This is a genomic window from Serratia sp. CY43202, from assembly GCF_052168755.1.
Taxonomy (GTDB): domain Bacteria; phylum Pseudomonadota; class Gammaproteobacteria; order Enterobacterales; family Enterobacteriaceae; genus Serratia; species Serratia bockelmannii.
In genome coordinates, this window is the sequence record NZ_JBJNMB010000010.1 from 1 (window position 1) to 57671 (window position 57671).

Annotated in this window: 49 protein-coding genes (1 of these 49 running past the window's edge); 14 read left to right on the top strand and 35 right to left on the bottom strand. The window is 59.3% G+C overall.

Annotated elements, in window-relative coordinates; translation table 11 throughout:
• Positions 1-254: 254 nt before the first annotated feature.
• Positions 255-818 carry a D-glycero-beta-D-manno-heptose 1,7-bisphosphate 7-phosphatase gene (gmhB, locus tag ACJ8J5_RS19895; protein ID WP_025304009.1) on the bottom strand — a complete coding sequence of 188 codons (564 nt, stop codon included), beginning with the start codon at positions 816-818 and terminating at the stop codon, positions 255-257.
• Between the two features lie 188 nt (positions 819-1006).
• On the opposite strand from gmhB, the gene metN reads away from it, so the two are divergent.
• From metN to proS, 6 genes are all read left to right on the top strand, one after another.
• Positions 1007-2038: a methionine ABC transporter ATP-binding protein MetN gene (gene metN, locus ACJ8J5_RS19900; protein WP_414104916.1), complete on the top strand. Its 1032-nt coding sequence runs from the start codon at positions 1007-1009 to the stop codon at positions 2036-2038.
• Complete coding sequence (locus ACJ8J5_RS19905; protein ID WP_414104917.1) at positions 2031-2684, top strand: methionine ABC transporter permease MetI; 654 nt, start codon at positions 2031-2033, stop codon at positions 2682-2684. The genes metN and ACJ8J5_RS19905 overlap by 8 nt, the downstream gene beginning before the upstream one ends.
• A gap of 39 nt (positions 2685-2723) precedes the next feature.
• The gene (locus tag ACJ8J5_RS19910; RefSeq protein ID WP_025304010.1) at positions 2724-3539 is read left to right on the top strand and encodes a MetQ/NlpA family lipoprotein; all 816 of its coding nucleotides are present in this window, start codon (positions 2724-2726) and stop codon (positions 3537-3539) included.
• Between the two features lie 114 nt (positions 3540-3653).
• Positions 3654-4058, top strand: a complete 405-nt coding sequence (gene rcsF / locus ACJ8J5_RS19915; protein WP_025304011.1) for an Rcs stress response system protein RcsF — start codon at positions 3654-3656, stop codon at positions 4056-4058.
• Complete coding sequence (gene tsaA, locus ACJ8J5_RS19920) at positions 4055-4762, top strand: tRNA (N6-threonylcarbamoyladenosine(37)-N6)-methyltransferase TrmO (RefSeq protein WP_033644898.1); 708 nt, start codon at positions 4055-4057, stop codon at positions 4760-4762. The genes rcsF and tsaA overlap by 4 nt, the downstream gene beginning before the upstream one ends.
• A 112-nt stretch (positions 4763-4874) precedes the next feature.
• Positions 4875-6593 (top strand): proline--tRNA ligase, encoded by a 1719-nt coding sequence (proS, locus tag ACJ8J5_RS19925; protein ID WP_414104918.1) that lies wholly within the window; start codon positions 4875-4877, stop codon positions 6591-6593.
• A 60-nt stretch (positions 6594-6653) separates the two neighbouring features.
• Here proS and nlpE read toward each other — a convergent pair whose 3' ends face one another.
• Genes nlpE through ACJ8J5_RS19940 form a run of 3 tightly spaced genes read right to left on the bottom strand, consistent with a single transcriptional unit; the run spans position 6654 to position 8332 of the window.
• Entirely contained in the window at positions 6654-7337 is a 684-nt protein-coding gene (gene nlpE, locus ACJ8J5_RS19930; RefSeq protein ID WP_261427041.1) for an envelope stress response activation lipoprotein NlpE, read from the bottom strand.
• Between the two features lie 29 nt (positions 7338-7366).
• Entirely contained in the window at positions 7367-7780 is a 414-nt protein-coding gene (arfB, locus tag ACJ8J5_RS19935) for an alternative ribosome rescue aminoacyl-tRNA hydrolase ArfB (protein ID WP_004931997.1), read from the bottom strand.
• A gap of 3 nt (positions 7781-7783) precedes the next feature.
• Positions 7784-8332, bottom strand: coding sequence for a YaeQ family protein (locus tag ACJ8J5_RS19940; RefSeq protein ID WP_025304016.1), 549 nt, complete (start codon positions 8330-8332; stop codon positions 7784-7786).
• Positions 8333-8545: 213 nt separating this feature from the next.
• Here ACJ8J5_RS19940 and ACJ8J5_RS19945 point away from each other — a divergent pair, with 213 nt between their 5' ends.
• Positions 8546-8746, top strand: coding sequence for a YaeP family protein (locus ACJ8J5_RS19945; protein ID WP_004931993.1), 201 nt, complete (start codon positions 8546-8548; stop codon positions 8744-8746).
• Complete coding sequence (rof, locus tag ACJ8J5_RS19950; protein WP_004931991.1) at positions 8733-8996, top strand: Rho-binding antiterminator; 264 nt, start codon at positions 8733-8735, stop codon at positions 8994-8996. Before ACJ8J5_RS19945 ends, rof begins: the two co-directional genes overlap by 14 nt.
• Before the next feature lie 50 nt (positions 8997-9046).
• Here the strand turns inward: rof and ACJ8J5_RS19955 are convergent, their stop codons facing one another.
• The 8 genes from ACJ8J5_RS19955 to ACJ8J5_RS19990 all read right to left on the bottom strand — a co-directional run bounded on the left by ACJ8J5_RS19955 (position 9047) and on the right by ACJ8J5_RS19990 (position 18589).
• Complete coding sequence (locus tag ACJ8J5_RS19955) at positions 9047-9361, bottom strand: c-type cytochrome (protein WP_197832448.1); 315 nt, start codon at positions 9359-9361, stop codon at positions 9047-9049.
• Positions 9361-10692: a tRNA lysidine(34) synthetase TilS gene (gene tilS, locus ACJ8J5_RS19960; protein ID WP_414104919.1), complete on the bottom strand. Its 1332-nt coding sequence runs from the start codon at positions 10690-10692 to the stop codon at positions 9361-9363. Before tilS ends, ACJ8J5_RS19955 begins: the two co-directional genes overlap by 1 nt.
• Positions 10693-10748: 56 nt before the next feature.
• Positions 10749-12194, bottom strand: a complete 1446-nt coding sequence (dtpD, locus tag ACJ8J5_RS19965) for a dipeptide permease DtpD (RefSeq protein WP_147823297.1) — start codon at positions 12192-12194, stop codon at positions 10749-10751.
• Positions 12195-12262: 68 nt separating this feature from the next.
• Positions 12263-14401 carry a lysine decarboxylase CadA gene (gene cadA / locus ACJ8J5_RS19970; RefSeq protein ID WP_043139919.1) on the bottom strand — a complete coding sequence of 713 codons (2139 nt, stop codon included), beginning with the start codon at positions 14399-14401 and terminating at the stop codon, positions 12263-12265.
• 95 nt (positions 14402-14496) lie between these two features.
• A complete protein-coding gene (gene cadB, locus ACJ8J5_RS19975; RefSeq protein WP_038878801.1) occupies positions 14497-15840 on the bottom strand; it encodes a cadaverine/lysine antiporter in 1344 nt (447 codons plus the stop codon).
• A gap of 369 nt (positions 15841-16209) precedes the next feature.
• Entirely contained in the window at positions 16210-17766 is a 1557-nt protein-coding gene (gene cadC / locus ACJ8J5_RS19980; RefSeq protein WP_049203373.1) for a lysine decarboxylation/transport transcriptional activator CadC, read from the bottom strand.
• 89 nt (positions 17767-17855) lie between these two features.
• Positions 17856-18245: a VOC family protein gene (locus ACJ8J5_RS19985; protein WP_025304023.1), complete on the bottom strand. Its 390-nt coding sequence runs from the start codon at positions 18243-18245 to the stop codon at positions 17856-17858.
• 110 nt (positions 18246-18355) lie between these two features.
• Positions 18356-18589 carry a glutaredoxin domain-containing protein gene (locus ACJ8J5_RS19990; protein ID WP_060435087.1) on the bottom strand — a complete coding sequence of 78 codons (234 nt, stop codon included), beginning with the start codon at positions 18587-18589 and terminating at the stop codon, positions 18356-18358.
• 147 nt (positions 18590-18736) lie between these two features.
• Between ACJ8J5_RS19990 and ACJ8J5_RS19995 the strand changes: the two genes are divergently transcribed.
• Entirely contained in the window at positions 18737-19282 is a 546-nt protein-coding gene (locus ACJ8J5_RS19995; protein ID WP_025304025.1) for a MarR family winged helix-turn-helix transcriptional regulator, read from the top strand.
• Positions 19283-19286: 4 nt separating this feature from the next.
• Here the strand turns inward: ACJ8J5_RS19995 and ACJ8J5_RS20000 are convergent, their stop codons facing one another.
• The 18 genes from ACJ8J5_RS20000 to rpsB all read right to left on the bottom strand — a co-directional run bounded on the left by ACJ8J5_RS20000 (position 19287) and on the right by rpsB (position 41257).
• Positions 19287-21428, bottom strand: coding sequence for a lysine decarboxylase LdcC (locus ACJ8J5_RS20000; protein ID WP_025304026.1), 2142 nt, complete (start codon positions 21426-21428; stop codon positions 19287-19289).
• 111 nt (positions 21429-21539) lie between these two features.
• On the bottom strand, positions 21540-22499 hold the full coding sequence (gene accA, locus ACJ8J5_RS20005; RefSeq protein ID WP_019455765.1) for an acetyl-CoA carboxylase carboxyl transferase subunit alpha: 960 nt from the start codon (positions 22497-22499) through the stop codon (positions 21540-21542).
• A 12-nt stretch (positions 22500-22511) separates the two neighbouring features.
• A complete protein-coding gene (dnaE, locus tag ACJ8J5_RS20010) occupies positions 22512-26000 on the bottom strand; it encodes a DNA polymerase III subunit alpha (RefSeq protein ID WP_025304027.1) in 3489 nt (1162 codons plus the stop codon).
• Between the two features lie 82 nt (positions 26001-26082).
• Positions 26083-26676: a ribonuclease HII gene (gene rnhB / locus ACJ8J5_RS20015; RefSeq protein ID WP_049195379.1), complete on the bottom strand. Its 594-nt coding sequence runs from the start codon at positions 26674-26676 to the stop codon at positions 26083-26085.
• Positions 26673-27821 (bottom strand): lipid-A-disaccharide synthase, encoded by a 1149-nt coding sequence (gene lpxB / locus ACJ8J5_RS20020; protein ID WP_038878789.1) that lies wholly within the window; start codon positions 27819-27821, stop codon positions 26673-26675. The genes rnhB and lpxB overlap by 4 nt, the downstream gene beginning before the upstream one ends.
• A gap of 3 nt (positions 27822-27824) precedes the next feature.
• Positions 27825-28613 carry an acyl-ACP--UDP-N-acetylglucosamine O-acyltransferase gene (lpxA, locus tag ACJ8J5_RS20025; RefSeq protein WP_025304029.1) on the bottom strand — a complete coding sequence of 263 codons (789 nt, stop codon included), beginning with the start codon at positions 28611-28613 and terminating at the stop codon, positions 27825-27827.
• A 3-nt stretch (positions 28614-28616) separates the two neighbouring features.
• Complete coding sequence (gene fabZ, locus ACJ8J5_RS20030; RefSeq protein WP_004931962.1) at positions 28617-29072, bottom strand: 3-hydroxyacyl-ACP dehydratase FabZ; 456 nt, start codon at positions 29070-29072, stop codon at positions 28617-28619.
• A gap of 160 nt (positions 29073-29232) precedes the next feature.
• Positions 29233-30255, bottom strand: coding sequence for a UDP-3-O-(3-hydroxymyristoyl)glucosamine N-acyltransferase (lpxD, locus tag ACJ8J5_RS20035; protein ID WP_025304030.1), 1023 nt, complete (start codon positions 30253-30255; stop codon positions 29233-29235).
• A 3-nt stretch (positions 30256-30258) separates the two neighbouring features.
• Positions 30259-30756: a molecular chaperone Skp gene (skp, locus tag ACJ8J5_RS20040; protein ID WP_025304031.1), complete on the bottom strand. Its 498-nt coding sequence runs from the start codon at positions 30754-30756 to the stop codon at positions 30259-30261.
• Positions 30757-30912: 156 nt separating this feature from the next.
• On the bottom strand, positions 30913-33339 hold the full coding sequence (gene bamA, locus ACJ8J5_RS20045; RefSeq protein ID WP_414104920.1) for an outer membrane protein assembly factor BamA: 2427 nt from the start codon (positions 33337-33339) through the stop codon (positions 30913-30915).
• Positions 33340-33374: 35 nt separating this feature from the next.
• A complete protein-coding gene (rseP, locus tag ACJ8J5_RS20050; protein WP_025304033.1) occupies positions 33375-34730 on the bottom strand; it encodes a sigma E protease regulator RseP in 1356 nt (451 codons plus the stop codon).
• A gap of 27 nt (positions 34731-34757) precedes the next feature.
• Positions 34758-35600 carry a phosphatidate cytidylyltransferase gene (gene cdsA / locus ACJ8J5_RS20055; protein WP_043139905.1) on the bottom strand — a complete coding sequence of 281 codons (843 nt, stop codon included), beginning with the start codon at positions 35598-35600 and terminating at the stop codon, positions 34758-34760.
• A gap of 9 nt (positions 35601-35609) precedes the next feature.
• Positions 35610-36368 (bottom strand): (2E,6E)-farnesyl-diphosphate-specific ditrans,polycis-undecaprenyl-diphosphate synthase, encoded by a 759-nt coding sequence (ispU, locus tag ACJ8J5_RS20060; protein WP_025304035.1) that lies wholly within the window; start codon positions 36366-36368, stop codon positions 35610-35612.
• 277 nt (positions 36369-36645) lie between these two features.
• Positions 36646-37842, bottom strand: coding sequence for a 1-deoxy-D-xylulose-5-phosphate reductoisomerase (ispC, locus tag ACJ8J5_RS20065; RefSeq protein WP_060435085.1), 1197 nt, complete (start codon positions 37840-37842; stop codon positions 36646-36648).
• A 157-nt stretch (positions 37843-37999) separates the two neighbouring features.
• Positions 38000-38557 carry a ribosome recycling factor gene (gene frr, locus ACJ8J5_RS20070; protein ID WP_004931943.1) on the bottom strand — a complete coding sequence of 186 codons (558 nt, stop codon included), beginning with the start codon at positions 38555-38557 and terminating at the stop codon, positions 38000-38002.
• Between the two features lie 119 nt (positions 38558-38676).
• On the bottom strand, positions 38677-39402 hold the full coding sequence (gene pyrH, locus ACJ8J5_RS20075; RefSeq protein WP_004931940.1) for a UMP kinase: 726 nt from the start codon (positions 39400-39402) through the stop codon (positions 38677-38679).
• A 148-nt stretch (positions 39403-39550) separates the two neighbouring features.
• Positions 39551-40402 (bottom strand): translation elongation factor Ts, encoded by an 852-nt coding sequence (gene tsf / locus ACJ8J5_RS20080; protein ID WP_025304037.1) that lies wholly within the window; start codon positions 40400-40402, stop codon positions 39551-39553.
• A 129-nt stretch (positions 40403-40531) separates the two neighbouring features.
• Entirely contained in the window at positions 40532-41257 is a 726-nt protein-coding gene (gene rpsB / locus ACJ8J5_RS20085) for a 30S ribosomal protein S2 (protein ID WP_016929891.1), read from the bottom strand.
• 345 nt (positions 41258-41602) lie between these two features.
• Here rpsB and map point away from each other — a divergent pair, with 345 nt between their 5' ends.
• The 4 genes from map (at position 41603) to ACJ8J5_RS20105 (ending at position 46519) form a co-directional block, all read left to right on the top strand.
• The gene (gene map, locus ACJ8J5_RS20090) at positions 41603-42397 is read left to right on the top strand and encodes a type I methionyl aminopeptidase (RefSeq protein WP_004931936.1); all 795 of its coding nucleotides are present in this window, start codon (positions 41603-41605) and stop codon (positions 42395-42397) included.
• Positions 42398-42469: 72 nt separating this feature from the next.
• Positions 42470-45133, top strand: a complete 2664-nt coding sequence (glnD, locus tag ACJ8J5_RS20095) for a bifunctional uridylyltransferase/uridylyl-removing protein GlnD (RefSeq protein ID WP_342096182.1) — start codon at positions 42470-42472, stop codon at positions 45131-45133.
• A gap of 42 nt (positions 45134-45175) precedes the next feature.
• Positions 45176-46000, top strand: a complete 825-nt coding sequence (gene dapD / locus ACJ8J5_RS20100; RefSeq protein ID WP_025304039.1) for a 2,3,4,5-tetrahydropyridine-2,6-dicarboxylate N-succinyltransferase — start codon at positions 45176-45178, stop codon at positions 45998-46000.
• Between the two features lie 129 nt (positions 46001-46129).
• The gene (locus ACJ8J5_RS20105) at positions 46130-46519 is read left to right on the top strand and encodes a DUF3461 family protein (RefSeq protein WP_004931929.1); all 390 of its coding nucleotides are present in this window, start codon (positions 46130-46132) and stop codon (positions 46517-46519) included.
• A 57-nt stretch (positions 46520-46576) separates the two neighbouring features.
• Here the strand turns inward: ACJ8J5_RS20105 and ACJ8J5_RS20110 are convergent, their stop codons facing one another.
• The 5 genes from ACJ8J5_RS20110 to ACJ8J5_RS20130 form a co-directional block, all read right to left on the bottom strand.
• Positions 46577-47029 carry a flavodoxin gene (locus ACJ8J5_RS20110; protein ID WP_033644870.1) on the bottom strand — a complete coding sequence of 151 codons (453 nt, stop codon included), beginning with the start codon at positions 47027-47029 and terminating at the stop codon, positions 46577-46579.
• A 33-nt stretch (positions 47030-47062) separates the two neighbouring features.
• Positions 47063-47833, bottom strand: a complete 771-nt coding sequence (truC, locus tag ACJ8J5_RS20115) for a tRNA pseudouridine(65) synthase TruC (protein WP_414104922.1) — start codon at positions 47831-47833, stop codon at positions 47063-47065.
• Positions 47834-47893: 60 nt separating this feature from the next.
• On the bottom strand, positions 47894-50242 hold the full coding sequence (gene pbpC / locus ACJ8J5_RS20120) for a penicillin-binding protein 1C (RefSeq protein ID WP_414104923.1): 2349 nt from the start codon (positions 50240-50242) through the stop codon (positions 47894-47896).
• A gap of 49 nt (positions 50243-50291) precedes the next feature.
• Positions 50292-56267 (bottom strand): alpha-2-macroglobulin family protein, encoded by a 5976-nt coding sequence (locus ACJ8J5_RS20125; protein WP_414104925.1) that lies wholly within the window; start codon positions 56265-56267, stop codon positions 50292-50294.
• A gap of 146 nt (positions 56268-56413) precedes the next feature.
• Complete coding sequence (locus tag ACJ8J5_RS20130; RefSeq protein ID WP_025304043.1) at positions 56414-56740, bottom strand: YqcC family protein; 327 nt, start codon at positions 56738-56740, stop codon at positions 56414-56416.
• 178 nt (positions 56741-56918) lie between these two features.
• Here ACJ8J5_RS20130 and ACJ8J5_RS20135 point away from each other — a divergent pair, with 178 nt between their 5' ends.
• Positions 56919-57671, top strand: the 5' portion of a protein-coding gene (locus ACJ8J5_RS20135; protein ID WP_025304044.1) for an MFS transporter. 486 nt of this gene lie beyond the right edge of the window; 753 of the gene's 1239 nt are visible here — the first part of the coding sequence; the start codon lies at positions 56919-56921; its stop codon lies off the right edge, out of view.

Sequence of the window (57671 nt, forward strand, 5' to 3'; positions counted from 1 at the left end):
GATTGTCTGATAAATTGTTAAAGAGCAGTGAGTTAGGCGCTTTCGCTTGCTAACTCGAGGTGGCGTATATTACGCTTTCCTCTTTCAGAGTCAACCCTAATTTTCAGGATTTTTTCTCTGCGACCCCCGGAGACTCTGTGAAGTTGTTCACATGTTCCGTGTCGATGGAGGCGCATTATAGGGAGCCGGTTCAGAATGACAAGCGTTAATATGCATTTTTTATCTGACCGCTCACTATTCATTCGTAACGCCTATTAAACCCGCTTTTTGATGGCTGCAGGCAGGTCCGCCAGGCTATTTAGCACCCAATCGGCCAGCTTTTCGCCCTGCTCCGTCACCGGCTTGCCGGTACGCACCAGCACCTTGGTGCCGACGCCGGCCGCGATCGCCGCCTGCATGTCTTCCGGTTTATCCCCCACCATATAAGAAGCGGCCATATCGATGTTCAATTCCTGCTGTGCTTGCAACAGCATGCCCGGCTGCGGTTTACGGCAGTCGCACACCTGACGATACTCCTCTACTGCCGCCTCCGGATGATGCGGGCAGAAATAGATGCCGTCGAAGTCGACATCGCGATCGGCCAGCGACCAGTCCATCCACTCGGTCAGGTACATAAACTGGTCTTCGCTGAACTTGCCGCGCGCAATGCCGGACTGGTTGGTCACCATCACCAACGCGAAGCCCATCTTTTTAAGTTCGCGACAGGCGTCAATCACGCCGTCAATAAAGTGGAAATTGTCGATTTCATGGACATAACCATGGTCAACATTAATCGTACCGTCACGATCGAGAAAAATTGCTGGAACGCTTTGTGTCACCGCTTTGCTCCTGAGGGGCTGAATACGCTGACAGTATCGCATGTTTTACCCCGCACTGAGAACGCCGGAGAACGTCGCTGGCCGTTGACTTAGACGTCTAGACGCCTTAACATCTGATCCATACCTTGGTTCCACGCCGAGGTTTACTTTTATCTAGCCACGGGCAACCACGCTAAAATAAGAAGAATATGATTAAACTTTCTAACATCACTAAAGTGTTCCAGCAGGGTTCGCGCACCATTACCGCGCTCTCTGACGTGACCCTTCACGTCCCTGCCGGGCAAATCTATGGCGTTATCGGGTCTTCCGGCGCCGGTAAAAGCACGCTGATTCGCTGCGCCAACATGCTTGAGCGCCCTACGTCCGGCCAGATCCTGGTCGACGGTCAGGATCTGACTTCGCTGTCGGAAAGCGAACTGACGCGCGCCCGTCGCCAAATCGGCATGATCTTCCAGCACTTCAACCTGCTCTCTTCCCGCACGGTGTTCGGCAACGTCGCGCTGCCGCTGGAGCTGGACAATACGCCGCGCGCCGAGATCAAAAAGCGCGTGACCGAACTGCTGGAGCTGGTCGGCCTGGCGGACAAACACGACGCCTATCCGGCCAACCTGTCCGGCGGCCAGAAACAGCGCGTGGCGATCGCGCGCGCGCTGGCCAGTAACCCCAAAGTGCTGCTGTGCGACGAAGCCACCAGCGCGCTGGATCCGGCCACCACCCGTTCCATCCTGGAACTGCTGAAAGACATCAACCGCCGTCTGGGCCTGACCATTCTGCTCATCACCCATGAAATGGACGTGGTGAAACGCATCTGCGACCAGGTCGCGGTCATCAGCCAGGGGCAGTTGATCGAAAAAGACAGCGTCAGCGAAGTGTTCTCACACCCGAAAACCCCGCTGGCCCAACAGTTCATTCAGTCCACGCTGCATCTGGATATTCCGGACGACTACGCCGCGCGCCTGTCGCCGGAGCGCCAGGGCGACCGTCAGCCGCTGCTGCGCCTGGAATTCACCGGCCAGTCGGTCGATGCGCCGCTGCTGTCTGAAGCCGCTCGCCGCTTCAACGTGAACAACAACATTATCAGCGCCCAGATGGATTATGCCGGCGGCGTGAAATTCGGCGTGATGCTGGCGGAGCTGCACGGCAGCGACGAAGACGCGCTGGCGACGATTAAGTTCCTGCAAGAAAATCAGGTAAAAGTAGAGGTTCTGGGTTATGTCTGAGGCAATGATGTGGTTGATGGCGCGTGGCGTGTGGGAAACCGTCATGATGGCCTTTGTCTCCGGCTTCTTCGGTTTCGTGCTCGGCCTGCCGGTAGGCGTGCTGCTGTATGTGACCCGCCCGGGGCAGATCATCGCCAACAATTCGCTGTATAAGATCCTGTCCGGGCTGGTGAACATCTTCCGTTCCATCCCGTTCATTATCCTGTTGGTTTGGATGATTCCTTTTACCCGCATGATCGTCGGTACCTCGATCGGTCTTCAGGCGGCCATCGTGCCGTTGACCGTGGGCGCCGCGCCGTTCATCGCGCGCATGGTGGAAAACGCCCTGCTGGAGATCCCGTCCGGTCTGGTGGAAGCGGCGCGCGCCATGGGCGCCACGCCGATGCAGATCATCAAGAAAGTGTTGCTGCCGGAAGCCCTACCGGGCCTGGTCAACGCCGCGACCATCACCCTAATCACCCTGGTGGGTTACTCCGCCATGGGCGGCGCGGTCGGTGCCGGCGGTCTGGGCCAAATCGGTTACCAATACGGTTATATCGGTTATAACGCCACAGTTATGAATACCGTATTAGTATTACTGGTAGTTTTGGTTTATCTGATCCAATTCTGCGGCGATCGCATCGTCAAAGCCGTTACCCATAAATAGTTTCACAGCATATTAATGCGAGTCTAATGAGGAAGGGATATGTCGTTAACATTTAAATCCATCGCGACAATTGGCGCACTGATCGGCACTCTGGCTCTGGCGGGCTGTGGCCAGGATGAAAAGAATCCAAACCACATCAAGGTCGGCGTGATCGTCGGCGCAGAGCAGCAAGTGGCTGAAGTGGCGCAGAAAGTGGCGAAAGAGAAATACGGTCTGGACGTCGAGCTGGTCACCTTCAACGATTACGTGCTGCCAAACGAAGCGCTGAGCAAAGGCGATATCGATCTGAACGCCTTCCAGCACAAGCCTTATCTGGATCAGCAGATCAAAGATCGCGGCTACAAGCTGGTGCCGGTCGGCAGCACCTTTGTTTACCCGATCGCCGGTTACTCCAAGAAAATCAAATCGCTGGACGAGCTGAAAGAAGGTTCTCAGATCGCACTGCCTAACGATCCGACCAACCTGGGCCGCTCGCTGCTGCTGCTGCAGAAAGTCGGCCTGATCAAACTGAAAGACGGCGTTGGCCTGCTGCCGACCGTGCTGGACGTGACCGAGAACCCGAAAAACCTGAAGCTGGTTGAGCTGGAAGCGCCTCAGCTGCCACGTTCTCTGGACGATCAGCAGATCGCGCTGGCGGTGATCAATACCACCTACGCCAGCCAGATCGGCCTGACGCCGGCGAAAGACGGTCTGTTCGTGGAAGATAAAGACTCGCCTTACGTCAACCTGCTGGTTGCGCGCGAAGATAACAAAGATGCGGAAAACGTGAAGAAATTCGTGCAGGCCTATCAGTCTGACGAAGTTGACGCCGCCGCCAACAAAATCTTCAACGGCGGTGCGGTGAAAGGCTGGTAAGCGCTTATTCACCAATTTTATTCCTATAATTGCAAGACGGGCCAAGGCCCGTCTTGTTATTTCCGCCATAGATTGCTTCAATAGCGCCACTTTCATTAAGGCAGAGGAATCTCAATGCGTGTTTTACCTCTCTGTTTGTTAGCGCTCGCGCTGGCCGGATGTTCATCGCAACGTATCGCGCCATCCTCAACAAACAGCACCAGCAAGCCGACCACGACCGCCCCGGCCAAGACCACGCCGGCCGCCCGCCCCGCTCCGGTAAAACTGTATAAAAGTGCAGAAGAACTCGTGGGTAAACCGTTCCGCGATCTGGGTGAAGTGTCCGGCGAATCGTGCCAAACCACCGTACAAGACTCCCCACCGAATCTGGCTACCGCCCGTAAACGCATGCAAATCCGCGCGTCTTACATGAAGGCCAACGCCGTGCTGCTGCACGACTGCCAGATTGTCAGCGGCGTCGCCGGTTGTTATCAGCAGGCCGTCTGCCAGGGCTCGGCGCTTAACGTCTCGTCCAAATGACCGAATTCGTTTTCGAGCAGATCGGCGTGATCCGCTCGCCGTATAAAGAGAAATTCGCCGTGCCCCGCCAACCTGGGCTGGTCGAAGACGGTGGCGGCGAACTGCTGTTGCTACCGCCCTACAACCAGGCGGAAGCGGTTCGCGGTCTCAGCGATTTCAGCCATCTGTGGGTGATGTTCATTTTCCATCAAACCATGGAAGGCGGCTGGCGCCCGACGGTACGCCCACCGCGTTTAGGCGGCAATGCCCGCATGGGCGTGTTCGCCACCCGCTCCACCTTCCGCCCCAACCCGCTCGGCATGTCGCTCATTGAGCTCAAAGGCGTACGGGTGAAAAACGGGGAAGTGGCGCTGGAACTGGGCAGCCTCGATCTGGTCGACGGTACCCCGGTGGTGGACATCAAGCCTTATCTGCCGTTCGCCGAGAGCCAACCGCAGGCCCGCGCTGGCTTTGCCCAGGCCGCGCCCGCCGGCGATATGCCGGTGCGTTTCGCGCCGCAGGCGGAACAGCAGCTGCAGCAACATCAGGCGCGCTACCCGCAATTAAGGCGTTTTATCAGCCAGGTGCTGGCACAGGACCCCCGTCCCGCCTATCGTAAAGGAGAGGACGTCGAACGGGATTACGCCGTCTGGCTGCTGGATTTCAACGTGCGCTGGCGCGTCGTGGACGGCCACACCGAAGTGCTGTCGCTCGACCCGCGTTAAAATTCCGCCGCCTCTCTTTTGGCGACCCGCTCGCGCTGGTAAACTAAATCACTTTTTGGCCGCCACTCTGGCAGCCCGATGCAATTTGCAGTTCTAACGGAACCAAAACACCATGCGTACTAGCCAATATCTGCTCTCCACTCTGAAGGAGACACCTGCCGACGCCGAAGTGATCAGCCACCAGCTGATGCTGCGCGCCGGGATGATCCGCAAGCTGGCCTCCGGTCTTTACACCTGGCTGCCGACCGGCCTGCGCGTTCTGAAGAAGGTTGAAAACATCGTTCGCGAAGAAATGAACAATGCTAATGCGATCGAAGTGTCCATGCCGGTGGTTCAGCCTGCCGACCTGTGGCAGGAAAGCGGCCGTTGGGAGCAATACGGCCCCGAGCTGCTGCGCTTCGTCGACCGCGGTGACCGTCCTTTCGTGCTGGGCCCGACGCATGAAGAAGTGATTACCGATCTGATCCGCAACGAGATCAGCTCGTACAAGCAGCTGCCGCTGAACTTCTTCCAGATCCAGACCAAGTTCCGTGATGAAGTGCGCCCACGTTTCGGCGTGATGCGTTCCCGTGAGTTCCTGATGAAGGATGCCTACTCCTTCCATACCTCGCAGGAGTCTCTGCAGGAGACTTACGACGCGATGTACGAAGCGTACAGCAAAATCTTCAGCCGCATGGGCCTGGATTTCCGCCCGGTGCAGGCCGATACCGGCTCGATCGGCGGCAGTGCGTCGCACGAATTCCAGGTGCTGGCAGACAGCGGTGAAGACGATATCGTGTTCTCCACCGGTTCCGACTTCGCCGCCAACATCGAGCTGGCGGAAGCGGTCGCGCCGGCGGCTCCGCGCGCGGCGGCCAGCGAAGCGCTGCGCCTGGTAGATACCCCGAACGCAAAAACCATCGCCGAGCTGGTCGAGCAATTCGCGCTGCCAGTGGAAAAAGCCGTGAAGACGCTGATGGTACGCGCCACCGAAGAGAGCGGCCACAAGCTGGTCGCTCTGCTGGTGCGCGGCGATCACGAGCTGAACGAAGTCAAGGCAGAGAAGCTGGCGCAGGTTGCCACGCCGCTGACCTTCGCCACCGAAGAAGAAATTCGCGCCATCGTCGGTGCCGGCCCGGGTTCACTCGGCCCGGTCAACCTGCCGATGCCGGTGGTAGCTGACCGCAGCGTGGCGGCGATGAGCGACTTTGGCGCCGGCGCCAACGTTGACGGCAAACACTACTTCGGCATCAACTGGGAGCGCGATCTGCCGCTGCCGCAGGTGGCCGATATCCGTAACGTGGTGGAAGGCGACGCCAGCCCGGACGGTCAGGGTACGCTGCTGATCAAACGTGGCATCGAAGTGGGCCATATCTTCCAGCTCGGCACCAAGTATTCGGAAGCGATGAAAGCGACCGTGCAAGGCGAAGATGGCCGTAACCAGGTACTGACCATGGGTTGCTACGGCATCGGGGTCACGCGCGTTGTGGCCGCCGCCATCGAGCAGAACCACGACGAACGCGGCATCATCTGGCCGGACGCTATCGCGCCGTTCCAGGTCGCTATTCTGCCGATGAACATGCACAAGTCGTTCCGCGTGCAGGCGCTCGCTGAAGAGCTGTACAACACCCTGCGCGCCCACGGCATCGATGTGATCCTCGATGACCGCAAAGAGCGTCCGGGCGTGATGTTCGCGGATATGGAGCTGATCGGCGTGCCGCACTCTATCGTCATCGGTGACCGTAACCTCGACAACGAAGAGATCGAGTATAAGAACCGCCGCGTCGGCGAGAAGCAAATGATTAAAACCGGCGAAATCGTTGATTTCCTGCTGGGCCAGATCAAACGCTAAGCGACGAACGCCAGAAAATAAAAAACCCGCCTAGGCGGGTTTTTTTATGTCCGAAAACGCTTACTTACTGCTGCAGTTCTTGCTGCGGTCGAACGCGATTTTGCCGTCCGGCACCACCGCCTTCTCTATCTGCCCTTCTTCCATCGATGGCTGCACGCTGAAGTGCGCATTGAAGGTCAGGAACACCGGCTCGCCGGCATTTTTGTTGGCTTTGGCGTAACCTTGCTCCAGCGCGATGTTGTTATCCACCGGGAACGTGATGCCCGTGGCACAATCTTTGAACACCGCCGCGTCAGCCATATAGCTGTAGCTGCCTTTCATCACCATCGGGGTTTTAGGCAACGGTTTTTCAATCGGCTCCAGGCGATAGTTCAGCTTGGAGGCGATCGGCGCGCCGCTGCGATCCAGCATCTCCAGGCTCTTGCCCACCGGGCGGAAGTAGCGTTTTTCACCGGTGCTGTCGGTCAGCACCAGCTTATCCGCAGTGCGCGCCCATTTGCCGTAGTCGGCAAATGTCTGATCGCCGTCTTTGGTGCCGCGGTAGGTTTCCTGCAGCACAAAGGTGCCGTCCTCATCCAGGAACAGCGCCGTGTCCAGACCGCCGCAATCGGCGCAAGGCAACAATCCTTGATAACTCTGCGGCATCGCCTGCAGCGGTTGTTCCTTCGGCTGATAATGATTGTTGCATCCCAACAACGAGAGTGCGCCTGCCGCCAAGAACAGGGCTATCGTAATTTTCTTCACAGTTATTCTCCTACTGTGTTCATGTATTCCTAAGTGCGAACCTTGCCACGCAGCGCCTTGGTGGCGCCTTTACGCGTCTTGCCTTCCAGGCGACGCAGTTTCGCTCCTTTCGTCGGCTTGGTCGCCTTGCGCGTTTTTTCCACCACCATCGCCTGCTGAATCAGCGCGACCAGCCGGGCCAACGCCGCTTCGCGATTCAATTCCTGACTGCGATACTCTTGCGCCTTGATAATCACTACGCCATCAGCGGTAATGAGATGATGATTCAGCGCCAGCAGCCTTTCCTTATAATACTCTGGCAGGCTGGATGCCCGGATGTCAAAGCGCAAATGGATCGCCGTTGAGGTTTTGTTCACGTGCTGGCCGCCCGCGCCCTGTGCGCGGATCGCCGTCAATTCCAGTTCATTATCCGGTATGGCTACGTTTCTTGACAGTTCCAGCACCGGTTACACCTGTGCCTGCTGCCACTCGGCAAACTGGATTTCCAGACTATTCTGAGCATCGGACAGCCAAATAGTTCCCTCCTGCAGCGTTGCCTGCAGCGTCATGGTGCGGCTGGCCAATGCCGTCAGGCGCGCCAACTGCTCGTCGTCAAGGAAACGCACGCTCAGGTTCTTGTAGCCGGCCACCTTACCCTGCATTCCCTGCCACCACACGTGCGCAGCGCGCTCGCCGTAAGCGTACAACACCACGCGCGGCGACTGGTTGCAGGCCTTGCGGATGCGTTTTTCGTCGGGTAATCCCATCTCGATCCACATTTCCAGCCCGTTGTGGTCGTTGCGCTGCCAGATCTCCGGCTCGTCGTCGGCGCTCAGCCCTTTGGTGAACACCAACCGCTCGTCGGCATGACAGATCCAGGCCAACAGGCGCAGCATCATGCGCTGCTCATTTTCGGACGGGTGTTGCGCCAGCGTCAGCGTGGCGTCGTGGTAGAAGTGACGATCCATATCAGCAATATTGACCGCGGCTTTATAAATGGTTGCTTTCAGCGCCATGGGTGACCTCGTTATTATCCGGCGACAGTGTACTTGATCAGGGCCAAACCCCGCCAGCGCGGCCAGGCCACGGCAGTGCGAAAGGCGTGCCGGGGTGCTGATAACTCCATAACAGCTGTGCTATAGTCGTCTAGGATAGGATAAAACTCCGAGAGCCTGCGCCTCATCGCGATAGTAGTCTTGATGATGCAGAGGTTCTTAAGGGAGGAAACTGTGCAACAATACTGTGAGTTAGTACGCCGTACTTACGCCGAGATTGGCAGTGGAGATCTTGGCTACGTGCCTGATGCGCTGGCTTGTGCGTTAAAGGCATTGGACGATGTCGCAGCGAACGATGCGCTACCGTCCTCCGTTAGGGAACAGGCGGCCTTTGCCGCCGCTAACTTATTGGTGAGCGACTATGTTGATGAATGATGAGTACCAACCCATCAATTGCGATGACTACGACAACCTGGAACTCGCCTGTCAGCATAAACTTATTCTGAAGCTGGAGTTACGCGACGGAGAAGTGATCGAGGCCAAGGCGATCGACCTGCTGCAAAAGAAACGCGTTGAGTATCTGACCATCGAACAGAACGGCCAGCAGCGCGACCTGCGTCTGGACCATATCAGCAGTTTCAGTCATCCGGAAATCGGTACCGTGGTCGTCAGCCTGTCGGACTGAGCAGCGGTAACCCCATCCCAACAGGGCAGCCCAACGGCTGCCCTCGTCATTTAGGGCTTCAGGCTGGCGTAATAGGCCGCCAGATCGGCGATATCGTCATCCGACAGCCCCGACACGTAGGCCTTCATCACCTCGGCCTGGCCGCCGTTGCGTTCCCCTTTCTTATACGCCTGCAACGCGTGCTGCAGGTACATGGCGTTCTGCCCGGCCAGATTCGGGTACATCGGCACCGTCACCTTGCCCTTCGCGCCGTGGCAGGCCGCACAGGCGGCGGCTTTGGCCTGGCCGGCCGCCGCATCTCCCGCCGCCAACGCCGGCAGGCTGAACAGGCCGGCAGCCAACAGCGCGATTTCCACAAACTTCATCATTGCTCCTCACGATTATGATTTTTTTCCCAGCGCAGCCGCCACGGGCGTTCGCCTTCCGGCACCTGCCCCGCCTCACAGACGAATACGCCCAGCGCGGCGATCAGCTGCTCATCATAATAAATCAACGGGATGCGTTCACGCTGCCAGGGAGGAATACCCAGCTCCTGCCACAGTTTTTTTATCGGCCGCGAATGGACGCGCCCCACGATGCGCACCGCGCCCTGCACGCCGCCGAAACGAATGCTAATCTGCTGCGATGGCTGCGGTGCGCGCAGCGCCAGATCGCCCTCACCGGCAACCAACTGCCCCAGCCCGTCCGGCAACGTCAGCGGCTGGTCAGGCTGCCAGGGCAGATGCACATCGCGCAGCGCCGCCAGCGGCGGCAACAGGTGCAATCGGCCGCGGAAACGGCGAATCTGATAGGCGCCGAGCTGCAGCTGCGGTTCGGCATCTTCCCGGCTGAGCGCCACCTCATCCCACAGACGCTGAAGCTGCTCACGCGCCGGCATGGTGACGTTAAACAATGCGATCCAGCGCCGCAGCAAGGCGAAGCGCCGCACCGGCGAACAGTCGGTCAGGCCGTCAATCGCCAATGAGCGATCCGCCGCCAACAGGCTTTGCAGCGGTTCTGCCAACAGTTCGTCCAGCAGTTGCTCCTGCTCGGCGCACAGGCCGGCGCTGCGCGCTACCGCCGAGGCGAAGTGCGGCCAGCGCTGGTTGAGCTGCGGCAACACCTGCAACCGCAGGAAATTGCGATCGAAGCGCGTGTCCTGATTGCTGTCGTCATCTATCCAGGTTAAGGCGTGGCGTTGCGCGTAGCTTTCCAGCGTCTGACGCGAACAGCCCAACAGCGGCCGCAACAGCAGGTGCTCGCCCAGCGTCGCGCGCGCCGCCATCGCCGACAGCCCCGCCGGCCCGCTGCCGCGCTTGAGCGCCAGCAGGAAGGTTTCGCTTTGATCGTCGAGGTGTTGCGCGGTGAGCAGCGCTTCGCCCTCCGTGAGGGCGGCGCTGAAGGCGGCATAGCGCGCCGCACGCGCCGCCGCTTCGATGCCGCCCTGGCGGGCGTCCACCTGCACATGCGTCACCGTCAACGGGATCTGCCAGTCGGCACACCGGCTGCGGCAATGCTCAACCCAACGGTCGGCAAAGGCGCTCAGGCCATGATGCACGTGCAGCGCACGCAGCTGCAGCGCCGGACGTTGGCGGCGCAACGCCGCCAGCAGATGCAGCAGCACGCTGGAATCCAGGCCGCCGCTGAACGCCACCAGCAGCCGCTGCTGCGCGCCCAGCTGGTCCGCCACCTGCGTCGTTAATTGATCAGTATCCATCGGTAGGCTTTGTCACTTCTACATAGCTGCACGTTAACCCCGCCTACCGCCATCAATCAAGCATTAACCGTCCGGGCCTGGCGTCGCGTCAGCAGCCACCAGCCGCCCAGCACCGCGATCACCGCCAGCGCACATCCGGCCGCTCCCCAGCCGATCTGGGCGAAAATGCGGCCATACGCCTGCATCGCCGCCCCTTCGATGTGGTCTTCGGCGGTCTGATTGGCGATGATGCCCGCCAGGTAGTTGGCGATCGAACCGGTCGCCAGCATATAGATACCGGTCAACACGCCGGTGGCGCCGGGGATATTCAGCCGGGTGATCTGCGCCATCGCCACCGGATCGATAAACAGTTCGGCAAAGCCCATTACCGCCAGACCGGCGATCATCAGCCCCATCGATCCCGGCCCGTGCAGCCGGGTATTAAGCGCCATCAGCGTAAAGCCGACGCCGATCAACAGCAAACCGAAGGCGAACTTACACCAGATGCGCAGCGTGCGATCGCCATCGCCACTCGCCAGCCAGGCCAGCGCCACGCCGCCCAGCATCACCGCACAGGCGTTAACCGACTGGAACAAGGCGGTCGGCACCGTCCAGCCGAACCAGCGCCGGTCAACGAAATGATCGATAAACAGGCTGATGGAGCTGCCGCCCTGCTGGGCAAAGGCCCAGAACAGCGTGCCTAGCAGCATCAGCACAACGATCTGCCACAGCCCCCGGCGCTGGCCGGTGTCCGCGCGCAGCATAATGCGTGCCACCAGCACCACCGCCGCCACGCACACCAACCCGAGCAAATAGCCGGCCCAGCCACGTTCAAACAGCAGCGTGAAGAACAGCGGCGACGCCAGCAGCGCCGCCAGCAGCCATCCCCAGTGCGGCAAGCCCAGACTCCTGGCGCGCATCAGCGGTGCATTCACGCCGCGCGTGTGGCGGAAGTGACGCCCGCCAAGCAGGAAAATCACCAGACCGGCGAACATGCCAATCCCGGCCAACGCAAAGCCGACGTGCCAGCCATAGCGCTCGGCCGCCAACCCGCAGGCGATCGGCGCCAAAATAGATCCGACGTTGCCGGCGGCGTACAGCAGCGAGAAGCCCCCTTCGCGGCGCGAGTCCTGCGCCGGATACAGTTCGCCCAGCAGGCAGCTGATATTGGATTTGAACAGGCCGTAGCCGCAGATGATGATCGCCAGCGCCAGATAGAGCGACTGGGCGGAGACTGCACTCAGGCCGAGCACGATATGCCCCAGGGTCATCAGCGCCGCACCGGCGATCACCGCAACGCGATTGCCCAGCAGGCGGTCGGCGAGCCAGCCGCCCAGAATAGGAGTGACGTAAACTAACGAAGCGTAGGCGCTGTAGAGATCGATGGCGTGGCTGTCGGTATAGCCGAGTTGGTGGGTCAGATAGAGGATCAGTAACGCACGCATGCCGTAAAAGCTGAAATATTCCCAAATTTGTATCGCTACGACATAGTAGATTGCGCGCGGCTGTGAGGGTGTTTTCATGGTGGTCTCCCATCAGTCGGTGAACGGCAAAGGGGAAGCGCGAGCGCCTCCCCTCTTATTGGCTGCGGTTATTTCGCCTTCAGCACTTTCACCCGATAACGTCCGTCCGCCTGACGATAGGCGCCGTGAATGTCGGTTTCAAAGCCCGGATAATGCGCGCCGATTTCGCACAGCATCTGCAGGAACTCCAGCACCGGCCGGCTCTCCTCGGTCAGCATTTCGCCCGGCATCACCAGCGGCACGCCCGGTGGGTATGGGAGGATCATATTGGCGTTGACCTTGCCGACCATCTCTTCCAGATAGACCTCTTCCACTTCGCCGTGCAGCTCTTTCTGGAACGCCTGGTACGGATTCATCACCATGGTTGGCAGCACTTCGAACGCACGGTACATCAGGTCCGGCAGGTTGTGTTGCTCCACCAGGCGGTGAATGTTCTGCGCCAGATCCTGAATGCGCATGTTTTCATAGAAATCAGGCGCTTCGTGATACAGCGAAGGCAACATGTTTTTCACCCGCAGGTTCAGGTCGAACGAGCGTTTGAAGTCGGTCATCGCGCGCAGCAGGCTGAGCGCCTTGGTTTTGTCGATGCCGATGCTGAACAGGAACAGCAGGTTGTAGGGCCCGGTTTTCTCGACGATGATGCCGCGTTCGTCGAGGTATTTCGCCACGATGCTGGCCGGGATGCCGAACGGCTGCATCTCGCCTTCCTTGCTCATCCCCGGGGTCAGTATGGTGACCTTGATCGGGTCGAGATACATGTGTTCGTTATCGATGTTCTTGAAGCCGTGCCAGGCGCTGTCGGAACGCAGCGGCCAGCATTCCGGCTCATCGATATGCTCCGGCTGCCAGACGTCGAAGAACCAGCCGTCGGATTCGACTTTCAGGCGTTTGATCTCTTTGCGGAACTTGATCGCGCGCTCGATAGAGCCGTTGATCAGGCGCTTGCCGGCGTTGCCTTTCATCATCGCCGCGGCGGTTTCGGTCGACGCCACGATGCCGTAGTGCGGCGAGGTGGTGGTGTGCATCATGTAGGCTTCGTTGAAGGTTTCTTCGTTGATATCGCCCTTCACGTGAATCATCGAAGCCTGCGAGAAGGCCGCCAGCAGTTTGTGGGTGGACTGGGTTTCGTAGATCACCTTGCCCTCCACGCGGCCGCCGCTCATACCGCACTTGCCTTTATAGATCGGGTGGAAGTTGGTGTAAGGCACCCAGGCGGAATCGAAGTGGATCGACTTCACGTCCAGGGTGTTCTTGATAAAGTCGGTGTTGTACAGCAGGCCGTCATAGGTGGAGTTGGTGATCACCGCATGTACCGGCCAGGTGGCGTTCGGGGTCTCCTTCACGCGCTTGGCGATGGTGGCGCGCTGGAACTCGCTCTGCGGAATGCCGCCGAGGATGCCGTAGGCGTTGCGGGTCGGGCGGAAGTAGATCGGCGTGATGTCGCTCATCATCATCAGGTGAGTCAGCGACTTGTGGCAGTTACGGTCAATCAGCACCGTGCTGCCCGCCGGCGCCGAATACATGCCGACGATCTTGTTGGCGGTGGAGGTGCCGTTGGTCACCATATAGCTGCGCTCGGCGTTGAACACGCGGGAAATGTACTCTTCCGCCTCTTTGTGCGGGCCGGAGTGATCCAGCAGCGACCCAAGCTCGGACACCGAAATCGAGATATCCGACTTCATGGTGTTCGGGCCGAAGAAATCGTAGAACAGGCTGCCCACCGGGCTTTTCTGGAACGCGGTGCCGCCCATGTGGCCCGGCGTACAGAAGGTGTATTTGCCTTCGCGCACGTATTTGAACAGCGCCTTGGTCAACGGCGGCAGGATGGTGTCGATATACTCGTCGGTATTCTGTTTGATCTTGGCGGCGATATCGGTTGCCGCGCCGAGCGCATATTCGAAGAAGCGCACCTGCATGCGCAGATCGTTCAGGCTGACGTCCAGCGTGGAATAGGTGTTGGCGAACGCATACAGCGGCATGTACTCGTTCAGCTGGCTGATCTCTTCGCACAGCTCCAGGTTGTATTTGTCCCAGTCGAAGATCACCCCGCACAGACGGGCGTTGTTCTCGATCAGTTTCAGCAGGTCTTCGCGATCGTTAGGGTAAACGATGCGGAAATCCAGACTTTCCAGCGCCTGATGCAGTTCACGGATAGGCTCTTCTTTGAAGTAGACACCCATGTGATTCATGATGGCGATAACGTTCATATGCATTTCTCCTGGCAAAGCAAGCCCCTTCCCGTCGCGGCTGACAGGTCGGAAAGAAAGGGGCTGGGTAAATTCAGTCGGTCAGCGGACGCGAATCAGTGCGCTTTGGCCGTGGTGTTTTCATCGACCGCCGCTGCGTTGGCAGCCTGGCGGGTATTCATTTTCCGGGCGTAGAACATCAGGATAATCAGGCTGATGATAAAGGTGCCGGACAGTTCGAATGAGTTGGCGCCCATCAGCGCGATGAAGCAGAAGCCGCAGCCGCACACCGAAGCGATCAGGCTCAGCAGGTTGCGCACGTTGACCCCTTCGAAGCGGATCAGGTCTACGCAGGAGTAGAAGTAAGGCAGCATGGTCAGCAGCACCGCGATGCCGGTCAGTTCGCCGAACAGGTCGGAGGCTTTGCCGCCGGCGGAGCTCATCAAGGTGATCAGCACCATCAGCGCGGTCATTTTGCAACCGGCCAGCAGCAGGCCTTTCTTCGGAATGCCGTTTTTATCCAGCTCGCCGTACACTTTCGGGAAGTTACCGTCGTTGGCGGCACGTACCCCGGCCTGACCGACCAGCATCATCCACGAACCCAGTGACGTCAGGCAGGCGAAGGCGGTGAAGGCGGAAACCATCGGTGCGGCCCAGTTGCCCATGATCGCCGAGGCGCTGATGGCGAACGGCGCGCCGCTGGCGGCCATTTCAGACGCCGGGAACATACCGCTGATCACCTGGGTGGCAGCGATGTAGATAATGCCAGCCAGGCCGGTGCCGAGCATGGTTGCCAGCGGCACGGTGCGTTTCGGGTTTTTCACCATGCCGGTGCTGACCGCTGCGGATTCCACGCCGATAAACGCCCACAGGCACAGCAGGATACTTTTGATGACCGCATGGCTGTCGGTGGTGCCGGAGGTATTCCAGTTAGCCTGATAGGTAGCGACGTCAAACCAGTGCCAGCCGATGGTGGCCGTCACGATCACCGGGATCAGCACCAGCACCAGGCCCAGGGTGGTCAAACGGCTGACCCAGGTTCCGCCCAGCATGTTCACGAAGGTGAAGACCCACACGATGGCGATACAGGCGATGCCGGCAGGTACCGGGTTGTTCAGCGCCGGGAAGAAGGTAGAGAGATAAGAAACGGCGGTAATGCCGATGGCCAGGTTACCGATCCAGTTGGCATGGTAATAAAGCACGCCGGTCTGGAAACCGAAAGCCGGGGAAATTTCACCCGCGTAGGCGATAGGGCCGCCCTGCTGCGGGTTTTTGGTGGCGAGGCGGGCATACACATAGGCCAGCGACATCGCCCCGATAATCGAGATCACCCACCCCCAAATGGCGATGGATCCGAGACTCGCCAGGTTGGCGGGCAATAAGGCAATCCCGCTCCCCATCATATTACCGGCGACGACGCCGGTGCAGGCAATAAGCCCTATTTTCTTGGGTGAAGCCATGGTCAGTTTCTCCTGATTTACGTTTCTTATAAGCCACACCCATAAATAAAAGATTTTAATGAGCCGGCTTGATAGTCAGGATGCTAACCATCGGGGGGAATAAAGTCCTAAAGATAAAGTGAGATTACGCTCATGATCATACAAATGATAACCTGAGGTTTTTCATTAACACATCAAGATAAAAAGGTAAGCTAAAGAAAAGATAAACATCGTTTAAAAACAGAATGATGCCCAGGTTAATAATGAATAACAAACGACAGAAAAGGAACAATATTACGCAGCAAAATAACACAATGGCGCAACATGTCTTCACCAATAAATAACGCCGACAGCATTCCCGGAGAATAATGGCGGCGTAGTATCGGTTAATTATTGGTGCTGGTAGTTATTTAAATAAGGCACCACGTTGGTCAATGACGTCTGGAATACGCCATTGGTGATCCAATGCAAGGTATCCTCACCGGGGCGCAAATTGAACGCGGTAATATAAGAATCCGCCGCCAAATGATTCTGCCCCTGCATTTCATACACTTTACCCAGCAACACATAATTCAGCCACGACATTTGCAACTCAATCCCCAGATCGATCGCCCGGTGCGCCTCGTCAATGCGCCCCTGCGCCAACGCATCGACCGCCAGAACTTGCTGCATGATCGGCGTGTTTTTCAATTCGGGGATCGTCGTCAGATGGCTGATATCGGCGCGCAATTGTGCCAAGGCCTGGCTGTCGAACGGTTGGTAAGAATTGCGCAGCACATCCACCAGCGCCTTTTCCGCCAGCAGGTAGTGGAAATTCGGCGCGCTTTTAATCAGCTCGCTCAGCTGAGCGCTGGCGCGAGTCAACGAATCGGCATCACCGTGGATCAACAATTGATGTGCCTGGTAGAAGCGCTGCAGCAGCGGCCCGTTGTCGGGCAGCAGCTGTGCCAGACGCTGCTCCAACTGCGGCGGCCAGGGCTGCTTCAGCGCCGTGGACAGGCTGGCGAGGAAATCGCTTTGGATCTTCAGCTGGTTATCGGCGGTAATGAAGTAACGCTTGTCCAACATGATTGAGCTGTCGGCGTTATCCACCAGCCGCACGGACAGGAAACACTGCTGGGCGCGGTAGTGGCGCTGATTGACGAACTCGATATACAGCGACTTGCCCGAGTTGCTGGGGCCGGAATAGTTGTAATTGGTTTGGTCGTGCACCAGGAAGGTCGAGTAGGTGTTGAGCGAATCGGTGATCAGCTCGCTGACGCCCACCACATAAGAGAGCTGCGGCATCCAGTTGCTGCAGCTCTCGCCGCCCTGGATGCGAATATCGATATCGCGCGGGTTGAGCAGCACCGGCATGGTCGAAACCGGCACGCGCTGCGACAGCGTGGCGATGCCGACAAACGCCACGCAGACGCTGAGCGCCGCCAGAAACGCCAGCCACACCCAGAACGTCGAGCGGAGATAAAAGCGCGGCAGCTTTTCGTCAGGCGCGGCGACCGGCGCTCGGGGCCGGCTCGGCGGCACGTACGGCGTCTCGTCGTCGTCATCGCTGCCGTCTTCCGGCTCATGCATGATCACCGCGATCTGCGGCGCCTGTGCGGGAGCGGGTTGCGTCTCTCCCTCTTCACACCATATCACCGACGTCGCCAGCTTATACCCGCGCTTGGGCACGGTGATAATGTATTCCGGGCTGTCGCTGTCGCCGTCTTTCAGGTATTTGCGCAGCTCTGAAATACATTGAGTCACCACGTGGTTGGTGACGATATTGCGCTTCCAGACGTTGTCGATCAGCTCGTCGCGGCTCAGCACCACATCGGGGTGCCGGGCGAAATAGCACAGCATGTCGATCAGGCGCGGTTCCAGCGTTTTCTGGCGGCCGTCTCGGCTGATGGTGTTGTCGGCAGGGGTAACCAGCCACTCCCCGACGCGAAAAGCAGGCTCTTGCATGGCGGAAATAACTCTGTAGGCATGTAGGGCAAGGGCGCGATCATAGCATAACCGCCCCCGGCTGTGGCCGCCGGGAGGCGATTAAGCCGTTAACTCTCGTATAATTCTAACGGTAAACCATCAGGATCGCTGAAAAAGGTAAAGCGGGATTGGGTGTAGGGATCGACGCGCACCGGTTCGCAGGCAACGCCGGCCGCCTGCAGATGGGCGATGGCCCGATCGATGTCGTCAACGCTGAACGCCAGATGGCGCAGGCCGCAGGCCTCCGGGCGGCTGACGCGGGCCGGCGGCGAAGGGAAAGAAAACAGTTCGATAGTGTATTGTCCGTTGAGCGCGAGATCCGCTTTCCAGGAGTCGCGCTCCTCGCGGTAAACTTCACTCAGCAGGGTAAAACCGAGAATATCGCAATAGAAATGCTTACTGGCAGCGTAGTTCGCGCCAATGATCGCAATGTGATGCACCTGACGTAATCCCAGCATAGAAACCCTCTCCTGTTCATTCTGATGGGGCACGGTATCCGGCGGCGGCGATGACGTCAACGGCAAAAACCCCGCGGATTGCCGCGGGGCATGATTCAGCACACGGCGTCTCAGGCCTTCAGATCCACCAACGCCGCGCCGAAGTTGATGTGCAGCACCTGCCCATCGACCACCAGCGCCGGTACACTCTGCACGCCGAGGCGCTCAGCTTCCGCCACGCGCGTTGGGCGTTCCCCCAGGTGCACCACTTCCACCTGCACGTTATCGCTCAACAGTCCCAACAGCTGCTGTTCGGCACTCACGCATACCGGGCAGCCGGCATGATAAAACACGGCCTTAGTCATCCTCATTCTCCTTGGTATTGACGGTTTCGGGCACGTTTACTTACCCATATTGTTTCGAATCGAAACAATGTGAACAGTATGCCAGCACCAATGACTTGTCAATATAGTTTTTAATCGATACTATTTACGCAGCCTGATGAGGATACGATGCTAAAACTGTTTGATCTGCTTGAACGCCTGAATAGCCTGCAACGCAGCTGGCTGCGCAGCCACGAAGAATTGGAAAGCCTGCCGCCGGTGCAGCTGAGCGCGCTCTACTATCTGGCACGCTGTAATCATTACTCCAACACGCCGATGGCCGTGGCGGAATACCTTGGCCTGACCAAGGGAACGGTGTCCCAATCGCTGAAAAAGCTGGAGCTGAACGGCATGATCGCCCGCACGGCGGACGCAAAGGATCGCCGCAGCGTGCGGCTGCGGCTGACAGAAAAATCGCGAAGTTTAATGGAGACTCTGTTTCCTCCTGCCTATCTGCAGCAGGCGCAAGACGCCATGCAGCAGGACGGCGAACAGTTGCAGGCGCTGTTAACCCAGCTGCTGCGCCAACTGCAGCGGCAGGAAAATGCGGCGCTGTTCGGCGAATGCCACCGCTGCCGCTATCACCAGCAGCGCAATGGCCAACCGTTTTGCGGCCTGACACAGGAACCGCTGCCGCTCGACAGCGTGAACCTGATCTGCCGAGAATTCGCCTAAACGATTATGCTGGCGCTTTCAACACCTTCACCAGATAGCGCCCGTCCTCCGTCAGTTTGGCGCCGTGGATGTCGGTTTCAAAACCGGGATAGCGCTCACCGATAGAGCACAGCATCAGCAGGAAATCGAGCACCGCCCGGCTCTCTTCGGTGATCATTTCTCCCGGCATCACCAGCGGCACGCCCGGCGGATAAGGCAGGATCATATTGGCCGCCACCTTGCCCACCAACTGATCCAGCTCGCAGGTTTCCACATTGCCGCGCACCTGCTCCTGGAACATCTGGTGCGGCGTCAGCTTCATTTCAGGCAGCACGTCGAACGCCCGCTGCATCAGGCGCGGCAGATCGTGTTGGCGGATCAGCCGATGAATGCCGGCGGCCAGATCCTGGATACGCATATGGCGATAAAAATCCGGATCCTCGGCGTACAGATCCGGCAGCATGTTCTTCACCCGCAGGTTGAGATCGTAGGCGCGCTTGAAATCAGTCAGGCCGCGCAACAGGCTCATCGCCTTGGTTTTGTCGATGCCGATGCTGAACAGGAACAGCAGGTTGTACGGCCCGGTCTTCTCCACCACGATGCCGCGCTCGTCGAGATACTTCGCCACCAGCGCCGCCGGGATCCCCTCTTCCTCCAGCGCACCCAGCTCGTTCATGCCCGGCGTCAGGATCGTCACCTTGATCGGATCGAGGTACATATGATCGCGATCGGTCTGGCCGAAGCCGTGCCAGTTATCGTCAGGATCCAATGGCCAACACTGCGCCTCATCGATCTCCTCCGGCTGCCAAATGTCAAAGAACCAACTGTCGCTCTCCTCGCGCAGCCGCTGCACTTCACGGCGAAAATGCAGCGCGCGCTCCACCGATCGATTGATCAAGCGGCGCCCCGGGTTGCCGCGCAGCATGGCGGCGGCGGTCTCCATCGATGCCACAATGCCATAGTGCGGCGAGGTGGTGGTGTGCATCATGTAGGCTTCGTTGAAGGTGCTCTCGTCGTAGTCGCCCTTGATATGAATCATCGAGGCCTGGGAGAAGGCCGCCAGCAGCTTGTGGGTGGACTGGGTTTCGTAGATGACCTTACCGGGCACCCGATCGCCGCTCATGCCGCTCTTGCCGTCGTAAATCGGATGGAAGTTGGTGTAAGGCACCCAGGCGGAGTCAAAGTGGATCGACGGCACTGCCAGCGTCTGCTTGATGTAGTCGGTGTTATACAGCAGGCCATCATAGGTGGAATTGGTGATCACCGCATGCACCGGCCAGGTGGCGTTCGGGGTCTCCTGCACCCGAGCGGCGATGCTGGCGCGGGTGAACTCACGCTGCGGAATGCCGCCAAGGATGCCGTAGGCGTTGCGCAGCGGGCGCAGATAGATCGGAACGATATCGCTCATCATCAGCAAGTGGCACAGCGATTTGTGGCAGTTGCGGTCGATCAGCACCGTGCTGCCCGCCGGCGCCGAATACATGCCGACGATCTTGTTGGCGGTGGAGGTGCCGTTGGTAACCAGATAGCTCTGCTCGGCGTTGAAAGTACGCGCAATATACTCTTCGGCCTCGAGGTGCGGCCCGGTGTGATCCAACAGCGAGCCGAGCTCGGTGACCGAAATCGAAATGTCGGCCTTCAGGGTATTGGCGCCGAAAAAGTCATAGAACAGGCAGCCCACCGGGCTTTTTTGGAACGCGGTACCGGCCATGTGGCCCGGCGTGCAGAAGGTGTACTTCCCTTCACGCACGTAGTTGAACAGCGCCTTGGTCAGCGGCGGCGTAATGGTATCAATATATTCTGCGGTGTACTGCTGGATGCGCTGCGCGATATCGTCCGCCGCATTCAGGCCATACTCGAAGAAATAGAGCACCATGCGCATTTCATGCAGGCTGACGTCGAAGGTGGAGTGGGTATTGATAAAGGCGTACAGCGGTAGGTATTCGTTCAGCTCGTTGATCTCGCTGCACAGCTCCAGGCTGTAGTCGTCCCAGTCGAAGATCACCCCACAGATGCGGGCATTGGCTTCGATCAGCTTCAGCAGGTCACCGCTGTTTTTGGGGTACACCAGTTGGAATCCCATGGTGGCCAGCGCAGCGTGGAGCTCGCGGATCGGCTCATCTTTGTAGTAGACGCCCGTCGGGCCCATGATGGCGATGATATTCATCGGCAGCTCCTGTCAGTTAACGGCCAAGTCTCTATAACACCACGAAAATCCGGCGGTGTGTAGCCAAAAAAAAACCGCCCGGAGGCGGTTTCTTGCAGCGAAGAACAGAACTCAGCAGTAGCCGTAGTTCATCAGACGCTGGTAGCGACGGTTGAGCAACTCTTCGTCGTTTAGACCATCCAGATCTTTCAGATCGGCCAGCAGCTGCGCTTTCAGCGCGGCAGCCATCGCCGGCACGTCGCGGTGTGCAGAACCCAGCGGCTCCGGGATCACCGAGTCGATCAGCTTCAGCTCTTTCAAACGCGGTGCGGTAATGCCCATCGCTTCTGCGGCCAGCGGTGCCTTGTCGGCACTCTTCCACAGGATGGAGGCACAGCCTTCCGGCGAAATCACCGAGTAGGTGCTGTACTGCAGCATGTTCACTTTATCGCCCACGCCGATCGCCAGCGCGCCGCCGGAGCCACCTTCGCCGATGACGGTGCAGATGACCGGGATGTTCAGACGCGACATCTCACGCAGGTTGCGCGCGATGGCTTCTGACTGGCCGCGTTCTTCCGCACCCACGCCCGGATAAGCGCCCGGAGTATCGATAAAGGTGATGAGCGGCATCTTGAAGCGGGCGGCCATTTCCATCAGGCGCAGCGCCTTACGGTAACCTTCCGGCGCCGGCATGCCGAAGTTGCGGCGGATCTTCTCTTTGGTTTCACGGCCTTTCTGGTGCCCGATGATCATCACCGGGCGGCCATCCAGGCGCGCAATGCCACCGACGATCGCTTTGTCGTCAGCGTAAGCGCGATCGCCCGCCAACTCTTCGAAGTCGGTAAAGATGTGTTTGATATAATCCAGGGTATAAGGACGGCGCGGGTGGCGTGCCAATTGGGCAATCTGCCAGGCCCCAAGATCGGCAAAAATCTTGCGCGTCAGCTCAACGCTCTTTTCACGCAGGCGCTGAACCTCTTCGTCCAGATTAATATCTAATTTTTCGTCTTGACGGCTGACTGCAGTCAGCGAGTCAATTTTCGCTTCCAGCTCTGCAATCGGCTGTTCAAAATCAAGAAAATTCAGACTCATAGCATTCCTATTTTAGTCAAATTCCAAGTCCACCTGCTCATTGCCTACCAACGTCCGCAAATCGATCAACAAGCGGTCGGTGGGCGTCACGCGCCAGGTTGCGCCAAAACGCAGCTTGGCTCGCGCATCTTCCCGTTGATAGTAGAGATGCACTGGAATCGTCCCCGAGCGATGGGGTTCCAACGACTGACGGAGACGGTTCAAAAGCTGGTCATCAATTTGCCTGTCAGTCAGCGAGATAGCAAGCCCGCGAGCGTATTTTTCCCGGGCTTCACTGATGTCCATTACCTCGCGGGCCATCATTTTAAGCCCGCCGCTAAAGTCATCAAAGCTGACCTGTCCACTGGCGATAAGGATACGGTCTTTTTCCAACAAATGCTGGTATTTTTCTAGCGCTTCGGTGAATAGCATCACTTCCAGACGGCCCGAACGGTCATCCAGCGTGCAGATGCCGATACGGTTGCCGCGCTTGGTCACCATGACCCGCGCGGCGACCACCAACCCGACGGCGGTAGTCATTTTGCCCCGATCCGTCGGGTGCATGTCTTTCAAACGCTGGCCACCGGCGTAACGTTCGATTTCCTTCAGGTACTGGGTGATCGGGTGACCAGTCAGGTACAGCCCCAGCGTCTCCCGTTCACCGTCCAGCACCACCTGCTCCGGCCAGGGCGCGATATTGGCGTAGGATTGCTCCACCTGCTCCGGCGCTTCCGCCAGCACGCCAAACATATCCACCTGGCCAATAGCTTCGGCTTTCGCATGCTGATCCGCCGCTTTCAACGCGTCGCCGAGCGAATTCATCAGCGCAGCGCGGTGCGGCCCAAGGCGATCGAACGCCCCGGACATGATCAGTTTTTCCAGAATGCGGCGGTTCAGTTTCTTGATGTCAGAGCGCGCGCACAGGTCGAACAGGTCTTTGAAGTAACCTTGTTCGCCGCTGTTGCGCGCCTCGATAATGGCCTCGATCGGCCCTTCCCCCACGCCCTTGATCGCGCCGATGCCATAAACGATCTCGCCGTCGTCGTTGACGTGGAAGTGATACAGGCCACTGTTGATGTCCGGCGGCAGGATCTTCAGCCCCATGCGCCAACATTCGTCCACCAGCCCCACCACTTTGTCGGTGTTGTCCATATCGGCGGTCATGACCGCCGCCATAAACTCGGCCGGATAGTGCGCCTTCAGCCACAACGTCTGATACGACACCAGCGCATAGGCGGCGGAGTGCGATTTGTTGAAGCCGTAACCGGCGAATTTCTCCACCAGGTCGAAGATTTTCACCGACAGTTCACCGTCGATGCCGCGCGATTTCGCGCCGTCTTCAAAGCCGCCGCGCTGCTTGGCCATTTCGACCGGGTTCTTTTTACCCATCGCACGACGCAGCATATCCGCGCCACCCAAGGTGTAGCCGGCCAACACCTGGGCAATCTGCATCACCTGTTCCTGATACAGGATGATGCCGTAGGTCGGTTCCAGCACCGGCTTGAGCGACTCGTGCTGCCACTGAATGTCCGGGTAGGAGATCTCTTCGCGGCCATGCTTGCGGTCGATGAAGTTATCCACCATCCCTGACTGCAGCGGCCCCGGACGGAACAGCGCCACCAGTGCGATCATGTCTTCGAAGCAGTCGGGCTTCAGGCGTTTGATCAAATCTTTCATGCCGCGCGATTCAAGCTGGAACACCGCCGTGGTTTCCGAGCGCTGCAGCATGTCGAAGCTTTTCTTGTCGTCGAGCGGAATGGCGGCGATGTCGATCGGTTCCAGCCCGGTCTTGGCGCGCCGGGCGTTGATCATTTCCAGCGCCCAGTCGATGATGGTCAGGGTGCGCAGGCCGAGGAAGTCGAACTTCACCAGCCCGGCATATTCCACGTCGTTCTTGTCGAACTGGGTCACCGGATGGTGCCCTTCGGCGTCGCAGTACAGCGGCGCGAAGTCGGTGATCTTGGTCGGCGCGATCACCACGCCCCCGGCGTGTTTACCGGCGTTGCGCGTTACCCCTTCCAGCTTGCGCGCCATGTCGATCAGCGCCTTGACCTCTTCATCGGCCTCGTAAATCTCCGGCAGCTGCGGTTCGGCGGCAAAGGCTTTCTCCAGCGTCATGCCCGGATCCGGCGGCACCAGTTTGGAGATGCGATCGACGAAGCCGTACGGGTGCCCCAGCACCCGGCCTACGTCGCGGATAACCGCTTTCGCCGCCATGGTCCCGAAGGTGATGATCTGCGATACCGCTTCGCGGCCGTACATCTCCGCCACGTGCTCGATCACCTGGTCGCGCTTCTCCATGCAGAAGTCGACGTCGAAGTCGGGCATCGAAACACGTTCCGGGTTCAGGAAGCGTTCGAACAGCAGGTCGAATTCCAGCGGATCGAGGTCGGTGATTTTCAACGCATAGGCCACCAGAGAACCGGCGCCGGAGCCGCGCCCTGGGCCTACCGGCACGTTGTTGTCCTTCGACCACTGGATAAACTCCATCACGATCAGGAAGTAGCCGGGGAACCCCATCTGGTTGATCACCTTCAGCTCAACGTCCAGACGCTCGTCGTATTCCGGGCGGCGCTGCGCGCGCACTTCAGGATCGGGGAACAGGAACTCGAGACGCTCTTCCAGGCCCTCTTTCGATTTGAGCACCAGGAAGTCCTCGGTGCTCATATCGCCGGTTGGGAACTGCGGCAGGAAGTATTCGCCGAGGCGAATGGTGACGTTACAGCGCTTGGCGATCTCGACGCTGTTCAGCAGCGCTTCCGGGATGTCGGCGAACAGCTCGCACATCTCGTCTTCGCTGCGCATGTATTGCTGCGGGCTGTAGTTGCGCGGCCGCTTGGGATCGTCCAGCGTAAATCCGTCGTGAATGGCGACGCGAATTTCATGGGCGTCAAAATCGTCTTCTACCAGGAAACGCACGTCGTTGGTGGCCACCACCGGCAAGCCGCGCTCGGTGGCCAGCGCCACCGCCGCATGCAGATAGTTCTCTTCGTCCGGGCGGCCGGTGCGGATCAGTTCCAGGTAGTAACAGTCCGGGAAATACTGTTGGTAGAAGTCCAGGCATTGATCCACCTGCGCCTGGTTACCGCGCAGCAGGAACTTGCCGACGTCGCCCTGACGCGCGCCGGAAAGCAGGATCAGCCCTTCGCGATGTTCAATCAGCCAGTCGCGATCAATGGTCGGGCCGGCGGCGCCGTAGCCACGCTGATAGGCGCGGGAAATCAGCAGCGTCAGGTTCTGGTAGCCTTCGTTGTTGCTGGCCAGCACCGTCAGCTGAGCCAGTTCGTCGCCCAGCTCATCGCTTTGCACATGGAAATCCGCGCCGATGATCGGTTTGATCCCGGCGCCGTGCGCGCTGCCGTAGAACTTCACCAGCCCGCACAGGTTGGTGAAATCAGTGATTGCCAGAGCAGGCATGGCTAACGCGGCGGCTCTTTTCACCAGCGGCGCCGTCTTGGCCAATCCATCAATCATGGAGTAGTCACTGTGGACGCGCAGGTGAATAAAACGAGGTTCGGCCATCTCCAGATACCTGATTGAAGGGGCTCAGCAGGCTGAGCCCGGGTTAATGCTATCGTCGAGCCTGATTAACCAGGCCCGCAGGCTACAGCGCCAGCGCCCTTTTCACCGGCGCGAAGCTGCGGCGGTGATGCTCGGTGGCGCCCAGCGCGGCCAGCCGCTCCAGGTGGAAGGCGGTCGGGTAGCCTTTATGCTGCGCGAAACCGTAGTCCGGGAACTCGCTGTCCAGCTCGGCCATTTCGCGATCGCGCGTGACCTTCGCCAGAATGGACGCCGCGCTGATCTCCGCCACACGGCTGTCGCCCTTCACCACCGCCTGCGAACGCATCGGCAGGTTCGGGCAACGGTTACCGTCGATTAAAACCATGTCCGGCGCGATATGCAACCCGGCCACCGCGCGCTGCATCGCCAACATGGTGGCGTGCAAAATATTCAGCTGGTCGATTTCCGCCGGTTCGGCGCGCCCCAGGCTCCAGGAGAGCGCCTTGGCGACGATTTCGTCATACAGCGCCAGGCGGCGTTTTTCACTGAGTTTCTTGGAGTCCGCCAGACCGACGATCGGCTGCGCCGGATCGAGGATCACGGCAGCGGTGACCACCGCGCCGACCAACGGGCCGCGGCCCACTTCGTCCACACCGGCAATCAGCGTGGCAGCGGGATAGATAAAGGGTTCAATCATGCTTTCGCCAGCTCCAACACAGCCTGAGCGGCCTGTTCGTCCGCACCGCAACGGATGCTTTGGTGCAAGGTAAGAAAAGTTTGTTTCAGCGCTTCGGTTTCCGGGCTCTCTTCCAGCAGTGGCATCACGGCGGCGGCCAGTTTGTCCGGCACGCAGTCATGCTGCAGCAGCTCGGTGACAATTTCGCGCCCCGCCAACAGATTCGGCAGCGAAACGTAAGGCGTTTTCACCAGCTTCTGCGCCAACCAGAAAGTGAACGGCTTCATGCGATAGCCCACCACCATCGGGCACTTGGCCAGCATGCACTCCAGCGCCGCCGTGCCGGACGCCAGCAGCGCCGCGTCGCTGGCGATCATCGCCTCGCGCCCCTGGCCGTTCAGCAGGTGTACCGTCAGATCCGGCGCAACCTCGGCCTTGATGCGCTCAAACTGCTCGCGCCGTTTGGCGTTAACCAGCGGCACCACCACTTCCAGCTCGGGATAACGCGTGCGCAGCAGCTGCGCGGTTTTGAGGAAGTCGGCGCTCAGCATCTCGACTTCGGCGCCGCGGCTGCCCGGCAGCAAAGCCAAACAGCGCGCCTGCGGAGCGATGCCAAGCTGAGCGCGCGCCGCCAACCGATCGGGCTGCAGCGGCATGGCGTCCGCCATGGTGTGGCCGATAAACCGGCAGGGCACGTTGAAGCGATCGTAAAACGCTTTTTCGAAAGGGAGAAAGGCCAGCACCAGATCGGTGGCTTTGCCTATTTTGAAAACGCGCTTTTGTCGCCAGGCCCACACGGACGGGCTGACGTAGTGGATGGTGCGAATGCCGCGCTGCTTGAGGCGGCCTTCCAGCGTGATGTTGAAGTCCGGCGCGTCGATGCCGACAAACACGTCCGGCCGCAGCTCACCGAAGCGGCGAGTGAGATCCTTGCGGATCTTCAACAGGCGTGGCAAGCGCTCGAGCACTTCCACCACGCCCATGACCGCCAGCTCTTCCATTTCGTACCAGGCTTCGCAGCCTTCGGCCTGCATTAGCGGACCGGCGACGCCAACGAAACGCGCGTCGGGGATCTGCGCCTTGAGCGCGCGGATCAAACCGGCGCCGAGAATGTCACCGGAGGTTTCTCCGGCGACCAATCCGATAGTCAATGGACGATTCGACATAACTCAGCGAATGATGCCGCGGGTAGAACGGGTGAAGAAATCGAGGTACTGCTGCACCACCGGCTGCTCTTTGGCCAGGGCTTCGATTTCCGCCTTCGCTTCATCCAGCGTTTTTTCACTGCGATACAGGATTTTGTAGGCGTTGCGGATCGCCTGCATTTCATCCTTATCAAAACCGCGGCGCTTCAGGCCGACCGCGTTGACGCCGAACGGCGTCGCGTGGTTGCCCTGCGCGATGACGAAAGGAGGCACGTCCTGAGCGACGCCGGAACAACCGCCTACCATCACATGCGCGCCGATAATGCAGAACTGATGGATCGCCGTCATGCCGCCAATGATGGCGTGATCGTCGATTTCCACATGCCCCGCCAGCGTGGCATTGTTGGCCAACACGCAAGAATTGCCGACCACACAGTCGTGAGCAACGTGCACATTGACCATCAGCAGGTTATCGTTGCCCACTTTGGTCAGGCCGGTGCCCTGCGCGGTGCCGCGGTGAATGGTGACGCTTTCGCGGATGCGGTTGCGATCGCCCACTTCAACGCGCGTCGGTTCGCCTGCGTATTTCAGATCCTGGTTCACTTCACCGATGGAAGCGAACTGATAAATCTGGTTATCGCAGCCAATCTTGGTAATGCCGTTCACCACCACGTGGGATTTCAGCACCGTGCCGGCGCCGATTTCCACCTGGGAGCCGACGTAGCAGAAAGGGCCGATATGCACGTTGGCGCCGATCACGGCGCCCTCTTCGACTATCGCGCTAGGATGGATAAAGGCGGTTTGGTCAATCACGGATTAAGCCTCCCGGCTGCGGGCACACATCATGGTTGCTTCGCAGACAATTTTACCGTCAACGGTCGCTACGCCTTTGAAGCGAGTCAGGCCGCGGCGAGTTTTCTCGAAGGTGACTTCCATGACCATCTGATCGCCTGGCACCACAGGGCGCTTGAAGCGTGCTTCGTCGATACCGGCGAAGTAATACAGCTCGCCCGGCTCCAGTTTACCGACGCTTTTAAACGCCAGGATACCGGTGGCCTGCGCCATGGCTTCCAAGATCAATACGCCTGGGAAAATCGGTTTGCCAGGGAAGTGGCCCTGGAAAAACGGTTCGTTCACCGATACGTTCTTCACCGCACGCAGATATTTGTGCTCTTCAAACTCGAGGACGCGGTCGACCAGCAAGAACGGGTAACGGTGAGGAAGCAGATCCAAAATTTCTGCAATATCCAGAGTATGAGTGTCAGTAGTCAAAATACTCTTCCTGTCTCTAAAAACTGATGGCATCAACAACACGGCCTGCGCTGACCCCAAAAGGAGATCATCATGCAGGCCGCAAATTAACATCTCTTTGCGCTTTTGGTCTCACGACCAACGCGTTTCGTTTTGTACCCGCCAGGGCGGGCGGCAATGATTAGTCTTTTCCGACTTTACGTTCGACAGCTTTCAAGCGTTTGCTGATCTCATCGATATTCATCACCAACGCAGCGGTTTTACGCCAAACCTTGTTAGGCTGCAACGGAATGCCCGAAGAGTATACCCCAGGTTCGGTGATTGGTCGCATAACCATTCCCATTCCGGTGACAACCACCTTGTCGGCAATTTCCATGTGACCGTTGATCACGCTGGCACCGCCAATCTGGCAGTAGCGGCCGATTTTCAGGCTGCCGGCCATGATCACACCGCCGGCGACGGCGGTATTGTCGCCAATCACGACGTTATGTGCAATCTGGCATTGGTTGTCGATGATAACACCATTCCCGATTTGGGTGTTATCCAAAGCGCCGCGGTCAATGGTAGTGCAAGCGCCGATTTCGACGCGATCGCCGATAATCACCGTGCCCAACTGAGGGATTTTGATCCACTCGCCGCGCTCATTCGCATAGCCGAAACCGTCTGCGCCGATCACGGTGCCCGACTGGATCAGGCAACGCTGGCCGATTTCGACCGCATGATAAATCGTGACGTTCGCCCACAGACGCGTTCCCGCGCCGATGCGTGCGTGTTTGCCGATGAAGCAGCCCGGGCCGATAACCACGTTATCGCCAAGCACCGCACCCGACTCGATCACCGCGTTCGCCCCAATGGCGACATTCTGCCCCAGCTGCGCTTCAGGTGAGATCACCGCGCTTGGCGCGATATCCTGGGCCGGCGACGGCGTGGTGTCCATCAGCTGCGCCATGCGCGCATAGGTCAGGTAAGGGTTCTTAACCACCAGCGCCGCAGCACGGCAGTGTGGTAAATCCGCTTCGGTAAGCACCACGGCGCTTGCCTGGCAGGAAGACAGCTGCTCTTGATAGCGGCTGTTTGACAAAAACGTGATTTGGCCAGGCTGTGCCGAATGCATAGAAGCAATGCCGGTGATGACGAGATCGCCATCACCGTGCAATTGTGCATCCAACTGCTGCGCTAAATCAGCCAGTCGAATTGAAAGCATGTGTTATTTAACCTGTTTCAGCACGTCAGCAGTGATATCTTTGGAAGAGTCTGCATAGGCAACGGCGTTGGCGTCGATCACCACGTCATAACCGCCTTTGCTGGCGACAGATTTCACCGCGTCCTGAATGCGGCTCAGGATCTTGTTACGCTCTTCCATCTGGCGACGACGGTTGTCCTGCTCGAAAGCCTGCGCTTTCTGAGAGAACTGCTCGCGCTGCGCCATCACGTCTTTTTCCAACTTGCTGCGATCGCTGGCTTTCATGGTAGCGCCGTCACGCTGCAGACGCTGCATTTTGGTCTGCAGGCTACGTTCCATGTTCTGGAGTTCGCTTGCACGGCCTTTAAACTCGTTTTCCAGCTGTTTAGCGACCGTTTCGCGGGCCGGCAGCTGTTGGAAAATGCTGGAGACGTTAACGACAGCGATCTTATCTGCTGCCTGAACGCCAGCTGAAGCAGCCATTGCTAAACCGAGGCCTGCGGCACACAACCACTTTTTCACTATAAACTCCTTACCATCACCCATTTGTGTCATATGACACTGAAGTACACAATTTGCCAGACTTGTCCCACCAAACAATGAGAATCATCTCCCTCTGCCGGCGGGCGCCTGGCCATTGCGATTCTTAATAACTGTTATGCCCAGAGGCGAGACCCGTTACCAGGTCTTACCGATGTTAAACTGGAACTGTTCGGACTTGTCGCCTTCGTATTTCTTGATCGGGTTGGCGTAAGAGAACACCAACGGCCCCAGTGGCGACATCCACTGCAGCGCGATACCGGCGGAAGAACGAATATTACTGGCTTTGCTGTAGTCCGGCACGCCGTACATCAGCGTTTCGTTGGTATTCTTCCACTTGGTGTCCCACACGGTACCGGCATCGATGAACAGCGACGTCCGCACCGAGTTGGCGTATTTCTCGCTGATGAACGGCGTCGGGGTGATCAGCTCCAGGCTGGCGACCGCCATGGCGTTACCGCCTACCGCGTCATCCGAGCTACAGATGCTCTGACGATCGGTCGTGCTGCCGGCGTTGAACTGACACTGGTACGAGTTGGAATTGTAGTACACCGCCTTCGGACCAATGGTGTTGGACTGGAAGCCGCGCACGGTGCTCGAACCACCGGCATAGAAGTTCTCATAGAACGGCATTTCCTTGCCGCCCAGCCCATCCGCGTAACCCAGGCGGCCGCGACCCAACAGCACCCAGGTGCGGTCGTCGTTGATCGGCACGTACTGTACGCTGTCCAGCGTCACCTTGTAGTATTCGTTGTCCGAGCCCGGAATGGTGACCTTGCCGTTCAACGTGGTGCGGTTACCCGAGGTCGGGAAGTAGCCGCGGTCCAGGTTGTTATAGGTCCAGCCCAGGTTCAGCGTAAAGTCGTCCGTCGAGTAGCTGGCGCGGTCGGTCTTGTTCGCATCCACGCCCATCGAGTTGAGGTAACGCCACATGGCGATCTGCGGCTGCATGTTCGACAGACCGTTGTGGACGTAGCCCAGGCCGGTGCGCAACGAGTTGTTTTCGTTGATCGGGAAGCCCAGCGTGCCGTCGATACCGTAACTCTTGTTGGTATAGTCCGACAGATCCGCGTCATCCGCCTTAAAGTCGTTGTAGAAAATGCGGCCGCCCAGGCTCACACCGTCAACGGTGAAGTACGGGTTGGTGACCGACAGTTCGGTATAGGTCTGGTAGTCGTTCTTGGTGCCGCTGATGCCGACCGAGTAGCCGGTACCCAACCAGTTATCCTGCTGCACGCCGGCCTGGAAGCTGACGCCGCTCTCGGTGCCGTAACCGACGCCGAAGTTAAAGGTACCGGTGTTGCGTTCTTTCACCTTATAGGTCACGTCGACCTGATCGGCGGTGCCCGGCACGCGCTGGGTTTCCACGTCAACCGTTTCGAAATAGCCCAGACGGTTCAGACGCTCTTTACCCTGCTCGACCTGCTCGTTGCCGAGCCAGGCGCCTTCCATCTGGCGCATTTCGCGACGCAGTACGGAATCCTTGCTGGTGTCGTTACCTTCGAACTTGATGCGACGCACGTAGAAGCGGTTGCCCGCGTCAACGTTGACGTGCAGCTTGACGGTTTTATCCGCGTCGTTGATCTCAGGCTGAGTGCCGACGCGCGGGTAGGCGTAACCATAACGGCCCAACATCGTTTTGATGTTGTCTTCCATTTTGGTCACCTTGCTGCCGTTGTACAGCTCGCCTGGCTCAATTTTGGTGATCTGAGCGACTTCCGCCGAGTGGCCGGCCAGGTTGCCATTCACGACAACATCGGAAAGCTTGTACTGCTCGCCTTCGGTGATGTTGATGGTGATGTAGATGCCTTTTTTATCCGGCGTCAGGCTCACCTGGGTAGAATCGATGTTGAAGCGGGCATAGCCGCGATCCAGATAGAAGCTGCGCAGGGTTTCGAGATCGCCCGCCAGTTTCTGCTTCTGGTATTTGCGGTCGCCGACCAGGTTCCACCACGGCACTTCGTCACGCAGTTGGAAGCGTGAGATCAGTTCGTCGTTGGTGAAAGCATGGTTGCCGACGATGTTGATTTGTTGAATCTTGGCGGAGACCCCTTCCGTGAACACCAGTTTCAGGTCGACACGGTTGCGCGGCAACGGCGTGACTACGGCTTTCACCGAGGCGCTGTATTTACCGACGCTGTAGTAGAAGTCTTCCAGCCCTTTTTCAATGCTGGAGATCGTGGTGCGGTCGAGCGCCTCGCCCACCCGGACGCCGGAGGCTTCCAGGTTCTGCTTGAGCATGTCATCTTTCACCGACTTGTTGCCGGAGAAAGTGATGCTGGCGATGGTAGGACGTTCCTTCACCTGCACGATCAAGGTATTACCATCGCGCAGTACGCGCACGTCCTCGAAGTTGCCGGTGGCAAACAAGGCACGAATGGTATTACTGATGTCATCGTCAGTGACGGTATCGCCGACGCGAACCGGCATGTTGAGTAACGCCGCACCGACGGCAACTCGCTGCAGGCCTTCGAAATGAATGTCTTTCACTACGAACCCGTCTGCACCGTATACGGTGGCGCTGCCAAACAGCAGCGACGCTATGAGCAACTTTTTCATCGCCATCGTTGTTATGCGTTCTTCCTAACCTATCCCCGCCCCTAGAGGCGGGAAAAATCATTGAAAAGTGCAAGACCCATCAACAACACCAGCACGATCGAACCTATGCGGTAGCTGTAGTCCTGTACTCGCTCGGAAACCGGCCCACCCTTCAGCTTTTCTATCGCCAGGAAGAGGAGATGCCCACCATCTAACACCGGTAATGGGAACAGGTTGATGATCCCCAGGTTGACGCTAATCAACGCCAGGAACATCAGATAATACACGAATCCGACTCCGGCTGACGCCCCAGCTCCCTGTGCAATCGAGATCGGGCCACTCAGGTTGTTCAGCTTTACATCACCGGTTATTAATTTGCCCAGCATGTTGACCGTCAGCCGCATCAGCTGCCAGGTCTTGTCGCCGGCCTGATACAGCGCCGGGAACGGTCCATACTGGCGAATCGTCTTATACTCTTCCGGCAGCGGCAGCACCTTTGGAATGATGCCTGCAAACCCCACCGATTTGTCTTTTCCCACCGGCTTTGTATCCGGTATCAGCGTCAAAGACAAGGGGGCGCCGTTTCTTTCAATCTCCAAAGCCAGCGGCTGCCCCGGGCCATCGTGGATACGCTTCACCAGCGTCTGCCAACGACCCAACGGCTGACCATCGACTTTAACGATCCTGTCCCCCGCTTGTAAACCCGCCTTTTGCGCCGCCGAGTTAGGCTGCACTTCCGCCAACACGGATTCGATCTGCGGGCCGCGCGGCATAATGCCCAGCGCGACAACGGGATCCTGCTTGTCCGGTTCAAAGTTCCACTGGCGCAAATCCAGGGTTTTGGTCACCACCTGCGAAGAGCCGAACGGCGCGACGCCGACTTCGGTTTGCGCATCGCCAATCTTCGCCACCAGCGCCAGACGAACTGATTCCCAATCAGGCGTTTCGATGCCGTCAACCGACTTTAGTTCCATGCCAGACGAAATTTCGGCCTTGGCGGCGATGGATTGCGGCGCGATTTCGCCGATCACCGGGCGGAAACTCGGCACGCCGATGATGAACACCAGCCAATAGGCAAGGATAGCAAACAGGAAGTTGGCGATGGGGCCGGCGCTGATGATGGCCGCGCGCTGCCAGACGGTTTTGTTGTTAAAGGCCTGATGGCGCATTTCTGGCGCCACCGACTCCACGCGCTCGTCCAGCATCTTCACGTAACCGCCAAGCGGGATCAAGGCGATGACGTACTCGGTGCCCTGGCGATCGGTACGGCGCCACAGCGCCCGGCCGAAGCCGATGGAAAAGCGTTCAACGCGCACGCCGCAACGACGGGCAACCCAAAAGTGTCCGAACTCATGCACGGTAATCAAGATACCGAGCGCAATCAGAAACGCCACCAGGTTCCAAAGCACGCTGACCATCATCCCTCACTTTCCGTCATCGACGGATTAAAACACCAACAGCATCAGGCAGGCAAACACCGGCACCGCCGCGGTCAGGCTGTCGATACGATCCAGTATGCCGCCGTGACCGGGAATCAAATGCCCGCTGTCCTTGATGCCCGCTTCGCGTTTGAACATGCTTTCGGTCAAATCGCCCAGCACCGAAGCCAGCGCGGCGAGCACCGAACAGGCCAACAGCGTGGTCGGCACCACGTTCAGTGGCGCGTAGCGGCCGAACAGCCAGGAAATGACCGCCGACGTCAGCAGCCCGCCGATCAACCCTTCCCAGGTTTTACCCGGCGAGACCTTCGGTGCCAGTTTATGCTTGCCGAACAGCTTGCCGAACATGTAGGCACCGGAATCCGCGCCCCACACCAGCAGCATCACGTACAGCAGCCACCAGGCGCCGGTAAACGGATTTTGCTCGTAGCCGAACTGGCGCAGCGCCAGCATGCCCCAAAAGAACGGCACGATGGTCAGCAAGCCGAACAGCAGGCGCAGCGGGCGCGAATTGCGCCAGATAGAGGCCGAACCGGGATAGAACAACACCAGCAGCAACGCCGCCAGCCACCAGGCCAGCGACAGCCACAGCGAGCCGCTTATCTGCGGCACGGATTGATGGTAAGCGGGGACGCTGAGCATCATCAACGCCAGCAGAAAACCGCACAGTATCGCCAACCAGATGCGCTGCGAACGGGAGGTAAAACCGGCCAATTGGCCCCACTCCCAGGCTGCTAACATGCACACGACGAGCGTTACCAGAGCAAAGGCCAGCGGCGGCAACAGGAACAGCGCCGCGATAACGATCGGGATTAAAATCAGAGCAGTTATGAGGCGATACTTCAGCAAAAGTTCTCCCTAGGACGCATCGGCGCCGATAGGTGTTGTTCCCCCGAAGCGGCGCTCACGTTGTGCAAATGCATTCAGCGCACCTTCAAAGACAAGTTCATCGAAATCAGGCCAGAGCACATCAGTAAAGTAAAGTTCAGCATAGGCGATTTGCCACAGCAGGAAGTTACTGATGCGATGCTCGCCACCGGTGCGGATAACCAGATCCACCGGCGCCAGGTCGCTCATGCAAACCCGCTCGCTCAATAATTCCTCGCTGATCTGATCCGGGTGCAACTCCCCTACCCGTACCTGTTCGGCCAGTTCCCTTACTCCCTGAATGATATCCCAACGGCCACCGTAGTTGGCAGCGATATTGAGCGTCAGGCCATCGTTATTTTCCGTCAGTGCTTCAGAGCGGCGGATCCGCTCCTGCAAACGCGCGCTGAATCGGCTGATATCGCCGATCACCCGCAGCCTGACGTTATGTTTATGCAGGCTTTTTACTTCACTATCCAGAGCGCGGACAAAAAGCTCCATCAGGGCGGAGACTTCCTGCACCGGACGGTTCCAGTTTTCGCTGCTGAAGGCATAAAGCGTGAGTGCATCTAAATGGTGGCTGGCGGCAAAACTGACCGCGCGGCGAACCGATTTCACCCCTGCTTTATGACCGAAGACACGTAACTTGCCCTGACGTTTGGCCCAGCGTCCGTTACCGTCCATGATAATGGCGACATGGCGCGGCCCCTGGGAAGATGGATTAGCCTCTTGTTGGTTTGCGGACGACATAACTCGTACTTATTTCCTCAGTAGAAATATAACTGCCTTTCCGGAACATCAGGCCCTTACGCGCAAAAAAAGCCGTGTGCCCGACACGGCTTTCAGCCTGCCCTCGCGATACCCGGCACAGCCGGGCCGCCATTGGCGCACAGAGCGCCAATCGGGCCATAATTCAACGGTATAACCGCTGACAGGTGGCGCAGACTATACCACCTCAGCGGGGCATGAACAAACGGCCCCGCTGCGGCACGCGCGAATTACGAGCAAAATCGGATAATCGCCGTGATCAGCCGCACAACGCGCGAACGCGCTCCTCGGCAGCGGCGCGCGCCTGACGGTCAATGTCTAAGACCGCGTCGATGCAGGTCGGTTCCTGCAGCGCGAGACGTTCCACCACCTGGCGGTTGACCGCGGCAATGTCGGTAAAGCGGATCTGCTGCTGCAAAAATGCCGCCACGGCGATTTCGTTGGCCGCGTTCAGCGCGGTGGTCGCCGCCTGACCGGCCTCGAACGCCTCGATCGCCAAGTACAGGCAAGGATAACGTTCGCGTTCCGGTTCGGCGAAGGTCAGCGAACCGATGCGGCAGAAGTCCAGCGCTTCCACGCCGGAGTTCACGCGCTGCGGATACGCCATCGCGTGGGCGATCGGCGTGCGCATATCCGGCGTCCCCAACTGCGCCAGCACGCTGCCGTCGGCATAGCGCACCATCGAGTGAATCACCGACTGCGGGTGCAGGATCACTTCCATTTGCTCGGCCGAGGCGTTAAACAGCCAGCGGGCCTCAATGTATTCCAGACCTTTGTTCATCATGGTGGCGGAATCCACCGAGATCTTGCGGCCCATCGACCAGTTCGGGTGGGCGCAGGCTTGATCCGGCGTCATCGCGGCGAACTGTTCCAACGGCGTGGTGCGGAACGGGCCGCCGGAACCGGTAAGCACGATGCGCGAAACACCATGACTGTCCAGTGAAGAGTATCCCAACTGACGCTGAATGTTCTCAGGCAAACTCTGAAAAATTGCGTTGTGCTCGCTGTCGAGCGGCAGCAGTTGCGCCTGGCTTTGCCGCACCGCGTCCATAAACAGACGGCCGCAGGTGACCAGCGATTCTTTGTTGGCCAGCAGTACCTGTTTGCCGGCGCGGATCGCCGCCAGCGTCGGCAATAGCCCCGCAGCGCCGACGATGGCCGCCGTCACTTGATCGACGTCATCCAACGCTGCCAGCTCGCAGGCCGCTTGTTCTCCGGCCAAGACTTCGGTAGCGACACCGTTTTCCGCCAGGACAGCGCGCAGCTCGCGCGCGGCGTTTTCATCCGCCATCGCGGCGAAGGCGGGCCGGAATTCCATGCATTGCTGCGCCATGAGCGCGACGTTACGGCCGGCCACCAGCGCTTTGATCGCAAAACGGTCGGGATTCGCCCTGACCACGGCCAGGGTACTGGTCCCTACCGAGCCGGTCGAGCCAAGAATGGTCAGTTGCTTCATGAGTTCACTCTGAATAACTGTCTGATGAGATCGGAGGTGTTCCAGTGTGGAACCTTGGACACCGCTTGTCCATGATCTTTCAGTACGATGAAACGGGATCTGCGCCACAAAAAACAAAGCGCCGCCCAGGCGACGCTTTCTTTCTGCGCGATGCTGATTAGAAATCCATCAGCTCTTTTTCTTTCTCCGCCAGCGCGGCGTCGACCAGCTTGATGTAAGCGTCGGTCATTTTCTGAATCTCGTCTTGTGAGCGACGTTCTTCGTCTTCGCTGATCTCTTTGTCTTTCAGCAGCGCCTTGACCTTGTCGTTGGCGTCACGACGCACGTTACGCACCGCTACGCGGCCCTGCTCGGCTTCGCCGCGCACGATCTTGATCAGATCCTTACGACGCTCTTCGGTCAGCGGAGGCAGCGGAACGCGAATGTCAGAACCGGCGGAAGACGGGTTGAGGCCCAGATCGGAGCTCATGATCGCTTTCTCAACGGCCTGGCTCAGGCTGCGGTCGAACACGTTGATTTTCAGCGTGCGGGAGTCTTCTACGGTTACGTTGGCCAGCTGACGCAGCGGCGTAGCGGCGCCGTAGTATTCCACCATGATGCCGTCCAGAATGCTTGGAGAAGCGCGGCCGGTGCGGATCTTGCTGATTTGGTTTTTGAATGCTTCTACGCTTTTTTCCATGCGTGAATCAGCATCTTTTCTGATTTCATTAGTCACGTTGCAAACCCTTGGAAGCTGGTTACTTGGCAGGCGATACTCAAGTATAGCCCGTAATCGTACTCGAAGAGCGCGCGGCGCCTGGCGTCACGCGCTCCGAAAAAGGGGGGCGAACAGCCTTATTTGCTGATCAGCGTACCTTCGTTCTCACCCATCACCACGCGGCGCAGTGCGCCAGGCTTGTTCATGTTGAACACGCGGATCGGCAGACCGTGATCGCGGGCCAGCGTAAACGCCGCCAGATCCATCACTTTCAGCTCGCGCTCCAGCACGTCCTGATAGGTTAATTGTTCATACAGCGTCGCATCCGGGTTTTTCACCGGATCGGCGGAGTATACGCCATCCACTTTGGTGGCTTTCAGCACCACGTCGGCTTCGATCTCGATACCGCGCAGGCAAGCGGCGGAATCGGTGGTGAAGAACGGGTTGCCGGTACCGGCGGAGAAGATCACCACGCGGTTGTTGCGCAGCAGGCTGATCGCCTCTGCCCAGCTGTAATTATCACACACGCCGTTCAGCGGGATCGCCGACATCAGGCGGGCGTTCACATAGGCACGGTGCAGTGCATCACGCATAGCCAGGCCGTTCATCACGGTAGCCAGCATTCCCATGTGGTCGCCCACTACGCGGTTCATGCCGGCTTGCGCCAGGCCCGCGCCGCGGAACAAGTTCCCGCCGCCAATAACTACACCGACCTGAATTCCCAGTTCGACCAGCTCTTTCACTTCCTGAGCCATGCGATCCAAAACGCTGGCGTCGATACCAAAACCTTCTGCACCTTGCAGGGCTTCGCCACTCAGTTTAAGCAGAATACGCTGATATACGGGTTTTGCATTGGTTGCCATGGTGTTCTGTCCTAAGAAGCAGTATTAGTATTGGGGATTTCAGCCGATGAAACGCGCCTGAGGTGAGTATCACGCTGCAGGGCCTGCCACCGGTGTAATTCTGGCTGGATAGTATGGAACCGCCAGACGGCGGTTCCATCGACAGTCATTAAGACTGTTTGCTCATCGCGGCAACTTCAGCAGCGAAGTCGGTTTCGACTTTCTCGATGCCTTCGCCCACTTCGAAGCGAATGAAGTTGGTCACGTCAGCGTTGTGCTCTTTCAGCACCTGAGCAACAGATTTGCTCGGATCCATAACGAAAGGCTGACCGGTCAGAGAAACTTCGCCGGTGAATTTCTTCATGCGGCCTTCAACCATTTTCTCTGCGATTTCTTTCGGCTTGCCTGACTGCATGGCGATGTCCAGCTGAACCTGGTACTCTTTTTCTACCACTTCAGCAGACACGTCTTCTGGCTTCACGAACTCTGGCTTGCTCGCCGCAATGTGCATTGCGATTTGCTTGACCAGCTCGTCGTCAGCGCCTTTAGCCGCAACCAGAACGCCGATACGCGCGCCGTGCAGGTAGCTGCCCAGCACGTCGCCTTCCAGGGAAGCAACGCGGCGAATGTTGATGTTTTCACCGATTTTTGCCACCAGCGCTACGCGCTCTTCTTCGAACTGTGCTTTCAGCACGTCAACGTCAGTGATTTTGCCGGCCATAGCGGCATCCAGCACTTTGTCGGCGAACGCCTGGAAACCGGCGTCTTTCGCGACGAAGTCAGTCTGGCAGTTAACTTCCAGAATGATGCCGTAGTTGCCTTCGATCTTGGTTTTGATCACGCCGTCAGCAGCTACGTTGCCTGCTTTTTTAGCGGCTTTGATCGCACCGGACTTACGCATGTTTTCGATTGCCAGTTCGATGTCGCCGTTGGATTCAACCAGCGCCTTCTTGCAATCCATCATGCCAGCGCCGGTACGCTCGCGCAGTTCTTTTACCAGGGCAGCGGTAATATCAGCCATTTATTTTTCCTCGGTTATCTCGCGTGGAGACAGTTCTCATTCAGATAAGCAAAGGGGGCCTTTACAGGCCCCCCTAACCAACATATGTCAATACCTGGTTAATAAGGGCTCAGTGACGAGCTTGCCTTATTATTCAGCTTCTACGAAGCCTTCTTCCGCCTGAACGGCCAGATCTTGAGAACGACCTTCACGCACAGCGGCAGCAACAGCAGTCAGGTACAGGTTTACTGCACGGATTGCGTCGTCGTTACCAGGGATGATGAAGTCAACGCCGTCTGGGTTGGAGTTGGTATCAACGATAGAGAATACCGGGATACCCAGGTTGTTGGCTTCTTTGATCGCGATGTGCTCGTGATCGGCATCGATAACGAACAGTGCGTCTGGCAGACCGCCCATATCCTTGATACCGCCCAGGGAGTTTTCCAGCTTGGCCAGTTCACGAGTGCGCATCAGCGCTTCTTTCTTGGTCAGCTTGTCCAGGGTGCCGTCTTGAGACTGGATTTCCAGATCTTTCAAACGTTTGATGGACTGACGAACGGTTTTCCAGTTAGTCAGCATGCCACCCAACCAGCGGTGGTTCACGAAGAACTGGTCACAGCTGTTCGCAGCGTCTTTTACCGCTTCGCTTGCTGCGCGTTTGGTACCAACGAACAGGATCTTGCCTTTACGGGAAGAGATCTTGCTCAGTTCAGCCAGAGCGGCGTTGAACATTGGTACGGTCTGCTCCAGGTTGATGATGTGAACCTTGTTACGAGCGCCGAAGATGAAAGGCTTCATTTTCGGGTTCCAGTAACGGGTCTGGTGACCAAAGTGAACACCAGCCTTGAGCATGTCGCGCATGGAAACAGTTGCCATGATTAAACCTCTATAGATTAATTGGGGTTATGCCTCCACGTATCCCATAACGCCGACCCTGGCGGCGACAAGTCACCTCAGGGCACCCCGGCGGATGTGCCGATACGTGTGTGTTATTTACACAAAATGAGTGCAGTTAAAGTATTTTCGGCCAATTCCTGCCAGGTCACAAGAACCAAGTCGCGGATCGCCGGCGCGCTTTATACCATAAACCCGCTGCCGACACCAACTTTTGTTGCTTTTCGCCGGGCGTCGGGAAATGAAATTTGGCAGCCTCCGGCCGGGCTGATACCATAAGTCACTGCTTCTTATTGTCGACGATAACGACACCTGCGGACAAATTTCATGGCAATCTCAATTAAAACACCTGATGACATCCAAAAAATGCGCGTGGCCGGCCGCCTGGCCGCCGAAGTGCTGGAGATCATCGAGCCGCACGTCAAACCTGGCGTGACCACCGGCGAGCTGGACCGTATCTGTCACGAGTACATCACCAACGAGCAGCAGGCCATTTCCGCCTGCCTCGGCTATCACGGCTTCCCGAAATCCGTGTGTATATCGGTGAACGAAGTGGTGTGCCACGGCATCCCGAGCGACGACAAAACGCTGAAAGACGGCGACATCGTCAATATCGACGTGACCGTGATTAAAGACGGTTTCCATGGCGACACCTCTAAGATGTTCATCGTCGGCAAACCGACCATTCTGGGCGAGCGCCTGTGCCGCGTCACTCAGGAAAGCCTGTATCTGGCGCTGAAGATGGTCAAACCGGGCATCCGTCTGCGCACCCTGGGCAAGGCTATTCAGCAATTCGTCGAAGCCGAGAAGTTCTCCGTGGTGCGCGAGTACTGCGGCCACGGCATCGGCGAAGTGTTCCACGAAGAGCCGCAGGTGCTGCACTATGACGCGGACGACGGCGGCGTGGTGCTACAGGCAGGCATGGCTTTCACCATCGAACCGATGGTCAACGCCGGCGACTACCGCATCCGCACCATGAAAGACGGCTGGACGGTAAAAACCAAAGATCGCAGCTTGTCGGCGCAGTATGAGCATACTATTGTGGTCACTGATAACGGCTGCGAAATAATGACGTTGCGCAAGGATGACACCATCCCCAACATCATTACGCACGAGATGTAAGCACCGCGACGAACGCCGCGTGCAGAATATCACCAGGCCGGCTTATGCCGGCCTTTTTATGGGCTGCGCACTATGTCTGACAATCTTCTTCAACAGGCGGCCCCGGCCGTGCCGATGCCACCCGTCTCTCCCAGCGCCTACGGCGACGACGACCTCACCTGCCTGGTGCTGAAACAGCGGCTGGAGCAGTTTCAGCTGTGGCTGGCGGCGGCGTTCGACGCCGGCTCCAGCGCCGAAAGCCTAGTGGCGGCGCGCAGCGACTTCATCGATCGCCTGCTGCGCCGGCTGTGGACCTTCTACGGCTTCGAAGATATCCCGGAAACCGCGCTGGTGGCGGTCGGCGGCTACGGCCGCGGCGAGCTGCATCCGCTGTCGGACATCGACGTGCTGGTGCTCAGCCAGCGCCGGCTGACGGAACAGCAATCGCAGCGAGTCGGCGAATTCATCACCCTGCTGTGGGATCTCAAGCTGGAGGTGGGCCACAGCGTGCGCACCCTGGAAGAGTGCCTGCTGGAAGGGCTGGCGGATCTGACCGTGGCCACCAACCTGATCGAATCGCGCATGATCTGCGGCGACGTCGCGCTGTTCCTGCAGATGCAAAAACACATCTTCAGCGACGGCTTCTGGCCTTCGCCGCAGTTTTTCCACGCCAAGATCAACGAGCAGCAGGAACGCCACCAGCGCTACCATGGCACCAGCTATAACCTGGAACCGGATATCAAAAGCAGCCCCGGCGGCCTGCGCGATATCCACACGCTGCTGTGGGTGGCGCGCCGCCACTTCGGCGCCACCTCGCTGGACGAAATGGTCGGCTTCGGTTTCCTCACCCAGGCCGAGCGCAACGAACTGAACGAATGTCAGAGCTTCCTGTGGCGCATCCGCTTTGCGCTGCATCTGGTGCTGCCGCGTTACGACAACCGTCTGCTGTTCGATCGTCAGCTCAACGTGGCGCAGCTGCTGCGCTATGAAGGTGAAGGCAACGAGCCGGTCGAACGCATGATGAAAGACTTCTACCGCATGACGCGGCGCGTCAGCGAGCTGAACCACATGCTGCTGCAGCTGTTCGACGAGGCCATCCTGGCGCTGGACGCCACCGAGAAACCGCGTCCGCTGAACGACGATTTCCAGCTGCGCGGCGATCTGATCGATCTGCGTGACGAAACGCTGTTCATCCGCGAGCCGCAAGCCATCATGCGCATGTTCTACCTGATGGTGCGCAACCGCGAGATCAAAGGCATTTACTCCACCACCGTGCGCCAGCTGCGCCACGCGCGCCGTCACCTGAAACAGCCGCTGTGCACCATCCCGGAAGCGCGCGATCTGTTTATGGCCATCCTGCGCCACCCCGGCGCGGTGTCGCGCGCGCTGGTGCCGATGCACCGTCACAGTGTGCTGTGGGCTTATATGCCGCAGTGGGGCAAGATCGTCGGGCAGATGCAGTTCGATCTGTTCCACGCCTATACCGTCGACGAACACACTATCCGGGTGCTGCAGAAGCTGGAGAGCTTCGCCGATGCGCAAACCCGGCCGCGCCATCCGCTGTGCGTGGAGCTGTATCCGCGCCTGCCGCACCCGGAACTGCTGCTGCTGGCGGCCTTGTTCCACGATATCGCCAAAGGGCGCGGCGGCGATCACTCGATCCTCGGCGCGGAGGACGTGGTCGAGTTCGCCGAGCTGCACGGTCTCAACTCACGAGAAACCCAACTGGTGGCCTGGCTGGTGCGCTGCCACCTGCTGATGTCGGTCACCGCGCAGCGCCGCGATATCCAGGATCCGACGGTGATCCAGCAGTTCAGCAGCGAAGTGCAGAGCGAAACTCGCCTGCGCTACCTGGTATGCCTGACGGTGGCGGATATCTGCGCCACCAACGAAACCCTGTGGAACAGCTGGAAGCAGAGCCTGTTGCGCGAGCTGTATTTCGCCACCGAGAAACAGCTGCGCCGCGGCATGCAAAACAGCCCGGATCTGCGCGAACGCGTGCGCCACCATCGGCTGCAGGCGCTGGCGCTGCTGCGCATGGACAACATCGACGAAGAGGCGCTGCACCGCATCTGGAGCCGCTGCCGCGCCGACTATTTCCTGCGCCACTCGCCGAATCAGCTGGCCTGGCACGCCCGCCATCTGCTTGCCCACGATTCCACCCAGCCGCTGGTGCTGGTCAGCCGCCAGGCGACGCGCGGCGGCACCGAGATCTTCATCTGGAGCCCGGATCGTCCTTATCTGTTCGCCGCCGTCGCCGGGGAGATGGATCGCCGCAACCTGAGCGTGCACGACGCACAGATCTTCACTAACCGCGACGGTATGGCGATGGACACCTTTATCGTGCTGGAACCGGACGGCAGCCCGCTGGCGCAGGATCGCCACGCGGCGATCCGTCAGGCGCTGCTACAGGCCATCACCCAACGAGAGTATCAGCCGCCGCGTGTGCGCCGCCCCTCTTCCAAGCTGCGCCACTTCAGCGTGCCGACCGAGGTCACCTTCCTGCCGACCCACACCGATCGCCGCAGCTACCTGGAGCTGACGGCGCTCGACCAACCCGGCCTGCTGGCGCGGGTGGGCGAAGTGTTCGCCGATCTGGGGCTGTCACTGCACGGCGCGCGCATTTCCACCATCGGCGAGCGGGTCGAGGATTTGTTTATCCTGGCTGACGGCGAGCGGCACGCGCTCGACCAAGAAACGCGCAGAAAGTTGGAGCAACGGTTGACAGAGGCCCTCACCCCGAACGATAAAATGTGATACAAGTAACTTTTTACCGACAACATCAGGAAAGAGAACAGCATGCAGCAATTACAGAACGTTATTGAAAGCGCCTTCGAACGCCGTGCGGACATCACCCCGGTGAACGTAGACACCGTAACGCGCGAAGCGGTAAACCAAGTGATCGGCCTGTTGGACAGCGGCGCCCTGCGCGTTGCCGAGAAGATCGACGGTCAATGGGTCACCCATCAGTGGCTGAAGAAAGCCGTGCTGCTCTCTTTCCGCATCAACGACAATAAGGTAATGGACGGCGCGGAAACCCGCTACTACGACAAAGTGCCGATGAAATTCGCCGACTACGACGAAGCGCGCTTCCAGAAGGAAGGTTTCCGCGTCGTGCCGCCGGCCACCGTGCGCCAGGGCGCGTTCATCGCGCGCAACACCGTGCTGATGCCGTCTTACGTTAACATCGGCGCCTACGTCGACGAAGGCACCATGGTCGACACCTGGGCCACCGTCGGTTCTTGCGCGCAGATCGGCAAGAACGTTCACCTGTCCGGCGGCGTCGGCATCGGCGGCGTGCTGGAGCCGCTGCAGGCCAACCCGACCATCATCGAAGACAACTGCTTCATCGGCGCGCGCTCCGAAGTGGTGGAAGGCGTGATCGTGGAAGAAGGCTCGGTGATTTCGATGGGCGTCTACCTCGGCCAGAGCACCCGCATCTATGACCGCGAGACCGGCGAAATCCATTACGGCCGCGTGCCGGCGGGTTCGGTGGTGGTTTCCGGTAACCTGCCGTCGAAAGACGGTTCTTACAGCCTGTACTGCGCGGTGATCGTCAAGAAAGTCGACGCCAAAACGCGCGGTAAAGTCGGCATTAATGAGTTATTGCGTACTATCGACTAAATTGAAATAGCGGGTGATTCACCCGCTATTTTTTTGTCTGCGTTTCGCTGGCAGTCACAGTCGCAGATCTCGCTTTCCGCCATAATCGCAGTCGTGGAATATAACGATCACATCTAAAGAGGGCGCAGTATGTACGATAACTTGAAGAGTTTGGGCATCAATCAACCGGAAGACGTCGATCGCTATAGCCTGCGTCAAGAGGCCAACAACGACATCCTCAAGATCTATTTCCGCAAGGACAAGGGCGAGTTCTTCGCCAAGAGCGTGAAGTTCAAGTATCCGCGCCAGCGTAAAACCGTGGTGGCGGACAACGCCGGCCAGGGCTACAAGGAAATTCACGAGATCAACCCGAACCTGCGTTACGTGATCGACGAACTGGATCAGCTGTGCCAGCGCGATCAGGTGGAAGTGGATCTGAAGCGTAAAATCCTCGACGACCTGCGCCATCTCGAGGGCGTGGTGTCGCACAAGATTGCCGAGATCGAAGCCGATCTGGAAAAACTCACCCGCGGCAAATAATGCGGATCGGCTGATCCGCATCATCGTTAAGGCGCCCTGTTACGGCGCCTTTTTACGTTATGACTGCAGCAGCGTGCCCCACTGCTCGACCCACGGGCAGGCGGCCACTTCCGGCTCCGGCTGTTCCATCGCATCGATTTCCAGCACTTCGCCAACGCGGGTGGCGCCCTGTTCCTGCAGCAGCGCATCGAACGTGCGCCCGGCGCCGCAGAAGTGGTCATAGCTGCTGTCGCCGAGGGCGATCAGCCCATAGCGCAGCTCCGGCTGATAGCCAACCTGATCGCGGATAGCGTGGAACAGCGGCGCGATGCTGTCCGGCAGATCGCCCTGCCCGGTAGTGGAGGTGATCACCAGCGCGTAGTGCTGACGATAAAACTGCCAGGCCTCCAGCGTGCCCTCTTCGAACAGTTTGACCTCATGGCCCTGCTCGCTGAGGATGTTTTGCGCCTCTTCCGCCACCAGCAGCGAATTGCCGTAGACCGTTCCCACGAAGATACCAACCTGAGCCATGGCTCCTACTCCCTTCATTACCTTTAAAAATTGTCAGCTATCCTGACCGTTAGCCGTGCTAAACTCAACCCCGGCAAGTTCAGGGAATACCCCCGCCCAGCCGAACTGCGCCATCACCCCTTGCCAGTCTTCGTCCCAGCGCGCCGTCACCTGCAGCGGCTCGCCGCTCACCGGGTGCGTCAGCTGCAGATGGCTGGCGTGCAGCATCAGGCGCGGGCAGCCGAAATGCTGCGCCATCCCACGGTTCTGCCGCAGATCGCCGTGCTTGCTGTCACCGATGATCGGATGGCGAAGATGCGCCATGTGGCGCCGCAATTGGTGCTTGCGGCCGGTTTCCGGCTGCAGTTCCACCAGACTGTAACGCGCGCTGTCGTAGCGGCCGACGGCCACCGGCATCTCTACCTGCGCCAACGGCCGGTAGTGCGTGACGGCCGGCTGCGGCCCCTTGTCGGCATCGGCATGTTTATCGGCGATTTTGTCCAGCTCCGCCGTCAGCGGGTAGTCGAGGGTCGCCCCCTCCTGCACGTAACCGCGCACCACCGCATGGTAGGTTTTCTGCACCTGATGCTGCTCGAACTGCTGCGACAGCAGGCGCGCCACCTCGCTGGAAAGCGCCATCAGCAGCACGCCGGAGGTCGGGCGATCGAGACGGTGCACGGTAAAGACGTGCTGCCCGAGCTGATCGCGCACCGTTTGCATCATAAAACGTGTTTCATGACGATCCAGCCAACTGCGGTGTACCAACCAGCCCGACGGTTTGTTCACCGCCACCAGGTGTTCATCCTGATACAAAATCTCAATCACATCGCTTTCCCAGGTCAATAACCGTTTCGGGCGCGAGTATAACAGGCGTGCGGCTCAGCGCTAGTTTACCCATTCGATGGTCACCAGGCGCGTATCGGCGCGGCCGCGATCGTCCACCGCCCGAATGCGATAACGCCCGTTGTTGATCGGCCGCCAGTCGATCGGCTTTTTGCTGGCGCTGCTACCGAGATAGATATCGTCGACAAACCAGTACACCGTCTTGCTGTCGGCATCCGTCACCGCATTGAAGGCGATTTTGTCCCGCCCCTGCTGCGACTGGCGCAGGGTATAGGTGGTATTTTTCAGCGGCGAAGTGATGCGCGGTGCGTTGCCGCCGACGGCGATGCCGTTATCCTTGCAGCGGTTAACCGGCGGCGTCCGTTTCGGCAGCCCGGCCTGGGCGAACACGTTGGCCAAATCGGAAGGCCAGAATTCAAAGATTTCGGTACGAGTCTGCGCCGCGTCATACGGCGGGCAAACGACCTCGCCGCTGTGAATATCCAGCACCACAGGCCGATAGACGCTGTCCACCTTGATCGGCGACTTGCCGGGAATGAACCAGGTCTTGCCCTTTTGCTGGCACCACGGCGTCGGCAGATCGCCGCTGGCGAGACAAATCTCCACCCGCCGCAGCCGTTGGGGGAACGGATGTTTCGGTTCCCGCAGGCCAGGGTAGCTGGCGTTGACGCTGTCGATGATATTGAAAAACAGCGGCGCGGCCGCCTCGGCGCCGACCAACGCATTGTTGCCGCGCCCGTCGAAGTTGCCTTCCCACACCACCAGCACGTAAGGGCCGAAGATTCCGACGCTCCAGGCGTCGCGAAAGCCCCATGAAGTCCCGGTCTTCCAATACACCGGCAGCGAAGAAGAACGCTGTGCCAGCGTATCGCCCGGCCGCCGGTGCTGGCGCAGCATATCCAGCGTGATGAAACTGGCCTCCTCACTCAGCAGCCGCACCGGCGTCGATTCGGCCTCGTTCAATCGCATGCGAAGCGGCCGCAGCTCGCCGCGGTTCGCCAGCAGCGCATACAGCTTCGCCAATTCCTGCGCCGTCACCTCACCGCCGCCCAATACCAGCGACAGCCCGTAGTGGCTCTCATTGGCCATATTGGCGACGCCGGTCAGGCGTAAGAACTGATAAAAAGTCGGCTGGCGCAGCTGCGAGGCGACATATACCGCCGGGATGTTACGGCTGAAGTTCAGCGCGTCGGTGGCGGTCACCGGGCCGAGAAAGCGCCGGTCGAAGTTTTCCGGCGCATAGGCGCCGAACGACGAAGGCACGTCTTTCAGGATAGTCATCGGATGCAACACGCCTTGCTCCATGCCCAGCGCGTAGATGAACGGCTTCAGCGTCGAGCCCGGCGAACGTTTGGCGTTGGTGCCGTTCACCTGCCCCTGGATCGGCCGATTGTAATAGTCCGCCGATCCTACCAGCGCGCGCACCCCCATATCGCGGCTGTCCACCAGCAGCACCGCGGCGTTTTGAATGACGCGGCTGCGGTTGCGGGCGATAAAGGCGTTAACCTGCCGCTCGACCAGCCGCTGCAACCCGGCGTCCAGCGTCGTGTCTACGCGGGTATCGCGCTGCACCAGTTGCTGCGTCTGCAGGCGTAGCTGTTCGATAAAGTGCGGCGCAATATAAGGCACTTGTTCAGGCTGCCGCAGCGCCAGCGGCAGGCGGAACAGCGTTTGCTGGCTGGCGTCGGTCGGGTAAACCTGCTGCCAGCGCTGGAACAGACGGTTGCGCGCCTGCGTCAATGCGGCACCGAGCACGCCGGTTTTTGGCTCCAGACGGTAGCTGGGCGACTGCGGCAGCACCGCCAGCGTCAGCGCCTCCGGCAGGGTCAGCGCCTTCGGCGACTTGGCGAAATAGATCAGGCTGGCGGCGCCGATGCTTTCAATGTTGCGGCCGTAGGGGGCGTAATTCAGGTAGGCTTCCAGGATATCGCGCTTGGAATAGCTGAGCTCCAGCTGCACCGCACGCAGCACCTGCAGCAGCTTGCCGCCCGGCGTGCGGGTATTGAGATGCCAGCGCATCCGCGCCAGCTGCATGCTGATGGTCGATCCGCCCTGCATTTTGCCGCCGGCGACATAGCTGCGCCAGAAGCCGCGCATCAGGCTGACGGGGTTAAAGCCGGGGTTGTAGTAGAACCAGCGATCCTCGTGCAGCAGCAGCCCGCGCACCGCCAGCGGCGACACCTGATCCAGCGGGGTCCACAGCCGATAACGATCGTCGTTGGCCAGCGTGATGCGCAGCAGCGCGCCGTGCCTGTCATAATAAACGGAAGACTGCGGCAGCCCCTGCCACAGGGGCGGATGCGGCCACAGCCGAATCGCGGCCAGCAGCAGCGCCAGTAAAAACACCGCCATCAAGCCGTTTTGCAGCACGCGCCCGGTCAGGATCTTCATACGTTCTCAACATATCGGCGCCAGACGCTGGCCTGGCGCCGGATACGGCCTAGTCGTTGCCCGCCGGCACCACCACCAGCTTGCCGCCGCCGGCCGACATGGCCTGCACTTCACGGTCGTACATGGCTTCGCCGTAGGCCGGTGGAACAATAAAGCTGCCGGTATTGGTGGCCTTGATCTGATAGACGAACTCCTGCACCTCGGTGCCGGCGTTGCCGTAGATAATCACCCGATCTTCGCGGATATCGCTGTAATCCGGCGCCCAGGTAGAGCCGGTGGCGGCCAGCGGCGACTGCCAGCCGCCGCGATCGTCGCTCTCCTCGCCGGTATCGGCCGGTTCCGGCGGCGTCTGCTGCACCACTTCGAACCCGCCCGGCAGCAGATCGACGATCGCCAGGTTGCTCTGCCCCTCTTTCGAGTTGGCGCGCACCTTCAGATGGACGTTGATCTTCTGCCCCAGCGTCACCTGCGTCACCGCTTTGCCTTGCTCGTCGGTGTAATCGCGGACAATCTCAATGCCGCGCGACAGCGCTTTTTGCGGCGCATTCAGATCGTAACCGGCCTGCGTCACCACATACCAGGCCGGCGCATTGCCGCCGTTGGTGAAGCGCACGGCGGTGGCATCGGCGTTAAACTGCCCCTGAACGAACAGCCCCTGCAGCTCACTGATGCGCTGCGGCTCGCTGCCGCTTTTGCCCACCTGCACGATGCCTAACGCGTCCGCATTGGCGGATTGCGCCGCCACCTCAGTCGAATAGCTTTCCAGCGCCAGGATGCTCATTGCAGAGGAGTACGTGGTGTAACGCTCTTCTTTCAGCGCCTTGACCATGTTCTCCAGCACCTGCGGCGGAATCGACGCCACCTTCTCAGGGAAGTGACGGGTAATCAAATACAGCCGCGTCGCATCCTGCACCAGCGGATCGAAATAGTTCTGCGTCCACCAGGCGCTGTCATAGGCTTTGCTCAGTTGCTGCCAGCTCGGTTGCAGCAACGCGGCGGCTTCGTCGTCCATCTTCAACAGGCGATAGGAAGAGGCCAGATACAGCGCGCTCAGGTCGGTTTTCCACTCCTCGCCATAGCGTTTTTGCAGCGTATCCTGCACCGCCGCCAGCGAGTTGGTGGTCACTTCGCCCTGCAGCGTCAGCAGGTAAACCGCCCAGCTGCGCAGGCGCAGCAGATACAGATCGTCGAACCCGCTGGCCGCCAGCTCGCGCAACGCGCCGTTGGCTTCATCCAGCATGCCTTCCGGCAGGGCGTAGCCCACCGCTTTGGCTTCGAGCAGATATTGCACCACATAAGGCGTGACGAAAGGATCGGCATCCGGCGATGAACGCCAGGCGCCGATCGCCCCGCTGTCGTTCTGGCGGGCGCGCAGCACGCCAAGCAGATTGCGCAGCTGCTTGCTGACTTCCGCCTGGCTCAGGCTGCTTTTCATCTCTGGGTGACGGCTCTGCAGCATCAGCGGAATGGAACGGCTGACGATCTGCTCGGAACAGTAATATGGGTAATCCGCCAGGTATTGCGCCAGCCCATTGGTCAGCACCAGCGGTGAATTCGACACCGCAGCCCGGCGCTGCGCGAAAGCATCGAACATCTGGCGCAGGCCATCGACGTTCTGGCTGCTGCCACTCATGCGCCCCATCACCGACTGGGTGCGGTACGGCGCCGCCGGCCGCACCGAGGTGCTGACGGTGCGGCGGCTGGCCTGGTCGCCGTAACGGGCGTCGAACACCAGCGGCGCATCGCCCAAAACGGCTTTGGCGCGCAGGCGGAAAGCGATCACGCCCTCGCGTTTTTCCGCCAGCGTCAGGCTTTGCGTCGCGTTGCCCACCACCTCCAATTGCGGCGGCGGCGTCAGCAGGACGTTGATGGCTGCCGACTGGCCGTTCAGCCCTTCGAGGTTGTTGCTGATGCCCACGCTGACGTCGAACTCATCGCCCGGCGCCACCATCGCCGGCACGTTCGGCGTCATGATGAAGCTGTCACGCACCGTGGCGGCGGTTTGCGCCTTGCCGATTTTCTCCGGCGTCACCGAAATCGCCATGACGCGGATCTTGCCGTTGAAGTAGTCCGGCACCGGGTAGACGAACTGCTTCTCGCCGCTGACTTCGGTAATGCCGGACCAGTAGGCCACCGGCTTGTCACGCTTGCGTTTGAACGGGTTGAGGTTGAGATCCAACCCTTCGCCCGCATCGCCGCCCGGCGCCGCGGTCAGCGCCATCAGCTTGCTGAACTCCGGCAGGATCAGATCCAGGATCTGCGAGCTGCTCACGTTCAGTTCGCGCTTGCTGAAGAAGAACTCCAGCGGATCCTTCAGGCGGTAACGCGCCACCTGCAGAATGCCCTCATCGACGGCGAACAGCGCCACCTGCTGCGGCGCATCGGTCTTGACCGTCATCGTCAGGTTTTCACCCGGCTTGATGACCGCCGGCGCCGTCACCTCGAGGCTGTTTTGGCGCGCCTTGGTGCTGATCTTGAACGGCATCACGCCGTAGCTCAGCGGGCTCATGAAGATCTCGCTGGAGTTGATGTCGCGCACGAACTGCACGTTGATGTAGCCGTTGCCCTCCATGCCGGCCGGCACGCGGATCGTCTGCACCGAGCTGGTGGTATCGCTGTGGAACCACTGCCAGGCGTAAACCTTGTCCTTCTCGATGGTGATCAAACCGCTGCCGGTATAAGGCGCGTTAATCGCCACCTCGATCTCCTCGCCCGGCTGGTATTCCGCCTGGTTCAGTTTCAGCTTCAGTTCGGCGTTGCGATCCAGCGAACGGCTCAGGTTGGCGTTGCCGGCCACGCTGTAGGCGACGCGGTTGAGCGTCTTGCCCTGCGCATCTTCAATCACCAGCACGAAGTCGCCCGGCTTATCAGTCGTCAGCCGCAGATCCGCGCCCTGCTCGCTCAGCGCCAGCGGCTGTTCCGACAGCTGCACTTCCTTCATCTTCGACTGGTATTTGTAAACGCCCGAATCCTGTTTGGTCAGCACCGAAATGTATTTCTGTTCGATCAGCACCTGCTTCAGATTCGGCATGGCGATCTGTTTCAGGGCCGGATCGATGGCGATCACATTCAGATGCCGCTCCGCGTCGCGATTGATGTAGCCCAGATCGCCGTCGGCCTTCACCCCAATCAGATAATCGTAAGGCGAAACCAGCGTACGGGTGGTAGCCGCCACCGAACGCCCGCCGCCGGCGACGAACGCCTCCGACAACAGCTGCAGCTGATAGGTCGCGTCGGCGTAGGATTTCAGATCGAGCGGAATATCGGCCGCGCCATGCTCATCGGTGGTGCGATCTTCCAGCTCGGTTTCGAACCCGTCGCTGTTTTGCCGGTTTTCGTAGAACGCATAATCCGGGAAGCGATCGAAGCTCGGATACATCGGCCGCAGCGTCAGCCTGGTGGTCACGCGGCGATCTTGCGCCGGGGTGCCGAACAGGTTCTGCACGTCGATGCTGGCCTTCAGCTCAGACGGTTTTACCCAGCCTTGCTGGCGGTCCGGCGTCAACGCCAGCTTCACTTTCAGCTGATCCGGTTCGAACTCCTTCACATTGACCGCGGTATGGCCGAGCAGCGTGGAGGTATCGTTGTTTTTGCCGATCAGATACAGATAGACGTTCCACTCGCCGGTCGGTGAGTTTTCATCGGTGGTATAGCTCAGCTCGTTGAAACCGCTGGCGCCCAGCGTCAGCGGTACGGTGGACATCAGCTTGTCGCGCGGATCGCGAATTTCGGCACGCACCGGCACGCCGGCCAGGCCAACGCCCCAGTCGGCGGCGCGGGTGATCAGGCCAATATTGAAAGTATCCCCCGGCCGATAAACGCCGCGATCGGAGAATAGATAACTGCTGAGGGTGCGCGGATCGGTCGGCGTTTGTTCACCGGCGACGTCGAAGCGCGAGAAGTCCAGCCCGCGATCGTTATAGCTACCGGTCGGCAGGAAGGAGACATCCCCTTCCTTTTCCACCAGGAACATCACCGGCTGGCGCTCGTTGGTGTATACATCGAGCGCCGGGAAACGCACGTGGCCGTCGGCACCGGTGGTTTGGCTGAGCAGCGTCACGCCGTTTTTGGCCACTACCGACACGGTGGCGCCGCTGACCGGTGCGCCGCTTTGGATCGACTGCACAAAGACATCGCGCGTCTTATCCTGCGAGCTCTTGGCGACGATGCCCAGATCGGTCACCACCACAAAGCGCGAATCGCCGACGTCGGGCTGCTCTTCCCCTTCGCTTTCATCTTGTTCCTGATCCTGCTCGGCGCCCGCCTCTTCCGCCGCCGGTTTTCGGTTCGGCTGCCATTCGGACAGCGTCAGCAGGAATACCCCGCGATGGGAGCTGGCGTTGGTGGAAAGATAACGGGAGAGATCGATGCCCTGATAGTTCACTTCCCCCGGCCGCTCGTTGTTGAGCGCCGTTTGGTATTTGAAATGCTCGGTGAAATATTCGTCGTTGAGACGGTTGAATTCCGTGGACGAGTAGTCCCGGCTTTTGAAGGAGACGATGTGCTGCAGCTGGCTCGGGATCACCCGTTTGATGTCCAGCCGCAGGCCCGCCACGTTGCGCGCCGCCACGCTGATCTGCTTGTCACCGTTAACCGACAGCAGCGAGCCCTGCGACATGAACTGCAGCGATTTCGGGAACTCCGGCACTTCGACCACCCGATAAACCTTCTTCGGCATTTTGTAACCGCCGACGGAGACCAGTTGGTTATCTATCTCGAGCAACACAAAGCGGTGCGCCGGGGCGTCGAAACGGAAGCTGAACTGCGGTTGATAGGCCTCTTCCGCCTCGTTAAGCGTCAACGGCAGTGGCGTCGCCTGCGCCAACACGTTTTTGCCGACGCTGTCGACCGTCCATTGATAGAAGTCTTCGGCATCGTTGGCGGCCTCGGCATCGCTCGGATCGTGCTGCGGCAGCAGCCAGGCTTTGGTGGCCCGCACCAACTCTTTATCCTTCACCGCATCGCTGAAACCGACCACCAGCGCACGCTGCCCTTGGCCGCCGTCGGTGTCCACGACCTGAGCGCTGGCGTCGCTCAGCGCCAGGCTGTAGAGGGTGGGTACCTTGACCCAGTTGCTTTTCGCCTCTGCGACCGCGTTGCCGGCCGCCGTCGATTTAACGCCCTTACCGACGGTCAGATGCACCGCGCCGCCCTGATCCAGCGCCTGAAGAGGCTCGGAATGCACCCAGGCGTTCAGTTTTTTCTCGTCATAGACCAGAGAGAAGTTCAGCTTTTTCTCGGAGGACGTGCTGCCTTCCTTCAATCCCAGCGAAATCTGTTTTTCAAAGCTGGCGACGTCAACCGGCGCGTTGAACTGCAGATTGAAAATCGCGCTGCGTTTCTGTGCATTCTGTGGATCGCGGTAATACTCGGCCTGCCCCAGACGGTAATCGAACGCGGGCACGGTGAAGGCATAGCGGGTTTTGGCGAGCTTGACCTGCGGCGCCAGCAAGGTGGCGGGCTCCAGGGCCACCTCATATTTCGCCCCCATCGGCAGCGGTTTTTTCGGCGAGAACACCAGCGTTGATTCATTGCTCCACGCCCACTGCCCTTCCGCCGTCGGTTTGAGGGTGATACCGGCGCTCACGGTTTTACCCACCACGGCGATCGGCGCGACCGAGCCGCTGAAGGTCAGGCTCACCGTTTGCGGCGCCTGCCGGGCGGCGGCGTAATCTATCGGCTCGGGGTTGGCCACCTCGGCGCTGATCTCCTGAACCACCAACGGCGCCGGCTCGATGGGCTGGGGCCGATTTTGCCACCAGTGCCAACCGTAAAACGCGCCGCCCGCGGCCCCCGCCAGCAGCAGCAGGCCCAGACCGATCGCTTTCGGGTGTTTATCCACGCCGCTTTCGAGCCGCAAAAAACCGCGCGGCAGCGCAGCCCACCAGGCCGGCGCGCGCCAGCTGAGGTTGCCGACCAGCGGTCTCAGCAACCGTCCCAACAGCGACAACGCCCCACCCAGCAGGCGACAAACGCCCTTAACCAGGGTAAAAGGCAAACGCAGGATAAACCTTAATAAATCCATTATTGCAGCACCTCATCATCCTAATGCAGCCCCCGGTCAACCGTCGCGGTTCAACCGAGCCGAAAGACACCGTCGGCTCTCCTGCCCGGCATCCGCGCGAGTACTCTACACTGCCGGACGGCAAAAATCTGCGCGCCGCCGGCGGATTACGGCTCTTTATTCAACATCAAATCCAGCTGTTGCAGCAGCACCAGCAGCGGCAGACTGCTCGGCTCACGATCTTTCAGCGCCTCTTCGAAATAAGGCGTGATGGCGAAGCGCGTCGGCAACGGCGCTTGGGCGTCCAGCAGCGCATACATGCGCGGCAGAAACACCCACTGCAGCCAGGCTTCGGCCGACATGCTGTCGATACAGAACGGCTCGGTGCTGGAAAAAGCCTCATGCTCAGGCGGCGCGGCCTGCCACAGCGCCAGATCGCGCATGGATTGTTCAATCGCCTGCAAACTGCGGCGCACCTGGTTATGTATACTCATCTGCATTCCCGATCTCTTTTCATTATGGTATTCAGCTCGCTGGCTGAAAGGCGGCAAAGCATAGCATTTTTATAGCCCAAATTTGGCGCGCCCGAGACCGGCTGCCGTTTTTATCTGGTGGCGATCGCCGCCGCGCGGCACAATAGGGCCACCGAATTCACCACACAGATAAAGATTCATGTCCGTAATAACAGAGAAAAAAAACCACGCGACGCCCGGTAAAGCCATGCTGGCTTCGGTCACCGGGTATGCCATGGACGGGTTTGACCTGCTGATCCTCGGCTTTATGCTGCCGGCTATCAGCATCGAATTAGGATTAACCTCATCGGCCGCCGGTTCGCTGGTCACCTGGACGCTGATCGGCGCGGTGCTGGGCGGCGTGATCTTCGGCCACCTCAGCGATCGTTTCGGCCGCATCCGGGTGCTGACCATCACCATTCTGATGTTTTCCCTGTTCACCGGCCTGTGCGCCGTGGCGCAAGGGTATTGGGATCTGCTGGCCTATCGCACCCTGGCAGGCATCGGGCTGGGCGGCGAATTCGGCATCGGCATGGCGCTGATCGCCGAAGCCTGGCCGGCGGAGAAACGCAACCGCGCTTCGGCTTACGTCGGCATGGGCTGGCAATTGGGCGTGCTGGCAGCCGCCTTCCTGACGCCGCTGCTGCTGGAACACATCGGCTGGCGCGGTATGTTCCTGGTCGGTCTGCTGCCGGCGCTGGCGTCATTCCTGATCCGCCGCACGCTGGGCGAGCCGGAGGCGTTCGTGCGGCAGAAAGACGCCGGGCGGCCGCTCTCCTTCCTGCAGCGTTTGCGCCTGCTGTTTAAGGATCGCGCTACCAGCAAGGCCAGCATCGGCATCTTCATTCTCTGTTCGGTGCAAAACTTCGGTTACTACGGGCTGATGATCTGGATGCCGACTTACCTGGCGAAA

Excerpts from the sequence above, each read along its gene's own strand:
- ACJ8J5_RS19985 (WP_025304023.1), bottom strand. The coding sequence starts at position 18,245 with ATGCTGGGATTACGTCAGGTGCATCACATTGCGATCATTGGCGCGAAC.
- glnD (WP_342096182.1), top strand. The coding sequence starts at position 42,470 with ATGTCTGACAATCTTCTTCAACAGGCGGCCCCGGCCGTGCCGATGCCA.
- accA (WP_019455765.1), bottom strand. The coding sequence starts at position 22,499 with ATGAGTCTGAATTTTCTTGATTTTGAACAGCCGATTGCAGAGCTGGAA.
- ACJ8J5_RS20130 (WP_025304043.1), bottom strand. The coding sequence starts at position 56,740 with ATGAGTATACATAACCAGGTGCGCCGCAGTTTGCAGGCGATTGAACAA.
- ACJ8J5_RS20110 (WP_033644870.1), bottom strand. The coding sequence starts at position 47,029 with ATGGCTCAGGTTGGTATCTTCGTGGGAACGGTCTACGGCAATTCGCTG.
- lpxB (WP_038878789.1), bottom strand. The coding sequence starts at position 27,821 with ATGTCGAATCGTCCATTGACTATCGGATTGGTCGCCGGAGAAACCTCC.
- pbpC (WP_414104923.1), bottom strand. The coding sequence starts at position 50,242 with ATGAAGATCCTGACCGGGCGCGTGCTGCAAAACGGCTTGATGGCGGTG.
- metN (WP_414104916.1), top strand. The coding sequence starts at position 1,007 with ATGATTAAACTTTCTAACATCACTAAAGTGTTCCAGCAGGGTTCGCGC.
- pyrH (WP_004931940.1), bottom strand. The coding sequence starts at position 39,402 with ATGGCAACCAATGCAAAACCCGTATATCAGCGTATTCTGCTTAAACTG.
- tsf (WP_025304037.1), bottom strand. The coding sequence starts at position 40,402 with ATGGCTGATATTACCGCTGCCCTGGTAAAAGAACTGCGCGAGCGTACC.
- map (WP_004931936.1), top strand. The coding sequence starts at position 41,603 with ATGGCAATCTCAATTAAAACACCTGATGACATCCAAAAAATGCGCGTG.
- ACJ8J5_RS19955 (WP_197832448.1), bottom strand. The coding sequence starts at position 9,361 with ATGAAGTTTGTGGAAATCGCGCTGTTGGCTGCCGGCCTGTTCAGCCTG.
- ispC (WP_060435085.1), bottom strand. The coding sequence starts at position 37,842 with ATGAAGCAACTGACCATTCTTGGCTCGACCGGCTCGGTAGGGACCAGT.
- ispU (WP_025304035.1), bottom strand. The coding sequence starts at position 36,368 with ATGTCGTCCGCAAACCAACAAGAGGCTAATCCATCTTCCCAGGGGCCG.
- cadB (WP_038878801.1), bottom strand. The coding sequence starts at position 15,840 with ATGGCTTCACCCAAGAAAATAGGGCTTATTGCCTGCACCGGCGTCGTC.
- ACJ8J5_RS19940 (WP_025304016.1), bottom strand. The coding sequence starts at position 8,332 with ATGGCGCTGAAAGCAACCATTTATAAAGCCGCGGTCAATATTGCTGAT.
- ACJ8J5_RS19905 (WP_414104917.1), top strand. The coding sequence starts at position 2,031 with ATGTCTGAGGCAATGATGTGGTTGATGGCGCGTGGCGTGTGGGAAACC.
- lpxD (WP_025304030.1), bottom strand. The coding sequence starts at position 30,255 with ATGCTTTCAATTCGACTGGCTGATTTAGCGCAGCAGTTGGATGCACAA.
- rpsB (WP_016929891.1), bottom strand. The coding sequence starts at position 41,257 with ATGGCAACTGTTTCCATGCGCGACATGCTCAAGGCTGGTGTTCACTTT.
- rseP (WP_025304033.1), bottom strand. The coding sequence starts at position 34,730 with ATGGTCAGCGTGCTTTGGAACCTGGTGGCGTTTCTGATTGCGCTCGGT.
- proS (WP_414104918.1), top strand. The coding sequence starts at position 4,875 with ATGCGTACTAGCCAATATCTGCTCTCCACTCTGAAGGAGACACCTGCC.
- rof (WP_004931991.1), top strand. The coding sequence starts at position 8,733 with ATGTTGATGAATGATGAGTACCAACCCATCAATTGCGATGACTACGAC.
- bamA (WP_414104920.1), bottom strand. The coding sequence starts at position 33,339 with ATGGCGATGAAAAAGTTGCTCATAGCGTCGCTGCTGTTTGGCAGCGCC.
- dnaE (WP_025304027.1), bottom strand. The coding sequence starts at position 26,000 with ATGGCCGAACCTCGTTTTATTCACCTGCGCGTCCACAGTGACTACTCC.
- ACJ8J5_RS19910 (WP_025304010.1), top strand. The coding sequence starts at position 2,724 with ATGTCGTTAACATTTAAATCCATCGCGACAATTGGCGCACTGATCGGC.
- tsaA (WP_033644898.1), top strand. The coding sequence starts at position 4,055 with ATGACCGAATTCGTTTTCGAGCAGATCGGCGTGATCCGCTCGCCGTAT.
- tilS (WP_414104919.1), bottom strand. The coding sequence starts at position 10,692 with ATGGATACTGATCAATTAACGACGCAGGTGGCGGACCAGCTGGGCGCG.
- rcsF (WP_025304011.1), top strand. The coding sequence starts at position 3,654 with ATGCGTGTTTTACCTCTCTGTTTGTTAGCGCTCGCGCTGGCCGGATGT.
- cadC (WP_049203373.1), bottom strand. The coding sequence starts at position 17,766 with ATGCAAGAGCCTGCTTTTCGCGTCGGGGAGTGGCTGGTTACCCCTGCC.
- ACJ8J5_RS20000 (WP_025304026.1), bottom strand. The coding sequence starts at position 21,428 with ATGAATATCATCGCCATCATGGGCCCGACGGGCGTCTACTACAAAGAT.
- dapD (WP_025304039.1), top strand. The coding sequence starts at position 45,176 with ATGCAGCAATTACAGAACGTTATTGAAAGCGCCTTCGAACGCCGTGCG.
- dtpD (WP_147823297.1), bottom strand. The coding sequence starts at position 12,194 with ATGAAAACACCCTCACAGCCGCGCGCAATCTACTATGTCGTAGCGATA.
- rnhB (WP_049195379.1), bottom strand. The coding sequence starts at position 26,676 with ATGATTGAACCCTTTATCTATCCCGCTGCCACGCTGATTGCCGGTGTG.
- cadA (WP_043139919.1), bottom strand. The coding sequence starts at position 14,401 with ATGAACGTTATCGCCATCATGAATCACATGGGTGTCTACTTCAAAGAA.
- ACJ8J5_RS19995 (WP_025304025.1), top strand. The coding sequence starts at position 18,737 with ATGCTAAAACTGTTTGATCTGCTTGAACGCCTGAATAGCCTGCAACGC.
- ACJ8J5_RS20125 (WP_414104925.1), bottom strand. The coding sequence starts at position 56,267 with ATGGATTTATTAAGGTTTATCCTGCGTTTGCCTTTTACCCTGGTTAAG.
- ACJ8J5_RS19990 (WP_060435087.1), bottom strand. The coding sequence starts at position 18,589 with ATGACTAAGGCCGTGTTTTATCATGCCGGCTGCCCGGTATGCGTGAGT.
- ACJ8J5_RS20105 (WP_004931929.1), top strand. The coding sequence starts at position 46,130 with ATGTACGATAACTTGAAGAGTTTGGGCATCAATCAACCGGAAGACGTC.